The sequence below is a fragment of the Bacillus sp. SH5-2 genome (assembly GCF_008368905.1).
Classification (GTDB): Bacteria; Bacillota; Bacilli; order Bacillales; family Bacillaceae_G; genus Bacillus_A; species Bacillus_A luti.
The window spans coordinates 173,015-230,685 of record NZ_QOSD01000006.1; the positions used below are offsets into that span (position 1 = coordinate 173,015).

The 57,671-nt window shown below is 34.7% G+C and carries 62 protein-coding genes, 1 pseudogene and 1 riboswitch (2 of these 64 running past the window's edge); of the genes and pseudogenes, 13 read left to right on the forward strand and 50 right to left on the reverse strand.

Annotated features, from left to right (window positions below; all coding sequences use genetic code 11):
* From DN410_RS05885 to DN410_RS05940, 12 genes are all read right to left on the reverse strand, one after another.
* Window positions 1-86, reverse strand: the 5' portion of a protein-coding gene (locus DN410_RS05885; protein ID WP_149175763.1) for a 3-hydroxyacyl-CoA dehydrogenase family protein. 769 nt of this gene lie to the left of the window's left edge; 86 of the gene's 855 nt are visible here — the first part of the coding sequence; the start codon lies at window positions 84-86; its stop codon lies off the left edge, out of view.
* A gap of 258 nt (window positions 87-344) precedes the next feature.
* Entirely contained in the window at window positions 345-1,730 is a 1,386-nt protein-coding gene (locus DN410_RS05890; RefSeq protein WP_149175764.1) for a glycoside hydrolase family 1 protein, read from the reverse strand.
* A gap of 47 nt (window positions 1,731-1,777) precedes the next feature.
* Window positions 1,778-2,098, reverse strand: a complete 321-nt coding sequence (locus DN410_RS05895; RefSeq protein WP_000437092.1) for a PTS sugar transporter subunit IIA — start codon at window positions 2,096-2,098, stop codon at window positions 1,778-1,780.
* A gap of 113 nt (window positions 2,099-2,211) precedes the next feature.
* Window positions 2,212-3,513, reverse strand: coding sequence for a PTS sugar transporter subunit IIC (locus tag DN410_RS05900; RefSeq protein ID WP_149175765.1), 1,302 nt, complete (start codon window positions 3,511-3,513; stop codon window positions 2,212-2,214).
* 33 nt (window positions 3,514-3,546) lie between these two features.
* Window positions 3,547-4,329 carry a histidine phosphatase family protein gene (locus DN410_RS05905; RefSeq protein WP_149175766.1) on the reverse strand — a complete coding sequence of 261 codons (783 nt, stop codon included), beginning with the start codon at window positions 4,327-4,329 and terminating at the stop codon, window positions 3,547-3,549.
* Between the two features lie 69 nt (window positions 4,330-4,398).
* Window positions 4,399-5,625: a prolyl oligopeptidase family serine peptidase gene (locus DN410_RS05910; protein ID WP_255446678.1), complete on the reverse strand. Its 1,227-nt coding sequence runs from the start codon at window positions 5,623-5,625 to the stop codon at window positions 4,399-4,401.
* 110 nt (window positions 5,626-5,735) lie between these two features.
* Complete coding sequence (locus DN410_RS05915) at window positions 5,736-6,038, reverse strand: PTS sugar transporter subunit IIB (protein WP_149175767.1); 303 nt, start codon at window positions 6,036-6,038, stop codon at window positions 5,736-5,738.
* Between the two features lie 233 nt (window positions 6,039-6,271).
* Complete coding sequence (locus DN410_RS05920) at window positions 6,272-7,090, reverse strand: MerR family transcriptional regulator (RefSeq protein ID WP_149175768.1); 819 nt, start codon at window positions 7,088-7,090, stop codon at window positions 6,272-6,274.
* Between the two features lie 127 nt (window positions 7,091-7,217).
* Entirely contained in the window at window positions 7,218-9,440 is a 2,223-nt protein-coding gene (locus DN410_RS05925) for a helix-turn-helix domain-containing protein (protein ID WP_149175769.1), read from the reverse strand.
* Between the two features lie 130 nt (window positions 9,441-9,570).
* Window positions 9,571-10,929 carry an MFS transporter gene (locus DN410_RS05930; RefSeq protein ID WP_149175770.1) on the reverse strand — a complete coding sequence of 453 codons (1,359 nt, stop codon included), beginning with the start codon at window positions 10,927-10,929 and terminating at the stop codon, window positions 9,571-9,573.
* A gap of 309 nt (window positions 10,930-11,238) precedes the next feature.
* On the reverse strand, window positions 11,239-11,901 hold the full coding sequence (locus DN410_RS05935; RefSeq protein ID WP_149175771.1) for an alpha/beta hydrolase: 663 nt from the start codon (window positions 11,899-11,901) through the stop codon (window positions 11,239-11,241).
* Window positions 11,902-12,369 (reverse strand): NUDIX hydrolase, encoded by a 468-nt coding sequence (locus DN410_RS05940; protein WP_149175772.1) that lies wholly within the window; start codon window positions 12,367-12,369, stop codon window positions 11,902-11,904. It lies immediately after the preceding gene.
* A 191-nt stretch (window positions 12,370-12,560) separates the two neighbouring features.
* Between DN410_RS05940 and DN410_RS05945 the strand changes: the two genes are divergently transcribed.
* On the forward strand, window positions 12,561-13,352 hold the full coding sequence (locus DN410_RS05945; protein ID WP_149175773.1) for a DUF4240 domain-containing protein: 792 nt from the start codon (window positions 12,561-12,563) through the stop codon (window positions 13,350-13,352).
* Between the two features lie 59 nt (window positions 13,353-13,411).
* On the opposite strand, the gene DN410_RS05950 is transcribed toward DN410_RS05945, so the two are convergent.
* A complete protein-coding gene (locus tag DN410_RS05950) occupies window positions 13,412-14,449 on the reverse strand; it encodes an SDR family oxidoreductase (protein ID WP_149175774.1) in 1,038 nt (345 codons plus the stop codon).
* A gap of 227 nt (window positions 14,450-14,676) precedes the next feature.
* Here DN410_RS05950 and DN410_RS05955 point away from each other — a divergent pair, with 227 nt between their 5' ends.
* Window positions 14,677-15,432, forward strand: a complete 756-nt coding sequence (locus tag DN410_RS05955; RefSeq protein ID WP_149175775.1) for a CPBP family intramembrane glutamic endopeptidase — start codon at window positions 14,677-14,679, stop codon at window positions 15,430-15,432.
* Window positions 15,433-15,653: 221 nt separating this feature from the next.
* On the opposite strand, the gene DN410_RS05960 is transcribed toward DN410_RS05955, so the two are convergent.
* The 5 genes from DN410_RS05960 to DN410_RS05980 form a co-directional block, all read right to left on the reverse strand.
* Window positions 15,654-16,595, reverse strand: a complete 942-nt coding sequence (locus DN410_RS05960) for a serine hydrolase domain-containing protein (RefSeq protein WP_149175776.1) — start codon at window positions 16,593-16,595, stop codon at window positions 15,654-15,656.
* Window positions 16,596-16,619: 24 nt separating this feature from the next.
* On the reverse strand, window positions 16,620-17,510 hold the full coding sequence (locus DN410_RS05965; protein ID WP_149175777.1) for an AraC family transcriptional regulator: 891 nt from the start codon (window positions 17,508-17,510) through the stop codon (window positions 16,620-16,622).
* A gap of 165 nt (window positions 17,511-17,675) precedes the next feature.
* Entirely contained in the window at window positions 17,676-18,185 is a 510-nt protein-coding gene (locus tag DN410_RS05970; RefSeq protein ID WP_149175778.1) for a nucleoside deaminase, read from the reverse strand.
* A 154-nt stretch (window positions 18,186-18,339) separates the two neighbouring features.
* Window positions 18,340-18,810, reverse strand: coding sequence for a GNAT family N-acetyltransferase (locus DN410_RS05975; RefSeq protein ID WP_149175779.1), 471 nt, complete (start codon window positions 18,808-18,810; stop codon window positions 18,340-18,342).
* Between the two features lie 17 nt (window positions 18,811-18,827).
* Window positions 18,828-19,229 carry a DUF3980 domain-containing protein gene (locus DN410_RS05980; RefSeq protein ID WP_149175780.1) on the reverse strand — a complete coding sequence of 134 codons (402 nt, stop codon included), beginning with the start codon at window positions 19,227-19,229 and terminating at the stop codon, window positions 18,828-18,830.
* Between the two features lie 96 nt (window positions 19,230-19,325).
* On the opposite strand from DN410_RS05980, the gene DN410_RS05985 reads away from it, so the two are divergent.
* Window positions 19,326-19,778: an NUDIX hydrolase gene (locus tag DN410_RS05985; RefSeq protein ID WP_149175781.1), complete on the forward strand. Its 453-nt coding sequence runs from the start codon at window positions 19,326-19,328 to the stop codon at window positions 19,776-19,778.
* A 33-nt stretch (window positions 19,779-19,811) separates the two neighbouring features.
* Here DN410_RS05985 and DN410_RS05990 read toward each other — a convergent pair whose 3' ends face one another.
* Window positions 19,812-20,723, reverse strand: coding sequence for a DMT family transporter (locus tag DN410_RS05990; RefSeq protein WP_029438799.1), 912 nt, complete (start codon window positions 20,721-20,723; stop codon window positions 19,812-19,814).
* 125 nt (window positions 20,724-20,848) lie between these two features.
* Here DN410_RS05990 and pdxR point away from each other — a divergent pair, with 125 nt between their 5' ends.
* Window positions 20,849-22,291: a MocR-like pyridoxine biosynthesis transcription factor PdxR gene (pdxR, locus tag DN410_RS05995; protein ID WP_149175782.1), complete on the forward strand. Its 1,443-nt coding sequence runs from the start codon at window positions 20,849-20,851 to the stop codon at window positions 22,289-22,291.
* 190 nt (window positions 22,292-22,481) lie between these two features.
* On the opposite strand, the gene DN410_RS06000 is transcribed toward pdxR, so the two are convergent.
* Together DN410_RS06000 and DN410_RS06005 are read right to left on the reverse strand one after the other, a co-directional pair.
* Window positions 22,482-22,949 carry a GNAT family N-acetyltransferase gene (locus DN410_RS06000; protein ID WP_149175783.1) on the reverse strand — a complete coding sequence of 156 codons (468 nt, stop codon included), beginning with the start codon at window positions 22,947-22,949 and terminating at the stop codon, window positions 22,482-22,484.
* Between the two features lie 151 nt (window positions 22,950-23,100).
* Window positions 23,101-23,694: a cupin domain-containing protein gene (locus DN410_RS06005; RefSeq protein ID WP_149175784.1), complete on the reverse strand. Its 594-nt coding sequence runs from the start codon at window positions 23,692-23,694 to the stop codon at window positions 23,101-23,103.
* 378 nt (window positions 23,695-24,072) lie between these two features.
* Here DN410_RS06005 and DN410_RS06010 point away from each other — a divergent pair, with 378 nt between their 5' ends.
* Window positions 24,073-24,513 carry a YaiI/YqxD family protein gene (locus DN410_RS06010; RefSeq protein ID WP_149175785.1) on the forward strand — a complete coding sequence of 147 codons (441 nt, stop codon included), beginning with the start codon at window positions 24,073-24,075 and terminating at the stop codon, window positions 24,511-24,513.
* A gap of 76 nt (window positions 24,514-24,589) precedes the next feature.
* Here DN410_RS06010 and DN410_RS06015 read toward each other — a convergent pair whose 3' ends face one another.
* The 6 genes and pseudogenes from DN410_RS06015 to DN410_RS06040 form a co-directional block, all read right to left on the reverse strand.
* A complete protein-coding gene (locus DN410_RS06015; RefSeq protein WP_149175786.1) occupies window positions 24,590-24,904 on the reverse strand; it encodes a DUF3892 domain-containing protein in 315 nt (104 codons plus the stop codon).
* Window positions 24,905-24,984: 80 nt separating this feature from the next.
* Window positions 24,985-25,809, reverse strand: coding sequence for a DUF2785 domain-containing protein (locus DN410_RS06020; RefSeq protein WP_149175787.1), 825 nt, complete (start codon window positions 25,807-25,809; stop codon window positions 24,985-24,987).
* Window positions 25,810-25,938: 129 nt separating this feature from the next.
* On the reverse strand, window positions 25,939-26,610 hold the full coding sequence (locus DN410_RS06025) for a nucleoside/nucleotide kinase family protein (protein WP_149175788.1): 672 nt from the start codon (window positions 26,608-26,610) through the stop codon (window positions 25,939-25,941).
* 112 nt (window positions 26,611-26,722) lie between these two features.
* On the reverse strand, window positions 26,723-27,466 hold the full coding sequence (locus tag DN410_RS06030) for a metallophosphoesterase family protein (protein ID WP_149175789.1): 744 nt from the start codon (window positions 27,464-27,466) through the stop codon (window positions 26,723-26,725).
* Window positions 27,467-27,479: 13 nt separating this feature from the next.
* Window positions 27,480-27,593: pseudogene (locus tag DN410_RS06035) on the reverse strand (aminoglycoside phosphotransferase family protein); the annotation flags it as partial.
* Window positions 27,581-28,378, reverse strand: coding sequence for a VOC family protein (locus DN410_RS06040; protein WP_149175790.1), 798 nt, complete (start codon window positions 28,376-28,378; stop codon window positions 27,581-27,583). The pseudogene DN410_RS06035 and the gene DN410_RS06040, both read right to left, overlap by 13 nt.
* 206 nt (window positions 28,379-28,584) lie before the next feature.
* On the opposite strand from DN410_RS06040, the gene DN410_RS06045 reads away from it, so the two are divergent.
* Complete coding sequence (locus tag DN410_RS06045) at window positions 28,585-29,487, forward strand: sulfite exporter TauE/SafE family protein (RefSeq protein WP_255446679.1); 903 nt, start codon at window positions 28,585-28,587, stop codon at window positions 29,485-29,487.
* 41 nt (window positions 29,488-29,528) lie between these two features.
* On the opposite strand, the gene DN410_RS06050 is transcribed toward DN410_RS06045, so the two are convergent.
* Window positions 29,529-29,978 carry a GNAT family N-acetyltransferase gene (locus tag DN410_RS06050; RefSeq protein WP_149175792.1) on the reverse strand — a complete coding sequence of 150 codons (450 nt, stop codon included), beginning with the start codon at window positions 29,976-29,978 and terminating at the stop codon, window positions 29,529-29,531.
* 354 nt (window positions 29,979-30,332) lie between these two features.
* Window positions 30,333-30,526: riboswitch (Lysine riboswitch) on the forward strand.
* A gap of 112 nt (window positions 30,527-30,638) precedes the next feature.
* Here DN410_RS06050 and DN410_RS06055 point away from each other — a divergent pair.
* The 3 genes from DN410_RS06055 (at window position 30,639) to DN410_RS06065 (ending at window position 33,327) form a co-directional block, all read left to right on the forward strand.
* A complete protein-coding gene (locus DN410_RS06055) occupies window positions 30,639-32,105 on the forward strand; it encodes an amino acid permease (protein WP_149175793.1) in 1,467 nt (488 codons plus the stop codon).
* 113 nt (window positions 32,106-32,218) lie between these two features.
* On the forward strand, window positions 32,219-32,524 hold the full coding sequence (locus tag DN410_RS06060; protein ID WP_149175794.1) for an iron-sulfur cluster biosynthesis family protein: 306 nt from the start codon (window positions 32,219-32,221) through the stop codon (window positions 32,522-32,524).
* Between the two features lie 32 nt (window positions 32,525-32,556).
* On the forward strand, window positions 32,557-33,327 hold the full coding sequence (locus DN410_RS06065; RefSeq protein WP_149175795.1) for a DNA alkylation repair protein: 771 nt from the start codon (window positions 32,557-32,559) through the stop codon (window positions 33,325-33,327).
* A gap of 159 nt (window positions 33,328-33,486) precedes the next feature.
* On the opposite strand, the gene DN410_RS06070 is transcribed toward DN410_RS06065, so the two are convergent.
* A complete protein-coding gene (locus DN410_RS06070) occupies window positions 33,487-34,254 on the reverse strand; it encodes a MerR family transcriptional regulator (protein ID WP_149175796.1) in 768 nt (255 codons plus the stop codon).
* Between the two features lie 361 nt (window positions 34,255-34,615).
* On the opposite strand from DN410_RS06070, the gene DN410_RS06075 reads away from it, so the two are divergent.
* Complete coding sequence (locus tag DN410_RS06075) at window positions 34,616-35,383, forward strand: class I SAM-dependent methyltransferase (protein WP_149175797.1); 768 nt, start codon at window positions 34,616-34,618, stop codon at window positions 35,381-35,383.
* Between the two features lie 49 nt (window positions 35,384-35,432).
* On the opposite strand, the gene DN410_RS06080 is transcribed toward DN410_RS06075, so the two are convergent.
* The 6 genes from DN410_RS06080 to DN410_RS06105 form a co-directional block, all read right to left on the reverse strand.
* On the reverse strand, window positions 35,433-36,290 hold the full coding sequence (locus DN410_RS06080) for a PhzF family phenazine biosynthesis protein (RefSeq protein WP_149175798.1): 858 nt from the start codon (window positions 36,288-36,290) through the stop codon (window positions 35,433-35,435).
* 209 nt (window positions 36,291-36,499) lie between these two features.
* Window positions 36,500-36,685 (reverse strand): antitoxin VbhA family protein, encoded by a 186-nt coding sequence (locus tag DN410_RS06085; protein WP_149175799.1) that lies wholly within the window; start codon window positions 36,683-36,685, stop codon window positions 36,500-36,502.
* 31 nt (window positions 36,686-36,716) lie between these two features.
* On the reverse strand, window positions 36,717-37,841 hold the full coding sequence (locus DN410_RS06090; protein ID WP_149175800.1) for a hypothetical protein: 1,125 nt from the start codon (window positions 37,839-37,841) through the stop codon (window positions 36,717-36,719).
* Window positions 37,842-37,909: 68 nt separating this feature from the next.
* The gene (locus DN410_RS06095) at window positions 37,910-38,440 is read right to left on the reverse strand and encodes an NUDIX hydrolase (protein WP_149175801.1); all 531 of its coding nucleotides are present in this window, start codon (window positions 38,438-38,440) and stop codon (window positions 37,910-37,912) included.
* 100 nt (window positions 38,441-38,540) lie between these two features.
* A complete protein-coding gene (gene lepB, locus DN410_RS06100; protein WP_149175802.1) occupies window positions 38,541-39,077 on the reverse strand; it encodes a signal peptidase I in 537 nt (178 codons plus the stop codon).
* 82 nt (window positions 39,078-39,159) lie between these two features.
* Window positions 39,160-41,313: a peptidoglycan D,D-transpeptidase FtsI family protein gene (locus DN410_RS06105; protein WP_149175803.1), complete on the reverse strand. Its 2,154-nt coding sequence runs from the start codon at window positions 41,311-41,313 to the stop codon at window positions 39,160-39,162.
* A 288-nt stretch (window positions 41,314-41,601) separates the two neighbouring features.
* Here DN410_RS06105 and DN410_RS06110 point away from each other — a divergent pair, with 288 nt between their 5' ends.
* The gene (locus DN410_RS06110; RefSeq protein WP_149175804.1) at window positions 41,602-42,183 is read left to right on the forward strand and encodes a hypothetical protein; all 582 of its coding nucleotides are present in this window, start codon (window positions 41,602-41,604) and stop codon (window positions 42,181-42,183) included.
* 55 nt (window positions 42,184-42,238) lie between these two features.
* Here DN410_RS06110 and DN410_RS06115 read toward each other — a convergent pair whose 3' ends face one another.
* Complete coding sequence (locus DN410_RS06115) at window positions 42,239-42,973, reverse strand: NAD-dependent protein deacylase (protein WP_179958585.1); 735 nt, start codon at window positions 42,971-42,973, stop codon at window positions 42,239-42,241.
* A 420-nt stretch (window positions 42,974-43,393) separates the two neighbouring features.
* Here DN410_RS06115 and DN410_RS06120 point away from each other — a divergent pair, with 420 nt between their 5' ends.
* Complete coding sequence (locus DN410_RS06120; RefSeq protein WP_255446683.1) at window positions 43,394-44,521, forward strand: YncE family protein; 1,128 nt, start codon at window positions 43,394-43,396, stop codon at window positions 44,519-44,521.
* 245 nt (window positions 44,522-44,766) lie between these two features.
* On the opposite strand, the gene pcp is transcribed toward DN410_RS06120, so the two are convergent.
* The 7 genes from pcp to DN410_RS06155 are packed head-to-tail and all read right to left on the reverse strand — an operon-like array spanning window position 44,767 to window position 50,353.
* Window positions 44,767-45,414 carry a pyroglutamyl-peptidase I gene (gene pcp, locus DN410_RS06125; protein ID WP_149175807.1) on the reverse strand — a complete coding sequence of 216 codons (648 nt, stop codon included), beginning with the start codon at window positions 45,412-45,414 and terminating at the stop codon, window positions 44,767-44,769.
* Window positions 45,415-45,430: 16 nt separating this feature from the next.
* Window positions 45,431-46,393, reverse strand: coding sequence for a DUF979 domain-containing protein (locus DN410_RS06130; protein ID WP_001021656.1), 963 nt, complete (start codon window positions 46,391-46,393; stop codon window positions 45,431-45,433).
* 1 nt (window position 46,394) lies between these two features.
* On the reverse strand, window positions 46,395-47,090 hold the full coding sequence (locus DN410_RS06135) for a DUF969 domain-containing protein (protein ID WP_002120438.1): 696 nt from the start codon (window positions 47,088-47,090) through the stop codon (window positions 46,395-46,397).
* Window positions 47,091-47,112: 22 nt separating this feature from the next.
* Window positions 47,113-47,874 carry a 5-oxoprolinase subunit PxpA gene (gene pxpA, locus DN410_RS06140; RefSeq protein ID WP_149175808.1) on the reverse strand — a complete coding sequence of 254 codons (762 nt, stop codon included), beginning with the start codon at window positions 47,872-47,874 and terminating at the stop codon, window positions 47,113-47,115.
* Between the two features lie 18 nt (window positions 47,875-47,892).
* On the reverse strand, window positions 47,893-48,882 hold the full coding sequence (locus DN410_RS06145; protein ID WP_149175809.1) for a 5-oxoprolinase subunit C family protein: 990 nt from the start codon (window positions 48,880-48,882) through the stop codon (window positions 47,893-47,895).
* Window positions 48,873-49,586, reverse strand: a complete 714-nt coding sequence (pxpB, locus tag DN410_RS06150) for a 5-oxoprolinase subunit PxpB (RefSeq protein ID WP_149175810.1) — start codon at window positions 49,584-49,586, stop codon at window positions 48,873-48,875. The genes DN410_RS06145 and pxpB overlap by 10 nt, the downstream gene beginning before the upstream one ends.
* A 14-nt stretch (window positions 49,587-49,600) precedes the next feature.
* Window positions 49,601-50,353, reverse strand: coding sequence for an IclR family transcriptional regulator (locus tag DN410_RS06155; protein WP_149175811.1), 753 nt, complete (start codon window positions 50,351-50,353; stop codon window positions 49,601-49,603).
* 255 nt (window positions 50,354-50,608) lie between these two features.
* On the opposite strand from DN410_RS06155, the gene DN410_RS06160 reads away from it, so the two are divergent.
* Entirely contained in the window at window positions 50,609-51,019 is a 411-nt protein-coding gene (locus tag DN410_RS06160; RefSeq protein ID WP_149175812.1) for a hypothetical protein, read from the forward strand.
* A gap of 201 nt (window positions 51,020-51,220) precedes the next feature.
* Here the strand turns inward: DN410_RS06160 and DN410_RS06165 are convergent, their stop codons facing one another.
* The 7 genes from DN410_RS06165 to DN410_RS06195 all read right to left on the reverse strand — a co-directional run.
* Entirely contained in the window at window positions 51,221-52,054 is an 834-nt protein-coding gene (locus DN410_RS06165) for a DNA alkylation repair protein (RefSeq protein ID WP_149175813.1), read from the reverse strand.
* Between the two features lie 226 nt (window positions 52,055-52,280).
* Complete coding sequence (lepB, locus tag DN410_RS06170) at window positions 52,281-52,832, reverse strand: signal peptidase I (protein ID WP_149175814.1); 552 nt, start codon at window positions 52,830-52,832, stop codon at window positions 52,281-52,283.
* 23 nt (window positions 52,833-52,855) lie between these two features.
* On the reverse strand, window positions 52,856-53,533 hold the full coding sequence (locus DN410_RS06175; RefSeq protein ID WP_149175815.1) for a copper homeostasis protein CutC: 678 nt from the start codon (window positions 53,531-53,533) through the stop codon (window positions 52,856-52,858).
* A gap of 164 nt (window positions 53,534-53,697) precedes the next feature.
* Window positions 53,698-54,846, reverse strand: a complete 1,149-nt coding sequence (locus DN410_RS06180) for an acyl-CoA dehydrogenase family protein (RefSeq protein ID WP_149175816.1) — start codon at window positions 54,844-54,846, stop codon at window positions 53,698-53,700.
* A gap of 154 nt (window positions 54,847-55,000) precedes the next feature.
* On the reverse strand, window positions 55,001-55,633 hold the full coding sequence (locus tag DN410_RS06185; protein ID WP_149175817.1) for a YdcF family protein: 633 nt from the start codon (window positions 55,631-55,633) through the stop codon (window positions 55,001-55,003).
* A 330-nt stretch (window positions 55,634-55,963) separates the two neighbouring features.
* Window positions 55,964-56,551, reverse strand: coding sequence for a GNAT family N-acetyltransferase (locus tag DN410_RS06190; RefSeq protein WP_149175818.1), 588 nt, complete (start codon window positions 56,549-56,551; stop codon window positions 55,964-55,966).
* Window positions 56,552-57,258: 707 nt separating this feature from the next.
* Window positions 57,259-57,671, reverse strand: the 3' portion of a protein-coding gene (locus tag DN410_RS06195) for a YjiH family protein (RefSeq protein WP_149175819.1). The gene runs 916 nt beyond the window's last position; 413 of the gene's 1,329 nt are visible here — the last part of the coding sequence; its start codon lies beyond the right edge, outside the window; the stop codon is at window positions 57,259-57,261.

A 57,671-nucleotide genomic window follows, 5' to 3' on the forward strand; every position in this document is an offset into this window, starting at 1 on the left:
ACCGTAAATCCATGTAATGCAGCTAAATTTGCAATGCCAGAACCCATAGATCCTGCACCGACAATGCCAATTGTTTGAATTGCCATTTTGCTACCTCCTCAAATAAATTTTTAAATATTCTGTAATTAAATTATATCTATATCCAAAAAGTTTTTGTATGTACATAGTGTAGGAAATACATATATTTCTTTCATACATTTTGAGGGTATTCATTCTAATTCAAACGGCTTTATACCTTATCAAGCGAAAGGTATAGTTATTTTACATATAAAAAGCGCGCACCTCAAAGTAAATAATTTTTTCTTGAGGCGCGCACTCTATGATGTGAAATTCGAAACTATATGTTATCGTTCTTTTCCATTTGATGAAATAACTTCTTTATACCAATAGAAGCTTTGTTTCTTTATTCTTTTTAAATCTTTTAAATCGTCTTCATCACGATTTATATAAATAAAACCATATCTTTTTCTGAAACCTTGATGCGTAGAAATTAAATCAATTGCAGCCCAAGGGCAGTAACCAATTACATAAACTCCGTCTGCAATTGCCAATTCCATCTGTTCAATATGTTTTTTCAAATAATCAATTCGGTAATGATCTTGCACTGACCCATTTTCATCTACTTTGTCATAAGCGCCTATTCCATTCTCTGTAACGATAATTGGCAAGTTATAACGATCATTTACTTCTCTTAATGTAGCTCGGAAGCCAATCGGATCAATCTCCCAACCGAAATCCGTTAACTCTAGAAATTCATTATCATCACCCATGAAGAAGCCTTCTTCACCTACTTCAATTTGTTGATCACCAACTTCATCAATTACAAAGTTTTCATCATATTCACTTACAGTAATAGAAGAATAATAATTAAAGGCAATATAGTCTGGTTTAGAACTAGATAGAATATCCATATCTCCCTCTAAAATTTCTGGTTCGATGTTTTTACTTTTCATGAAATTCCAAGCAATATTGTTATATCGTCCATATACAGCCATATCAAGGTATAACCAGTTACGAATTGCGTTACAATTTTGCGCTGCAATTATATCATTCGGCTTACATGTTTTCGGATACACATAACTAATATTTGGAGCTGGACCAATTTTTGCATCATGTATCATCTTATGGCATAAGTTTGTCACCTTTGCCTCCGCTAACAACATATGATGATTTTGTTGATATAACTCTTTTTGAGATAATACAGATGTACCAATAGCTCCACCGTGTAAAATCATCATATTCTGCTCATTAATTGTTAACCAATTCTTTACCCTATCTCCAAATCGATCAAATAGAATTTCACAATACTTAACAAAAGCATCGATAGTAGCACGGTTACTCCAGCCACCCTTTTTCTCTAATTCATACGGTAAATCAAAATGATACATCGTTACTAACGGTACGATATCATACTTCAGCAATTCATCAATAAGATCACTATAAAACGCAATGCCTTTTTCATTCACTTCTCCAGTTCCATTTGGAAGAATTCGAGTCCAAGCTATAGAAAAGCGATATACTTTCAATCCTAATTCAGAAAAAAGCTTTATATCTTCTTTAAAATGATGGTAATGATCACTACAAACTTTGAAATCCGACGTACCTTCAGGAATAACCTTTACATCTTGAACAGAAAGGCCTTTTCCATCTTCATTATAAGCACCTTCTACTTGATAGGCGCTTGTGGAAGCCCCCCATAAAAAGTCTTTTTTAAATGTAGTATTGAGCATGTTTTACCTTTCCCTTTCAAAAATAGTATTGTGATAGTTTGTTTCTATTAATTTTGTTTCACTAAAAATGTTTCATAAACACTAATAAGCTCTTCTGCAATGATTTTAAATCCTTCTGCACTCATCAATTGATCTTCTGCATGTGCTAGCAATAAGCTTACTTCTACTTTTTCACCAGCCGCTTCTTTACTAATCAATCCAGCATGTGCTCTATGGCCTTCAATAAACGTTTCACTACCTTCATTCATTAATTGTCTTGCTTGTTCAAAGTTACCCATTTTTGCTTCTTGAATTGCTTCAATATACGATGATCGTGCGCTACCTACTGCTGATATAATTTGAAATACTACTAATTCATTTTGTTCCATAACGATTCTCCTAACATCTTTTTATTTTTATAATTCGAAAAAACAATAAATGTGGTTTTGTTCATCCCCACTGATTACTAGCCACACCAAGCGGGATACTGTAGGATACATGATTATTGCTGTGTTGCTGCTTGTTGTTCTGCCTCATAAGCTTTCTTATCTCCCATTTTAAAGAACGGATAATATAATAGGACTTGAGAGATAATGATTAAAACTGTCATGATACATAATAACCAACCACCAGAAATATAACCTGCAAAAGGTGCTGGTGTTACCCATGGCAATTGAATAAGTGGGTTAAAGTTAGATAGAATTCCCGTGATTTTAAGGAATACGATACCAATTAACCCGCCGACTATTGAAGATGATACTAACGGGATAAAGTATATTGGATTTAGAACAAGCGGTAACCCAAATACAATCGGTTCATTAATATTAAAGATATTAGGGACGATACCAATTTTCCCAAGTGATTTATATTGTTCCGATTTCGCAAATAGTAGGTTTATTGCTAAACCTAACGTATTTCCTGTTCCACCAATGAAAACTGCAAAATGCATTAAAGTAAATGCTAAGTAAGGAATTTCTGAAAAAGGTGTTCCTGAAGCGAAAGCTGTAATTGCTGCTGTAAATAACGGAGCCGTCGCACTATACCAAACATTTATGATTGGTGCTGGATGTAAACCGAAGAACCAACATAAATTCATAAAAGTAAAGATAGCAATAACTGACCATACAGACGATCCAATTACTTTTACAGGTAACGCAATAACTTGACCCACAAAGTTAAAGATATTTTCATATGGAGTATAGCCAAATATTACTCTAATAAAGAAAATAATCGTGAAGATGATGATTGAAATAAATACTGGGTTAATCGCATCAGCTACCATAGGTGGTACCGATTCTGGTAATTTCACTCCAATATTTTTTCTTTTTAATGAACAGTACAATTTGCTTGTGAGAACCCCGATAATCATGGCAACGAATATCCCATCACTACCTAAATATTGATTTAAAATAGCTGGAATTTGTTCTTCTCCTACTTTAATAGACATTGGCATTAAGCATAAGAAACTACCTAGCGCTATAACAGCAGCTGTCATTCCATTCATGCCTTCCTCTTTCGCATAGGAATAAGCGATAATGACAACCATATAAACTGCTAATAAACTTAATGTCGCACTAATCATGTCTTGCATATGCGTATATAAACCAATTTGAATTAAAAATTCTTTCCACCCTTTAAATGGTAGATTACCTAAAATAGCAAACAATGTAACACCAATCGTAACAGGAATTGTCATCATCATCCCTGATGTAATCGCATTTACTACTTTACTATTTCCGAGATAATTTGTTAGTGGTGTGATGATTCGTTCTAGTCCGTTTTTAGTCCCTTCTAACAGTTTCATAATTACCTCCTAATTATATGGATTTTGTTAAGTCTATTTTTTACCTTTTTCTACATAGCTCATATCATTTACAGATTGAACTTTATATTTTCCGTCTTTATATACAACTCTTGAAACACTTGCATTTCCTAACCCTTCTTCAACCTCGTTTAAGGAATCGGGAGATATTGCATATAACAGGTCCATTAAAGATATACCATGTGATACGACAAGCACTTTACCGCCGCCGTCTTCTGCTACTTCTTCTGCAATTTGATCAACTTCTTTTCTCATTCTCTTTGTGACTGTTTCAGTATCTTCAGCCTGTTTACTATTATCGATCTTCGCTGCAGTTTTTTGCATAATATCAATATCAAAATTATTCATAAATTCTTCATAGGTCATATTATTAGCTTGCGCAAGTTTTTCCCGAAAAGTATGATTTAATTCCCCTTCAAACTCACCGAAACATGCTTCCCGCAAATTTTTACTTTGATTAATTTTCATATCTTTATTTCCACTTTGATCTAATACAATTTTCGCCGTTTCTATTGCACGCCCACTATCGCTACTATATGCCTTTTCAAACTTAACTTCTTTCAAACCTTTCCCAAGGTTCTCTGCTACTGCAACACCATCTTTTGTAAGTGGTGCATCTGCCCATCCTTGTACTCTATCAGTCGTATTTAACATTGTTTTTCCATGTCTTACTAAATAAAATTCAACTGGTTTTTCTTCTTTTTTCTCCTTTACTTGCTCTGTTTTATTAGGAGAACATCCCAACAAAGAGACCGTTAAAGAAGCAATGACGCAAAACGATACAACTTTTTTGTTCATCGTATAATCCCCTTATATGACATAACAGATAATAGAACATCAATTTCCTAATGAATATTATGTAACCTGCTATTTTGACTGATTAAACAACCAATTTATCATCTCTTTATCTTGCAAAACTGGTACCCAAGAAAAGTGTCCCATTGGTTGAACGATTCCAGTTGGGTATTCTGTATATTTAACCAAAGAGCCACCTAATTCTTTAATAGCTTGTACAGCATCTCTGCTATATCTCACATCAACTATCGGATCATCTTCTGCATGAAAGACCCAAATTGGCATATCTTTAATATCCTTGAATGCTGAAGTATCTTGCATCGGTTCATATTCACGAACAAGCTTATTTCCCGGCAAATCTCCTATTCCACAAATCGGAACAGCAGCTGCGAAAAGATCTGGGTTCTTCTTAATAATATTCCAAGTCCCAATTCCACCATTGGACATACCTACAACATATATGCGATTTTTATCAATATCATATTTATCGATAGTTTCTTTGAGTAAATTCAACATAGTAGTATAGTTAGGTTCCTCGGTCCAATATGCTGTAAGAGTTCCAGCTGCTTCAGCCTGTGGAGCTAACACATATGCAGGATTTTTCTTTTGCTGTTCTGGATTTGCCCACGCTACAGCGCCCTCATTTCCTACAACTTGCATATAGTTGTCATTTCCTCGTTCACCTGATCCATGTAAAAATAAGACTAATGGATATTTTTTGTTAGGCTCTTTTTTAGGCTCAAAGAGTCTGTATTGCATTTTACTTCCAGAAGCATCTTGAAATACTCCTTTTTTAAAATCATCTACAACAGGAGTAACTACATTTGAAATTTTATTTTTCTTTTCAGATGCTTTAAAAGTTGCACCTACTTTTGTTTTAATTTCTTTCGTAAGAGATAATTTATAATCTAAATTATCTCTTGTACTTAAAAATTTTTCTTCATTAAATGTTGAGGTAGATGCATATTTATCATTTTTATCTAATTCGATCACAACGTATTGTCCGTCTTTTGAAGTCTCTGATACCTCAGCCTTATTATTTGTATACACTTTAGTTATTTTTCTATTTTGAGGTTTCCCATTCACTTCCACCTCAACTTCAAAACTATCTTTTGTTAATTTTGAGCTATCTATTGTATCCCCAAAATCACAAACGACGGTAGCCCCTACTTCTCCATACGGAAGAACATTCGTTATAAGTGTTACATCTGAGTCTTTTAAAGTCTTAACTTTACTGTCTGATGAACATCCTGAAAGTACTAAACCACCTGCTAGGCTCCCTACTACCATACATAACATTGGAAATTTCTTTATCTTTTTCAGACGATGCCCCCCCCCTCAATATATGTACTTTTCAAAACTGACATTAGTCGTATACAGCTCGTTAATCGTTCCCTATGTATAAACTTTTAATCACCTAAAATGGTTTTCACTTGCTCAATTACTTTTTTTCCATCAAGCATGCCATAAGCTGCCATATCAATTACTTCAATATGCTTTTCTGGCAATTGGCTTTTCACATTGTTTAATGCATATCGTACTTGTGGTCCTAATAAAATTACATCAGCTGCTGGGCCAACATTTTTTGCTTCCGTTAATGCATAAGCATTAATTTCACAGTCATAACCTGCTGATTCTGCATACCCTCTCATTTTGTTCATTAACATACTTGTAGACATACCTGCATTACATAAAAGTACAATATTTCTCATAATAAAAACCTCCAATATTTATTGAAAGTGCTTTGCATACACCTTAGTTATGCAAGCGCTTTCTTTATAAGTTCAATATAAACTATGGTCTAAGACTAGGGTCAATATCTTTATTCATATATTTTCTACAAATCTATTTGAATATATTTTAAAACATCTTATCATTTCAAAAAAAGCATTTAATTGTAGACTTTGTCTAACAATCAAATGCTTTTTTATACTTCTATATGTAATTATTCACTTTTCGTTTTCATTATAGGGATCACAATAACATACTGTTCAACTGTTTTTTCTTGATTCTTTATTTCACAAACGTATCGACATAAAACATCTCCGTTTAAAGTGTACCCAAGATCCTTCATAACTTGTAACGGTTCATCTAAAATCAATGCTGATAGCGGTTCATTCACATCTTTTTCATATAGATAATGTAAACACTCTCCCATATCTATACGTAACACTGTTTCATCAACTGGCAATTGGTTCTCGTTCATTTTCAGTTCAGAAATAGCCATGACCCAATAACTGTTATCTATATTTTTCATTTTATATTGTTCTAGGGGAATACATAATGCAGGAAACACTGTGGGTAAAAAATCCATCCATTTTTTTAATAGAGGGTTTACACACAACGTCCCTTCATTTAACTGAACGTGCTTAAAAAAACAATACGTTCCAGTCGGTTTAATTATCCATCTCTGTTCTTTTTCTTTATACTCTTTTAATACAATCATAAATTCATTTATTTGCTTTGTTTCTAATTCTAACTGTTTTATCGCTTCATTTTTTTCAGCTATTTTATCATTACATTTTTTCATTATGTCATCATATTCTAAACCGTTAAAAATCGATCCAATTTCTTTAACATGAAATCCCATTTGTCGAAAACTTCTAATTGCTAAAAATACCCCAAAATCCTCATATGTATAAAATCTAAAACCGTTATCTTTATCTTTTTTTGGTTTTAGGAACCCTTTCTTTTCATAAAATCGTAAAGCATCTATTGAAACTCCAAATTCTCTTCCTACTTCGCCTATTTTGTATTTCTTCATACCTATCACCTTCAAATCTATAATTCCTTTACATACCTTTATAGTGTAACAAGTTTTGAAAAACAATTATATACAAAATAAAAAGAGATTTCGTATGAATACAAAACCTCTTTTTATCAAATTCAAACTAAAATATTGACCTCAATTCCCCTACTACTTCACCATGCATATCATAAAGCTTTAACGCCATCATTAAATTAAATCTCACTTCAGCATCATTTAAATCAACTGAAATGAGTGATTCAATCTTTTCGAGCCTGTACAGAAGAGAACTTCGATGAATAAAAAGTTCTTCTGCAGCGCTTTTTACATTTCCATTATTTTGTAAGAATACATGTAATGTATTATATAAATCAATATTCTTTCCTTCTGAATAGGCAAGGAGCGGACCAATTTGTTTTTTAACAAACAGCTCTACGGCTGTTGAATGATTTAAATGATGTAAAATAGCATACGAACCTAAATCTTCAAATATTGCATATCCTTTTTTTCGGAAGCGGCTATCTAAAATATTTAGAGCCTGCACGGCTTGCTGATAACTAATATAATAGTCTTCCAAATGTTTTGTAATACCACCAATTCCTAATAAAATACGACATCCAATAGGTGATGAGTTAATCCATTTTTGTATACTATAAAACACCGTTTCCCAAAATATATCAGATTCCTTCTTCTGTTCATCTATTGGAACAATTAATATTTGCTCATCATTATGGGATACTGCAAAAATACCTGTCCCTAGTTCTGGAAGACGAGTCTTAATTAAATCCCATATAAGCGACTTTTTCGCTTGTTGTTCGAGTAAGTTTCCTTTCTTTAATTCTTTCTCATCAAGTGAAATAGATAATACAGCTACTCGATGTTGTTTGAAAAGGTTCCACTGATACAAGTTAGCATATTGTAAAATATTATCTCGATCCTCAATTCTTTCAATTAGTAATTTACTAATAAAGCTATCTTTCATTTGTTCTTTCGTATCAAGTACGAGTTTTTGCTTAATAAACTGGATAGAGCATATATTTCGAGCTAAATCAACCGTTAATTGATCAAATTCATCCATGCCTCCACTCGTTCTTCGCACTGCCAAATACCCTAAAAAATTACCCCCTCCATTAATAATCCAAAACGAAAAACAATTTTCACTATTATTCGGATCATTAATATGGAAAGTATCTGTCATTCGTTGTTGTTTTCGTTCTTCTCTCGCCAATTCAGATAAATGTTCTGCTATACGCCCACCATTTTCATCATTATATGCTATAGGTTGCATAAATCTATCAAAGATAAATACTGTATCTTGGAACAGACTACTAAGCATTGTTGTAATACCTTCAAAGTTATTATCATCGACCGTTTCCTTTAATAAAGCTTGCTGGTAATCTAACAGAAAATGTAGACGTTGTTTATGCTCTTTTTCACCATTATATAATCTTGCATTATCTAGTATAGTTGCCAAATGATTTGCAATCATTTCAAGTGATTTTGAATCTGCTTCCGTAAAAACTCCTTCGCAATTCTTTTCAACATGTAAAACCCCAATCGGTTTCATATCAATAACAATGGGCGCAGTAAACTGTTCACCACCAATCGTTTCGAAAAATGGAAAGTGCTCTTTTAATTCATATTTATCCTCAATCATAATTTTATAAGGTTGCTTCATTTCTCCATATGATGGTGGTTGAAAGACAAAACAATTTTCAGCTTCGTTATAAAGATAAACACATGAAAAATCCGCATTTGTTTCCATTCCTGCTTTAGAAGTTACCTCATATACATGCTTTTCTAACGGAACATCTAGCGACAGGTTTTTACTAATCCATCCAAAACCTTCAATTTTTTTCAACTGCGATTCTTTTTGTCTAGCCACAGCTATTGCCACTGCTATATCTCTTCCAAACTCTTCAAATGATATTTCCATATCTAAAAGTGGAACGTAACTTGAAAATGCAACAACGCAAAAACCAAAATGCTGGATATCATCTTTTAATGGGACAGTAAACCAAGTCTCCACCCCAGCACTTTTCAATGTTTCAGCTAGAAGACACACTTCTGGTGACTCTGCCGTTTGATCCGTTATGCTTTGATATTGTAGTTTAGAAGAACATTCATCAGAATGAAGAGGAAACGCTGAAGCTAAAGAAGTTAAGTTACCACTCCAAGCTTTTGGCAAAAACTGTCCTCCTTCATTAAAAATCACAGCGACGAAATCACAACGTAATTCTTCGCAAAAGGAATGCGTTAAATATTGAAGCGCCTCTTCTTCCGTATCTATTTTAATAAGCTGGCGTGATGTATTTCGTAAATGATATTCTATTCTTTTCATTAATCTCTCTCTCTTATTACTAGACACGCCCCATCCCCCATTTCACCTTTTCTCTCTATTGTATAAGAAACGTTACATAAAACAAAAGTGAATATTCTAATTATTAACCAAACAAATGCAAATCCCGAAGAAATGTATCCCCGGGATTGATTATTTACTATTTGGCTGTAGTTACATTGTTATCTCCACTTGCGATTTCTTTTTTCTCTTTATAGTAAATTCCGTGTTCTTCTTTAACAAATAACAATGCTATACCACCAATTACAGCAGCAGTCGCAATTGCTGCAAAATTATATTGAGGCAATAAATGCACGGAAAGAAGAATACCTACCAAAGTTGGAGCTACCACACCCCCAAGACGCCCAAAGGCCATTGTACTTCCTACCGCTGTTGAGCGCATACTACTAGGATAATATTGAGAAACAAATGCATTTGACATATTTTGTAGTCCGACAGAAGAAGCACCAATTATTGAAATTAACACAAATCCAATAAACATATTATTTACAAATCCGATGAGTGATAACGCAATTGCTCCACAGAAAAATAATGGGACAAGTACTTTTTTAAATCCGATTTTATCTACTATTGGACCGAATATGAGTGTTCCAATAATAGCTCCGATTTGCATGACTGCTGTAAATGAGAGACTTGATTTGAGATCGTATCCTGACTGCATCATAAGCCTTGGTAACCATGTACTCATAGAATAAATGAGTACGAAAGCACTAAAACATGAAATCCAGAACATAATTGTACTTACGGCACGCTTTTCCCCAAATAATTTAACTACAGGAGATCCAGCTTCCTTAGTTGGTTGTTTTGTAAATTCAATTATCACATCTGTACTTAATTGTGGATTTACCTTCGCTATTACTTTTTTAGCTTCTTCTATTTTTCCTTTCATTAATAGGAAACCAACAGACTCAGGAATACTTTTCATTAAAAACGGAATAAACAATAATGGAATGCCCGCTAACCAAAAAACAGGCTCCCATCCTGCTGTCGTAAGAAGGGTACGACTTGTAAGTGCCGCTGTCATTGCTCCAATTGAATATCCGCAAAAAATAAAAGATACGATAGCCGTTCGAACTCGTTTCGGCGAGAATTCTGTTGCTATAGCAATTACATTTGGCATAACCCCACCAAGCCCTATACCTGCGATAACACGGAAAACCGCAAACATTACCGGACCGTTCGCAAAACCAGCTAAACAGGTAAATAGACTAAATAAGATTGTAGTTACGATTATGATATTTTTACGACCTATTTTATCAGCTAATAAACCAAAAAAAGCAGCTCCAATTGCTGTTCCTATAGCTGTATAACTACCAATTGCCCCTGCTGTAACATCTGATATTCCCCACTCTTTAATGAGCGAAGGTACTGTTGCTCCATAAATAACAGCATCATATCCATCAAATGCAATTACAATAAACAACCAAAATATTAACCAAATATGCACGGAATGAATACGACTCTCATCTATCACATTCATCGGGTTAATCGATTTCATCTTAATAACCTCCTTATATGGGAATTTTCCTTTTCTTGTACTCCAACAATAGTAAACGCTTTCAACAACCTCCTCTTGAGTTTCTAAAAATTCTTCTGAATTTTCTGTATTTAAATTGTAATAACTAATATTAAAAATTGTTATCCGTTTTTTATAGGAAATAGAAAAGTAATATTCCTCTTTAATGCGGGCTTCGCTTCATAGAAAGTAATATTTCTCCAAGTAAACTTCTTTAATTGAAATGTGAACATAAAAAAAAGAGGTGCACGAAGCACCTCTTTTGCATGTATATTACTAATTATTACGCATTCAAGCTTTAATTGTTTCTTCCAATTTCCCTATTATTTTTGCTATCGCTGTAATTGAATTCTCTGTTTCAAATTCCCCAACATTTACAGAATGATTTGCGTTTTTGATAACATCGATTTTAAAATTTTTATTATGTAACTGATCAATTTGACCTGCATCGTATTGGTGATCCTTGTCTCCAATTACTAAAAACCCTTCATGATTACTATGTAAGATAGAATCAAAAATCGTATCAAACGTCAGTAACGGTGTCATTAATATCATTTTCGACTGTAAAAACTCTTCTCTCTTCATTAAATCATTCGCAATTGGAATTGTTCCGAGTGATTTCCCTAAAAACATCGATTTGCTGTATTTTTCATTTTTCAACACTTCATTTATTACGGGATTAATATCATCCATCATTACTTTCGTTACTTCTTCCATCGGTTTATTCATTAATTGTCCATCAAAGGAATAATGAATATGTATAACATCTATTTTCTTTTCTAGCATTAGCATCGTTGCATAATAAAATAACGGCTTATCGTAATTGTATCCTGAACCCGAGAACATAAAGCAAACCGTACTAGAACCTTTTTCGATATGTGTATAATGAATTACTTTGTCATTTATATGTATCTCTTTTTTAGTCCCCTTCACCGTTTTCCCCTCCGAATACATTTAATCTTGTAATACAATATGTTCTGTATGAACTGCTATATCCTTTACTTTTTCTTTTATAAACGCGGGCTGTAAATTATATGCCTCTAACTCTTCTACTGGCACCCACTTAAACAAATACGTTCTACCCTCTTCTTCCAAAATATATTGATCCGCTCCACTTGCAGGTAACTCATGTAGCTCTACTTCATAATAAAAACTAATTTCATGAAACTTTCGCTCAGAAAGTGTAAAGAAATTTTCTACTGACCATATTAATCTCTTCCCTTTAATAGGAACACCTAATTCTTCTACAAGCTCTCGTTTTAACGCATCTTCACTATTTTCTAGCATTTTTACTCGACCGCCTGGTACGTACCAAAAATCTTCACCGTCACCTTGCAGAATTAAAATTTTATTACCTTGTCTACAAATTGCTCCGACACGGTAATTAAAACATGTTTCCTCAACTTTAAACGTAAGATCCATCCGTAATGCCCCCTTATATACAAACTATCAAATTATTACAAAACAATTATGTATGTACAAATAAGATTACTAAATTCACCAGCTTCATTCAATAATTTTCGAATTTTCCAAACCATCCCTTTCATCATTACAAGTGTATATACATATGTTACAATCACATTGCACACTAGAAAAACATGATGGGGGTACGAATGGAAACGTTATTAATCCAGCAAACTGAGAAATCAAATAAGTTTTGGAAAATCGTTGTGAAAGAAAAAGACTACGTTGTGTTTTACGGAAAGATTGGCACAGCTGGTAGTGTGAAAGCGAAAGAATTTGAAACAGAAGAAGAATGTATGAAAGAAGCTAACAAACTAGTTGCTTCCAAACGTAAAAAAGGATATATAGACCCTATTCTAGGGGGAAATTACATAAAAGAAAAAACGATAACAGAAGAAGAGTTTTGGGAACTACTTAATCGTGCCAAAACGAAAGGTGAAGACCAAGAAGAACAAATAGAATGGCTTACTTCTCACCTTGCTAAGCGTACAGTACATGAAATTGTTTCTTTTGATACGCATATGCATCGTCTTTTGAAAGATTCCTATACCTCCCGTTTATGGGCAGCCGCTTATATTATTATGGGTGGCTGTTCAGATGATACCTTTGATTACTTCCGTGGATGGTTATTATATCAAGGAAAAGAGACATACGAAGCTTGTATTGAAGATCCAGAACGATTAATTCCTGTATTAGAAAATTTGAGTGAGTATGACGTCCCAGAGATTGAAGAACTCACTCTATATTTCGGGCAAGAAGTATACATGGAGAAGACTGGGGATGAAGATGATACATACTTTACACTATACCATGTCTTAGCAAATGAAAAGTTTGAGGAAGTTGATATCGAATTAGATTGGGATGAAGATGACGAAGAAGGTTTGAAAAAAATGTTTCCTAATCTATGGGAGATGTGCGGAGAAGAACCTATTGAATGGTAGATTAATATTAGGACTCTGTTTAACCAATAAACAGAGTCCTTTTTTCACAAAATTCTTATTTAAACTCTCTTTATTTCATACCACTTATCCAATAACATCTTTTCTCTTGCCCCTGAAATACCTGCTTTTAATTCCCATTCGTCCGTACTCTCCATCCACTCATACACATCTGTAACTGTCTCTTCTATTCTTCTAAAAGTAAGTCCTTCTTTAACAGCATTCTCGATACTTATAGAAAACCCGCCTCTCCACGGCTTCGTCTCACCATCTAATGGGAAAGTTTCTGGAATCCACAAAGGCATTTCTGTCCAAGGCTGCACATTATGTTCACTCATAAACGATTCGTCTACCCAAACAAATTCAGTATCGCTATTCGTAACCTTTTTACACGTCTTTAATAGCTCTTCCATCGTCAATTTATCATTCGGACCTGTTATATTGAATGTACCTGCTTTATTATTTTCTGCCATGTCGAGTCCAAATCTCGCGACATCTTTTATATCAACTAATTGCACTGGACGATTTTTTCTTCCTGGTACTAACACTTTTCCGCCCTTTGCTACACGCTGAATCCAGTATGGAAGTCGATCTGTATAATCAAACATCCCTGAAAGAAGTCCTGCTCTTACGTGTAAAACACGCCCCGGCCAATACTTCTCTGCTTCTTTTTCACATAATACTTTAAGCGCACCATAATGCTCATAAGGAGATATGTCACCATTCTCTACAGCCTTTATTTGCTCTTCCGTTGGTTCAGGTTGTAATATATAGTCCTCTTTTATGTCATGCGGAATCCAATCTTTATATACGGAAAGGCTTGAGATGAATATATAGTGTTCAATATTATCTTTAAGTACTTCTCCAACATTTCTAATGTGATGTGGAGAAAAACCACATGTATCCACGACAACATCCCATATTCGATTTTCTAAACTTGATACATCACCATTTCTGTCACCGATAAGCTGCTCCACATCAGGAAAAACTTCTTTGTTTGTTCCGCGGTTAAATAATGTAACTTCATGCCCTCTCTTTAAAGCCTCTTCTACAACAGATCTTCCCAAAAATCGTGTACCACCTAGTATTAAAATTTTCATGGTTCTCCCCCATTCATCATTAAAAATCCTTTCTTTTGTTAAACGATTTTTTGTGGTGGAAAGTTACGGGGAAAGCTTAATTTTTTCTACAATTTCAACATATGTGTTCCCAATACTTTTTCTATCTTTAGAAATCATATGATGGAAATATTCATTCTGTTGATTTCCATTTCATATATAATTAAAATATCGGATATTTGATTAATTACTTATACATGCTTAGGTAGGTGAAAAATATTAATAGAAACATAGTTTATCATTCAACATTATGTATTTATTTTTTCACAGCTTTTGTATATATCATCTTACTGAACATAGAAAATGGTCGTAATTATTTAGGAGTTACGATGGTTGTTCCACTTTTAGCTGTTATTTTATATCAAAAATTATATGTGAAACAAAAAATAGTTCATACATTTGGATTTTCACGTCCAAAAATAAAAACACTAATTTTCTCTATATTATTGCCACTACTTCTAGGACTATGTCTCCATTTCTATTTTTATAATTATGATATAAAGTTCTTATATCATAATTGGAATGAATTAGGATTTCTCTTGCTCGTTGGTCTTACAATTGGATCTTTATCTGCATTATTAGAAGAGATTATATGGAGAGGGAATTTTCATTACTATTTACGAAAAAAATATTCATTTATGCAAACAGCTATTATTATAGCTTCGCTTTGGTCTTCATGGCATTTACCAGTAGCTATCTTTTATAAAAATTATGAGTTTCAGTTTGTAGGAATATTAAGTTATCTCTCTTTATTATTTATATTGTCTTTAATTTTGACGTACACGAGAGAATATGGTGGTTCTGTAATATCACCCGCAATTTTACATGGTATGTTTAATGTATTTTATTTAACAGATGTAGCGCAAAATAAATGGGATGCCGGCCTAATAGAATTAATTAAATTTATAATACTAGCAATCATACTCGGCATGATGTATCTTATACATCACAAAGTTAGAAAATAGTTAAAAAGCAAAGAAAAAAGGTGTTTCCGCTTTTATTTGAAAGTACCTTTAATAAATTATGAAGCACTTCAACACCTTGCAATTATTTAAAAATCGTATAGGTGTTGAAGTTTTATAACCTTAGTTGCACAACTTTGTTATCACAACACTTTTTTCTATCATGAAAAACGAAACAAGTTTAACTAAACCCTTTAATTCTCACTTCCATAAAAATAACCACATTAATCTTTTAAATAAGGAAGTATGCACTCTTTAATTAACTCCCATCTATCCCTCGCATTTGGTATAACCTCAGAAGCAATCACCACTACCAATTCTCTCTCTGGAATACAACAAACCATATTCCCACCATCACCCATTGCACAGTATGAAAAGATTCCATCTTCTTCTCGTAACCACCATAAGTAACCATAATGATTTGAATTCATCGCTATTGATTCTTGTACCCACGATTTCGAAAGAATTTGCTTCCCATTATAAGTACCATCACTCAAATATAATTGTCCAAACTTCGTCATATCTCTAGCTGTTAACGTAAGTCCCCAGCCGCCCGTCGAAATACCATTTGGATCGTGAACCCATCCCTTTACATCTTTTCCGAATAAGTCATCAAATCCAAATGCTTTTATATTGTAGTTTGGAATTTCTCTCATGCCGAGTGGTTGAAATAGCTGTTCATTCGCAAATTCACGCGCACTTTTTCCTGTTGCGCTCGTAATAATTGCTGATAGTACATGCGCTCCTGCAGATGAGTATTTAAAAGATCCGATTTCTCCGCCGTTCCCCATTCTATTAAGTGTATACTGTACCCAATCCTCTTGTGTACATAGTTCTTCTAACGGTTCCTGCCAATCTACAAAAGGATATGGTGCTGTCATTGTTAGAAGATGGCGTACTGTTACTTCAGATGCCTTAAGTTTATATTCCGGGAAAAATTCTATTACTCTTTGATCAACGCTTTTTATATAGCCTTTATCTATACATATCCCAATTAACGCAGAGATTATCGTTTTTGTAACTGACGCTACATGAAATGCATCATCTGTACCGTGGCCGTTATAATAGTTTTCAAAAATAACATTACCTTTCTGCACTACTAACATACCATTCATGTTTTTATATTCTTCTTGTATAATCTGATCTAACTTTTCAGCAGTTTTCATTATTCCTTCCCCTTTAACCTATAATTAAAAAGGTTCGATAGGTACATATATATCAACTATATGTTTATTTTCTGGGTGCTGCTTTGGATCATTTCTATATACTTCAAAAGGATATGAGTCTCTCGGTTTATATCCGCTATTTGGTAACCATTCACCGTATATAAAGTCCCATGCTCCTTTATATTCATCTTGGAATATTTCAAAATGCCCTACTGCATACTTTCCAGAAGGTATTATCATTATTCCAATATCACTCGTTTCTACTGTGGACGCATCCGGAATTGTTATACATAAACTTGTTCTTAAATGATAGTCCTCAGTAAATTCATGATGATCGTGGTAAATGGTTAATACTTTCGTATCCTCAAATACATGATAGTTTTGCTTAGCTGCGTAATGAAATAATTTCTCTATCATTTTTGGAAAAGCTATAGTTAACTCTCCATATGTACCGATATGTCTTATGTATGCAACGTTTATATCGTCCGCTGTTACAATTTCAACATTTCCTCGAACCTTCTTACATTCATTGTATTGAGGAATTCCCCTTACGTCTTTGCAATTCTTGCTATTATGGTTTCGATATTGAGACGGGCTTACACCGTAATGACTTTTAAATGTCCGAGAGAAAACTGCTGAATCTGTGAAACCGAAGTGATACGCAATATCTGTAATCGTCATGTCTGTGCGATATGTAAGTAGATTTGTTGCCCTTTCTAACTTCAAGCGATTCACATACCGAGATAACGGCTCGTCTACTATTCCTTTAAAAATTCTATGAAAATGAAACTTTGAAAATCCTGCTACATCGGCTAGCTCTTCAATGGATAGTGAACTATCTATGTTGGATTCTATATAATCTTGAACTGTATGTATGCGTCTTACATACTCATTTCTACTTTGTTTATTCTCCATACTTCTAGCTCCTCACAACAAAAAGAACCATCCTAGAATACTTTTAGGACGGCTTTCTATTCGTAATAGGTTCTTCCATATTTCATTGTTAAATCGATATAATTTCACTATATTTTTTAAGTTGATAGTAATGTGGCGGTATCCCGATTTAATTTAAAGAAACAACTATTTTTTTATAGCCCTTCGCAAGTTAATAATATTATTGGGATTTAGCTCCCATTGTCTCATAAGTTCTTTTTGTCTTGTTTTTAAGTCTTCAAATGGTTCTTCCACCATGTCGATTTTATTAAATTTCCCTTCGAAAACTAAAGCATTTTTTATCTTTTTATATCCACCAAAACCTAAGTCATCATTTAGCAACCAGACTACTCTCTGTATTTTTGCAAATAAAATACCACCTGTACACATTGGACACGGTTCCAACGTGCTATAAATAGTAAACTTCTCATTTTTTATTTTGGCATCAAACATTGCTTCCCCTGCATTGCGAATAGCATCTATCTCTGCGTGAGCTGTTATGTCTTTTTCTGGATGCACTCTATTTCTTCCTCTTGCAATGACATTATTATTCCCATCAACAATAACCGCTCCTACTGGATATGTATTGTCTTTTAATGCCTTTTCTGCTTCTTCCAATGCCATCTGTAAAAAATATCTATCCCTCTCAAAATTCATATAGATCCCTCTTTTTTAGATGAATTATGTTACGGAAATTCCTATCGACTATCATACTAGCTTCTATTAAGCTAACAAAGTCAGCCATTCTTTATGCAACGGATAACATTTTCATATACATTTAACTCAGTGCGTTTTGGTAAAGCTTATTTCTCTACACATTTTTCAAAAATAAAACTCTACTCCCGCTGTTCCCGTCATAATTTGTATGTACCGATACACCCTCTATCTCATCATCCCCAGCCTCAATTCGAAAGCCAATCTCCCTATGAAACTGTATCGATTTTTTATTAACTGGTGATGTGATTGCTTTTACAACTTTACGGTTATTTGCACGTGCGACATCAAAGAAATACGAATACAATGTCGATGCAATTCCTCTTCTTCTATACTTCGGATTGACACCAATAAAATGAACGTACGCTTCCTCTTTATGCGTTTGTGAGAAAAATCCGCATAAGAAACCTAACGTTTCTCCCTCTTCTTCAATGATAAAACTCGTTTCTTGAAAGTGAATAAAAAACAATTTTGGCAACATGCCAGCCATGTCTCTCCCGCCCCACCAATCATTTAAAACAGAATGAATCTTTACATAATCTTCCCCTTGGATGTTTCTTACTCGCATATGTTTCTCCCTCTCACTCACTTCATTTTTTCATATATTTTAATGACTGTTTCTACTAAAAGGATGAATACCCAAATACCGCAAAATACAAGTACAGACTGGAATATGGATCCAATAATAATAACACCAACTGCACCTGATCCTGAAATTGATACTTCCCCAAACCCTGGATCATGTATAAGCGATCCAGCAGAAAAAGCCATTAAAATTGATCCCATTAAATAAATCACACTCATTATTTTTAATATTTTTATAGAAAGATACGAAGTTTGTTCTTGCTCCACTTGTGATAATTCGATTTCTCCGCTTGCAATTCCTTTTTGCAAACAGTCTTCACATAGAAATTCTTCCTTAATTTTTTTACCACCGTGCAATGTACCTGTAATTTCTTTACAGCGCGTACACTTTCGATTTATCATTGTGTTATCACTCCAATCTCTTAAGATTATACTTATACAATTCTATTTTTACCTTATTATTCCTTTTATGTATTTTATAGAGAGGTGACGTATTTTATGATGTCTAAACTTACTTTTGGTTATAAAAAGCCTACTGAGCAATATGTATTACGACCTAGTTGTTATGCAATTATTTTTAACTCAACTTCTTCAAAGATTGCTATTATCCAAAAAGGAGAACGCTACTTTTTACCCGGCGGCGGTATGGAAGGTACTGAAACAAAAGATGAATGCTTACATCGTGAACTACTAGAGGAATTAGGATGGGCAATTGAAATTGAGCAGTATATCGGTAATGCAATGCGATATTTTTATGCGGAAAAGGAAGATACATATTATTTAAACGATGGATTCTTTTACATCGCGAACATGGTACATCAGCAAACTGAAAACTGTGAGGAGGATCATGTTCTAAGGTGGATGTCTCCTTTACATGCTGTAGAGCTTCTCATTCACGATCATCAAAGATGGGCCGTTGAACAAGCACTTTTATTACAAAAACAAAAATGATCTCCTTCTATGTGAAAGAGATCATTTTTACCTTTAGCTTACTTTTTTCAAATTGAGAGCTGGCTTTTTGATTCCACCTTTTTTGACTACATATAAACCTATGAAGATAATAAGGCCACCAACTAGTTGCATCATATTGATTTGCTCTCCTATTGTTACTGCCGCAAAGATCACCGCGAACAACGGTACAAGATACATATAAACCATTACTTTCGTTGAGCCTATTTGACTAATGCCAACATACCACATTGCTAGCCCAAAGATGGTCGCAAAGACGATTGAATATGCTAGTGAGCCCCAGCTTGGCGTATCTACTGGCCACGTTAATGTGTTTACGTTGAATAAACAGTATATAACGAGAGGTACAATTCCAATTAAAGTAGACCATGATGTGACTCTCATTGCGGAGTATTTTGTAATAAGAGGTTGCGCTAATATTGGATACCATCCCCACGCAATTGCTGCGACTAATCCAATTATATTACCGAGCCATGCATACTCGTAAGTAGCTCCTCCTGTATGTCCTGTTAATAAAACGAATGCTGCACCAATAAACGCTACGATTGAACCTATTTGTACTTTCATCGAAAAACGTTCTTGTTTGTGTAATACCGCTAATATCCCTGTAAATATAGGTGACATTGCGATTAATAATGAGGCGTTCGTTGCTGAAGTATATTTCACAGATAGCATAAACATCGTTTGATACATTGTCGTTCCAACAATACCGACTGCTACTAATCGTAACCAATCTTTTCTTTCAATACGTAATGAACGTTCCATCATAAAAGTAATAAGTAATAATACCGGTGATGCTACTAAAAATCGTAAACTATTAAATTGAATGGATGACATAAACGCCACGCCATACTTTCCAATTGTATAATTTGCTCCCCATACTAATGCAACTGATACTAGGAGCCATTCCATTTGCCATCGTTTCATCCGAATCTCCCCTTCCATATTTAGCATAGTAAAATTGGCTGGATAAAACACCGTCCAATTGGCTGTTTTTTTACCCAGCCAATTTGCTATACTTGATGTAGTGAAAAGATACGGAGGCGTTTTTTATGGAATGGAAGCTAGATAGTGACAGTAAAATCCCTATTTATCAGCAAGTTGTTGACTTTATTGAAAAACGTATTACATATGGAGAACTTCCTCCAGGTAGCTTCCTCCCTTCAGAACGGAAATTAGCTACACAGTTAAATGTAAACCGAAGTACAGTAACGACTGCTTATAATGAACTACGTGCTATGGGAATTGTAGAAAGTACGACTGGTAAAGGTACACGTGTAAGTACACATATGTGGGGCGTTTCTCCAACATTAACGCCGAATTGGAGAAATTTCGTAGAAGGTGGTACGTTTTTACCAAACTTACCGTTACTTCGTCATATTCGGGCAGAAGTACAACAAAATCAAAACATTATAGATTTTGCAAACGGAGAGCTCGGTTGTAATCTTTATCCTCACGATCAACTACAAACGATTTTACGAGAACAACCGTTAACGCATTCATTAAGTTACGATCACCCGCAAGGTTATCTCCCGCTAAGACAAGCGGTCGTAAAATATATGAAGGAATATTTAAAAGTTGAAGCGACTGAGCAATCCATTATGATTACATCTGGCGCACAGCAAGCACTTCACCTTATCGTACAATGTTTATTAAATCCAGGTGATGCCGTTGCTTTCGAAAGTCCATCGCACTGTTATTCCTTACCGTTATTCCAATCAGCTGGTATTCGTATTTTCCCATTACCTGTCGATGAACACGGTATTAATCCAGACGATGTGCAAGAATTATATAGAAAGCATCGTATTAAAATGATCTTTTTAAATCCAAATTTCCAAAATCCTACGGGAACGATGCTTCATCCAAATCGCAGAAAAAAACTGTTATCACTTTGCGCAGACTTACGAATTGCGATTGTTGAAGATGATCCGTCTAGTTTACTTACGCTAGAAAAGAAACAACCTTGCCCTACTTTAAAATCAATTGATGAAAATGGAACTGTCATTTATGTACATTCCTTATCTAAAATGATTGCGCCAGGATTACGAGTCGGCTGGCTTGTCGCCCCGCAGTCTGTCGTAGAAAGGTTATCTGACGCACGGCATCAAATGGAATTAGGAATGAGCATATTCCCGCAGTGGCTTATGCAGCAATTTTTTGAAACGGTACCATTTCAGTCTCATATCGTACCGTTACGAAAACAACTAGCAGAAAAAAGAGACGTTATCGTTCGTGCCCTAAACAAACAACTTCATGATAAAATTTCTTTTTCAAACCCGACCGGTGGTATATACATATGGGGAAAATTAAAAGAACCGATAAACGAAAAACAACTCATTATGCAAAGCTTAAAACAAGAAATCGCCTTTATGCCCGGTAGTATTTTCGGCGCGAAAGATGGTTATATTCGTTTATCTTATGGAAAAGTGAATATTGATCAAATTGAGGAAGGTATTTCTCGCTTGCGTGAGGCTATTTTGGTTTGCGGGAAATAAAATAACTTTTTAATACATTTAAAACTTCTTTATTCATTAACTCCAGATAAATAAGTTAGCAAAAAATAATGACAAGAAGCTTCATTCCAAAATTAAATTATAAGAAAGCTCCTGATGATTAATACAGGGGCTTTCTTTTCGAAATTTTTCGTTTTTCTCTATCTTTCTTCCTTACTTATAAGAATGATTCTTATAAATTGTAACTCATTATGATTAATTCACCTTTCCGCCCCATCCTTCTAATCCCATTATCACAAAAACCACATTTTTTATATAAAGATTGTGCAGCTACATTTTTAACGTTTACTGCTAAAATAATTTCATTTATACCTAAGAAGTTATTTCGGACAAAGTCAGGTAATATCTTTAAAGCTTGTTTTGCATATCCTTTCCCTTGATGGTGAAAATCTGTTGAAAATGCTCTTATTAAAATAGATTTTTCATTATTTGTATATGGTTTAACCCCATCATTTTTATGTAAAACAAAAAACGTTACAAGCTCATTATCTTTCATAGCTAAAATTGAATGCCGATTTGAATCCTCACCCGATAGTTTTACAAGCTTTTTAGGTAAACCTGTATAACAAAGTTGCTCTTCTGACAATGTATATTGATTTATTATATTTCTGAAGTTTTCATTATAAAAATATAACTGCATATAAATATCGCTCTCCTCAATAAATGGTCATTTCTATTTCGTTATCTACAAGTTAAATAATAAAACTCACTCCCTATTTTCTGTAAAATATTCCTCTTTCATATTCTTAACTACACACTTATTATAAATAGAGAAAAGCAACTCTCCATTCTCACAATCTAGCTGTATACTTCATAAATACTATGGGATTTGAAGTTTTTATCTCCACATTCTCACCCTCAAATATATACATTTGTTTATTTTCAATATCAATAAACGCCATAAGTCCATTCTCATTATATGCTTCTGAATATTCACCATCTATTTTTATTCTTTCAAAAGAAGAAAAAGGAGAATGTACTACTTGATATTCGGAAAGCTTCATCATTCGCTCTTCTTCCGGTACTTGCACAATTTTCGGGTCATCATCGGGTAAATATTCTAGTCCGATTTTATTCGGCGCAACGAAAATTAATAGATGCAATGGTTCTGTTTCATTATTTTTATAGCCATGTATATGGTTCTTCCATCCAAACACTACCTCTCCTTTTGATGCACGAATCATTTTTTTATTTGAAATATAATAATCCAAATGGCCTGACAACACAACGGCACAATCTTCTCCAAACGGATGGCTATGAGGTGGTATTCCTTCTTGCGATTGAAAAATCACTTCATACACCCAATACTTATCATCATTCGTTTTATAAATAAGATCGTTTTTTGATAGATTAATAGTTGTTTGTGATAAATCGAAACTCCTCATTTGGCCCTCCTGATTAATTTCAGACTTACTTATCTTTTGAAATCATTTCATAGAGCAGTAACATGAAACGATCCTCTAATTTAAAATAAATTTTATTTATATATATTCTATTACTATTTTATCCAAATAAACGCTATGAAAAATCAATCTGCAGAATGAAATTCAAATAAAACTTCCTAATACTTTCGTATTAAGAAATTTTCAAATCACTACCTATAACCATTTATTAATATCTATAGTACATTCGTTATTTAGTTCGAAATATTCGTTTATTTTATAAAAACACATACGTATTAAATTGCGGAAGATATTACTCGTTTGACAAAACCTAAATCTACCATTATTATCAACACGAACCTATTTATAGGAGTGATACCAATGAAGATTTACGTTGATGCGGATGCTTGTCCTGTAAAAGATGTGATTATTTTTGAAGCTACGAAGGCAGAAATTCCTGTTACACTCGTTACAAGCTTCTCTCATTATTCTAATGCAGAGCAGCCAAAAGGTGTGGAAACTATTTATGTTGATTCCGGAGCAGATGCTGCGGATTACCGGATTATGCAGTTAGCAAAAAAAGAAGATTTAATCATTACACAAGATTACGGTCTTGCTTCACTCGCTTTAGCAAAAGGCTGTATCGTGCTACACCATAAAGGGTATAAGTATACGAATGAAAACATTGACCAACTATTACAAACACGTTATTTAAGTGCAATGGTTCGCAAAAGCGGTAAGCGTACAAAGGGACCTAAACCATTTACAGCAGAAGATAAAGAGAAATTTAGAGAACTCTTTAAAAGTGTGATTGCACTTTAGAAATGAACCTTCTATTTGTAGAGAAAGAAAAGAAGAGAATATCCAAATGAACATTCTCTTCTTGAGGTTTACCCGTTTAAAATAAAGGTAAATTATCTAAGTTATTTTCCTTTATACCATCCGGTTCACTACGTATAATATCCCTACCATACTTATGAAATACGTCCACATGAGCTAACTTCCCTGATTTTGCTTCATTAAGAGCAGTAATATAATCTAACTCTCTTCCGCTGCTTGTTTTAAAAGCAATTAAATCCCCGTCATCATTTTTACGAACGGCAACTATTTGTTCTGCCCCTGAAACGACATTCTGAGCTACTTCAAATTGAACTTGCTCTTCCCCTTGATGTAAATAATCATTATAAACTTTTTCAAAGTCTTTTTTGTCCATTAAACTCACCTCCAACACATTGTATTAGTATGGTTGGAAGGTATTTGTTTTATGTACTTTGCTCTTAGGAAAATGTATTTTTAATACCTACGCAAATCCTTCAAAGTCTCCAATATATCATCTGTAAAGACTGTGCTACCCTCTGTCTCTAAAACTCTGAAATATAAACTTCTTAAGAAAGCTCTAATATTTTGCACCAAAATATCATGCTGAGGATGCGGAATGTCTTCAACGATTGCTATACTATGTAACCAGTTGCTCCACTCTTCTTCAGTTAAAAGATTTTGGTTACGTAACGACATAATTGGCGTTACTAATCTCTCATCTTCAAAGTGTATGTAAACATAGTCATTTAGGCGAACCTTCTGACGAACAGCTGCAAGAATCGCGTATGAAAATTCACGATTTTGTATTGTACGAGCTAAAGCATCTAGTGCATCAGCAGCATGTGCCGTAGAATGTGCCCAGCCTTTTCCTTCTACGTAACCTCTTACATCTTCTTCTAAATACACATATTCCAGCACTTGTTCTGCCACACTGTACAATTGTTCTTCAGATAACAACGGTTCTCTTTCATGCACAGATAAAATAAGTGGCGGGATTAATACAGAGAATGCACGTTTAAAAACAGAGTCTGTTCCCTTTTCGCCAATTTTATAAAATAAATAATCCGGACTAATTGCTTGTAACATTAATCCTCTTAATTCTTTTTGTCTAAACACATCATTTGTAATCCACTTGTGAAGCGTACTATATATCAAATCATCACGCAGTTCAGCATCAGGTGATCCGATATAATCTAGCATCCACTGTGCATATGGATATGCATCAACGTCTTCTGGTACAGCATAGTTGTTATTTTTAATTTGTTGTAGTTCTTCTTTTAGTTCTAGTACTTCATTCATTATACTCCCTGTCCCCTTTTTACGTTTTTTAATTGCCTTATCCCCTGTTGTTCACTTCATAAAATTAATTTCATTATACAAGAATTATAACAACAAATATAAGGCTATATATATATTTCTGATTATATATTACGTTCTTTCATGAAATATAACTCCTGGATTTCCTAAATCATTATTCTGAAATACAACATCCGCACACTCTTTCGGATTATGCTCGTCTATATACATTTTACAAGCCGCATGATACCTGTTTAAAAACATCTTCTCTGCTTTTTCATAGCTTCCAAAAGCTTCCGTCTCCCGCTTCGCACCACGTTTTCTCGCAATCTCAAAATCTGTATCTACAAAAATTTTGTAATCAAATAAATGCTCGATTTCTTTTTTCAATAGAAATGTTCCATCTACTATGAGTACCATATTTGGTTGAGCGACTATAGGCGTATTATATACAGGAATATCCGTTATTAAGTTATGAGAAATCGTTTCATACTGTAAATTCCCATTAGGTCCTAAAGGCTTTAATAACCTTTCTTTGAAAGCTGTATAATCGTGTGCATCTTCATAATATCCTCTTGCAGATTCTTTACCTTGCGTATAGCGAATCGCTCTCGGGTTATGAAAATCATCAATACTCGCGCGTGTTACTGGTATCCCTCGCTTTTTTACTTCTTCCGCTAGTTCGTTTGCAAATGTTGTTTTTCCTGATGCTGTAATACCACTTACTCCAACTCTTGTTGGATGGGTTAAGTTTAACTTTAAAATATGATCTACAATTTCTTTCATGTGTTTTTTCCGGTTCATGATATTTCCTCCTACAATAAGTTTACATAATATAATTATGATTAATAATTTATGTCACTATTTGTCGGTAAGTCGATATCCTATGTCGAATCGTTGATATATTATTATTGGATTACTTCCCCTTAAACCCTCGATACAAAGCAGTCCGTAACTCCTGTTTGTATTCTTCGATGTCTGGCATATCGAGTTCTTCTGCTAGTCTGATGGCTAATTCAATATCATACGGTACTCGTACGAATTGGATAGAAAAGCTCGCTGCTTCTTTGTCATTGTAAGTTCCCTCGAATATTAAATAGGAAGCTTGTGTAATTTCAAGAGGATTTCCTACGCTACCAGCATTACATAACGTTTTGCCTTTGAAATTTTGAACAAATGCTTGGTGCACGTCACCGTAGCAAACGACATCTGGTTGTCTTTCTCCTTCTATATTTTCCGTCAAATCACTATTTTCGAACATACTAATCCGTTCTTCTCTTGCAGCATGTGGTTGAATTCTTTCATATAAACTTCTCGGTGAAGCGTGGAACATACGAATGAGTTTTCCGCTCATAAAAAACTCGATGGAAAATGGTAAACTTCTTAAGTACTCATTTTGTTCTTCTGATAGTTGTTTTTGATGCCATTTTAATGCTTCAAATTCAGTTGGCTTGGTTATAAAATCATCCCAATTTCCCATTACGACTACTTCACATTCTTTACGAACGATTTCAATTACTTCACTTGAATGAGGACCTTTTCCAACTAAATCTCCAAGACAAATAATGCGCTCGATTCCTCTTAATTTAATATCTTGTAGCACAGATTCTAAAGCTGGAATATTACCATGTATATCTGAAATTACTGCTATTTTATCCATATGAATTCCTCCGTTATTTATTGTTTATTATATCTACATGTTGTGATTGATACCATTCTGGAATATAGGATGAAAAATGATTACGATCTTCTAAAATTCGGTTTACTCTCTCTTTCAATATATGTACAAACCACCCAACACTTCATACTCTCGTTTATTTTCCCCCTTAAACTCCACTGCAAATGGATATTCACCATTCTTATTCAAATGTTCTAGCACTAGTCCTTCCCCAATCGGTTCACAAAACTGTACATGAATGTCACCAAACGCTACACTTTGGCACTCAGCATTCCATTGTTCATTTTTTGTGACCAAGCTTGCAGTTACCCCTATTACTTCTTTCCATTTCCGCACCGTTTCTCGAACATTTTTCACCGCGTAATGAATCGTTTCAATTTGTTGTACTTTGTTTTTATGTTCCGCGATTGTCCCAACATTGCGTAAATCATTTCTTCTTTCTTCATCTGTTTCATTCCACTGTATAAAGAAAGGTAATTTCGGTCCGTTCTCTCCTTGCTTTACAAATAACATTTTCCATTCTAAAAGGCGACCATCTTGTCTCATACGTTTCCCTTCAAATGGCCCTATCGTATGTAAACCGTGCTTACTCAACTTATCTGCCAGTTCTTCAATGGTATCTGTTCGGATTGCGATTTGTAGCATTCCTTCTCCATTTTGTAATTTCACCACTGTTTCTTGTACTAATGGATTGTCTGCTTCTTTCGCTTTTTCTTCATGCTGAACAGCTAAAAATTCTATATATGATAAATCAAAATAACATAAACTATTCCAAGTACCCCAAGTCATATGCTCTCCGCCTAATGCAGTATGAAATCCAAGCTCCTGCATTTGTTTTGCCGCTTCCTCTGGTGTACAATGCACCGCGTGAACGAGATGATCAAATAGTAACATGTCTTTCTCCCCTTTCTCTCCATCTTTTTATTGTATATTTTATTTTTCTTTCGTTCAATTCAAAAAACTTTAAAACCTAGTTGATTTATACGATTAATGTGTATTATAATAAAACAAATTTCATTATTGCTGATTGGAAAAACCAAAGGCACTTTTCTCATATGGGGAAAGTGCCTTTTTCATTTACTATTACAGGGGGATTATTTATGCAGAAATTAATTGTCTTTGCTATTATTGGATTTTTCGCTCAATTGATTGATGGAGCACTTGGAATGGCGTATGGGGTAACATCTACTTCTTTATTATTAATGTTTGGTATCGCACCAGCTGTAGCTTCCGCTTCCGTTCACTTAGCTGAAGTCGTTACAACCGCCGCTTCTGGTGCATCTCACCTCAAATTTGGAAACGTTGATAAATATACCGTTTCCAGGCTTACATTACCTGGAGCAGTTGGTGCATTTGTTGGGGCATGTTTTTTGAGTAATTTACCTGGCAATGTGATTAAACCGTACATTTCAATATTTTTATTCACTTTAGGTGTTTATATTTTATTACGATTTATTATTCAAAAGAAAATTGTCGCTTCCCAAAAACGTATGTCTGCCAAACAACTTGTACCGCTCGGTTTATTTGCTGGATTCGTCGATTCAACTGGCGGTGGTGGCTGGGGGCCAATTACAACACCTGTGCTACTTGCAAGAGGAAATGAAGCTAGAAAAGTTATTGGATCTGTAGATACGAGTGAGTTTCCTGTTTCACTCGCTGCAACAATTGGCTTCTTTATCTCACTTGGCTGGGAACAAGTAAGCTGGGTTTGGGTATTCTCCTTAATGCTTGGCGGCATTGTCGCAGCTCCAATTGCTGCATGGTTAGTACGCATCGTTCCATCTCATTTACTTGGCGTATTAGTTGGTGGCCTTATTATCTTTACGAATATACGTACACTACTTACAACATTTAAAGTGGATCCAACTATTATTTCACTTTCTTACGTGGCAGTTGGTCTTGTCGTTATAATATCTATTTTTATTACTGTCCGTAATCATTCCAATCGTTCTAGTGCATCGACAGTTGGGTATCCGACAGATCAAAAACAGATACAACCGTAATTATGAAAAAATACCGCCCGATTCGTTTCGAGCGGTATTTTTTATTTTTCTATTTTCCAATTTATCATCGTTTCTGTAGCTTCTACTCTCTTCATATGTAATTTTTCTAATACACGAATTGAGCTACCATTTTCAAGAAGTGTCTCTGCAATAATCGTTTCCACTTCTCCTGTCTGAAAAGCCCACTTTATTAACTCACCTACAGATTCTGTAGCATATCCTTTATTCCAATATTTCTCAATAAAACCGTAACCAATTTCTACTGTATCGTTCTCGCTTGGTTTCCCTTTAAACCCTATATCCCCTAGTACGATGTCATCTTCCTTTCGAATAACATACCACGCGCCCCAAGGTAATAAAGCCGCATCTTCTTTTACATTTTCTACATGCCCTATAATATGCGGACCACTGTTGTACCCTTGTTTTTCAGCAACGCGAAACATCTCTTCCGTACACGGTACTATATATAGCCTTTCCGTTTCTAATTTCATCACAAATTCCCCTTTTCAATTAAACAATGCTTCAATTTTACTATAAAAATAAAGAATATTCACTTTTTATTTTTCCGTGTGCCGCATTCGATAGCGATGTCGAATTATATTTTCAGAATTTTCTTTTATTTTTAAAGGGTTTTTCGATATTTTTTGCGAAACATTTGTATAACAATTTCTTTCTTTATTTTTTGTTACATAATAGTAGGTTCGGGTGGAGTTTTGCAAGCGTTTCCTAAACAATAACCGATATTTTTTGACTTTTCCTAACAAAATTCCTTGCAATATATTCAGAAAGTCATTACAATTGCCATATATTAAAAATCTTAGCAATATATAAAATCCTCATCAATCCGATGAGGTAGAGGTTGCGACTTTTAAGAGTAAAGCGGACGAGACACAGAGAATGTCACCCGACTCCGTTTGAAAGGAAAAGTTGCCGAAGTTTATATTTCTTCTCTGGAAATATGAGCTGGGGCTGTCTCCGAAAGGAACAGAACTGTCACGTTTACAAAATTACCGTGTAAACGTGGGGTGCTATCTTAACGGAAGGGTATGATGGGGTGGTTATTTGTGAAACGTTCCGCCAAATTCCTTTGGTGGTTTTTTGTATTTTTCTCCCCCGCTCCTTCCTAACCTACAAGAAAAGGAGTGTTGAACATGAATAGCGCAACAAATCAATCTACCTCTAAAACGCAAACTACACAAGGACAAAGTGAATTAAAACGCGGATTAAAATCTCGTCACCTTACGATGATTTCTCTCGGTGGTACAATCGGTACCGGACTATTTCTTGCTAGCGGTGGTGTTATCCATTCTGCTGGTCCTGGCGGTGCATTAATTGCATACGCTGCAATTGGAATTATGGTTTACTTTTTAATGACAAGCTTAGCTGAACTCGCAGCTTATATGCCTGTTACCGGTTCTTTTAGCACGTACGCAACAAAATTTGTTGATCCATCACTTGGCTTTGCACTTGGATGGAACTATTGGTATAACTGGGCCATTACGATTGCTGCTGAACTTGCAGCTGTAACTTTAATTATGAAATTTTGGTTCCCAGATACCCCTTCTCTTATTTGGAGCGGATTATGTTTAGCTATTATTTTCCTTTTAAACTATTTATCTGTTAAAGGGTTTGGTGAATCTGAATATTGGTTCGCACTTATTAAAGTAGTTACTATTATTATCTTTTTAATTGTCGGCTTTATGATGATTTTCGGAATTATGGGTGGCGAAACTGTTGGCTTCAAAAACTTCACTGTTGCTGATGCACCATTTAACGGTGGTATCATGGCAATTATCGGTGTATTTATGGCTGCTGGTTTCTCATTCCAAGGAACTGAATTACTTGGGGTAGCTGCTGGTGAAACTTCTGATCCAGAGCGTAATATTCCGAAAGCAATTCGTTCAATTTTCTGGCGTATTCTTTTATTCTATATTCTTGCGATTCTCGTTATCGGTTTATTAATTCCTTATACAACTGAAAGCCTTGCCGCAAGTGATGTAACAGTAAGTCCATTTACACTTATTTTTGAAAAAGCGGGCGTTGCCTTTGCTGCTTCTGTTATGAACGCTGTTATTTTAACTGCCGTACTATCTGCTGGTAACTCTGGTATGTACGCATCAACTCGTATGCTTTGGGATTTAGCTCGTCAAGGGAAAGCACCGAAGTTTCTTGGTAAATTAGATAGCCGCGGCGTACCTGTTAACGCATTAATCGTAACATCAATTGTTGGTAGTATCGCTTTCATTGCTTCTTTATTCGGTGACGGCGTTGTATACATTTGGTTATTAAATGCATCAGGAATGTCTGGCTTTATCGCATGGGTTGGAATTGCAATTAGTCATTATCGTTTCCGTAAAGCATATATTGCGCAAGGAAAAGATTTAAAAGACTTACCGTATCGAGCAAAATGGTTCCCATTCGGTCCAATCTTTGCATTTGCACTTTGTGTCATCGTTATTTTAGGACAAAACTATGGCGCATTTATGGGAGAATCTATCGATTGGAACGGTGTACTCGTTTCTTACATCGGTTTACCACTCTTCTTAGTACTATGGTTAGGATATAAATTCACGAAGAAAACAAAAATTATTCCACTTGATAAATGTGAACTAAAATAAAGTGAAACGAGCAAACAAATTTGTTTGCTCGTTTTTTATTACAAACCTCTTTCCTTTATTATTGCTCTTGTTTTTGCAATAATAAAGGAAATATAAATAAAGGTTGGGATACCATGAACATTCGCATCACCGATGAAGCAAAAGCAGCTATACATAGATTAGAACGTGAAGATAAAAAGATTATTCGTATTAGAGGGACAATGACAAACTCTTGCAGTATCTTCGTTGATGTCGATTTAATTTGGGATACATATGTTACAGATGATGTTGTATATGAAGATGCAGATCTTATCGTACAAATGGATTCATTTACGAAAGACTACACTGGTGATACGGTGAAACTTGATTATAAGACGACTGGTTTTAGTATTACGACTCCGAGTGAGACTTTAGTTTATGGATTGTCGATTAAAAAATAATACTTGTTTCAACTGACCACTGAGGTGAAAATATGGGTAAATATGTTCCATTAAAATTTTTATTTAATGAAGAATTAGCAGAAAAAATGGCTGATTCTATTTGTAAACATGATCCTAATTTCTCTAAAAAAACCTTTGTAGCTTCCGTAACATGTAAAGTTGAAAATTTAGAATTAAAGCAACGTATTGAAGTAATTGCAGATGAATTACATAATGCACTACAAAAAGATTTTCAGGAAGCAATACATATTTTACTGAAAACATTGGGACCAGAAAATACAACAGAAGTAGGCACATTTACAAATGGATATATGTACATGCCTATTGCAAAATACGTTGAAAAATATGGGCTTAACGATTTTGAAACCTCATTCAACGCCATGTATGAAATAACAAAAAGGAATACTGCTGAATATGCCATTCGGCCTTTTCTTGAAACATATCATGAAGACACACTAAATATATTACAACAGTGGATTCATGATGAAAACAGCCACATTAGGAGATTAGTTTCAGAAGGTACAAGACCAAGACTTCCTTGGGCTAAAAAAATAGGAGCTCTAAAAGGTGACTTTAAGTACAATTTACAACTTCTTGAACCTTTAATGAATGACTCTTCTAAATACGTTCAAAAATCAGTCGCTAATCATATCAATGATATTACGAAGGAAAATAAAGAACTCGTTTTTCAATGGTTGCAACAATTGCGTGATAAACAGCATCTTGTTAACCCTTGGATTATAAAGCATGGGTTACGAACGGTTATTAAAAATGGTACTTTGCCAAAAGATTTTTCTTTTTGAGTATTTTAAACAAAAACGCTTATGCTTCAAAAATGAAGTATAAGCGTTTTTTCCTTTTGAATAAAGAAATAACAAACGTAGTTAAGTTCTTCAATAATTTCCTTCTTTAATGTAAGATCTATAGTATTATTTCTATGAGGCTAAACCACAAATCTATCCCTATTCCATTTCTACTTGTTTCATATAATATTCCATCGCTTCATTAAGCCATTTTTGTTCATCTTCTGCGAAAGGCGAAGGTATCATATTTTCAAGTTCTTGCATATCCAATTCTTCCACACTAGTATTAGCTAACTTTTGTATCAAATCTTCACTAAGAAATGAAAAAGACTCTTCTATATATTCCTTAACCATCTCTTGTACTTTCGAATCCTCGACTGGTTTACCATATAATTGTTTAACCTTTTTAGACAATTGAATAAACGTTTTATCCAAGGCAACTTTATCTTCTTCTCGTTTCTTTGATAATTCTTCTACAATATCCGTTAACTTATGACGTTCCATCCATTCTTTGTGTGTATGTTCTGTATTCATACCGTAAATAAGACTAAATAATACAGTACTATCTACCTCTTCTTCCTCTTCAACTAACTTCATTACTCTTTTAATTGCTTGCATTGATTGCTCAATTTGTTCTTTTTCTCTTTCTAACACTTGTAAGTGGAGAATCAAACTTTCATTCAGATCAGCGCTAAAACTTGATTCATGTAACAAATTAGCGACTTTATCTAGACTATAGCCTAGAAACTTTAAACTTAGAATTTTTTGTAAGGTTATAATATCTTGATACTTGTAAATGCGGTGCCCTGAAAAAGGATTCTTTTCTGGTTGTAACAATCCAATTTCATCATAGTAATGCAAAGTAGGAATTGGTATTCCCGTTTTTTTCGAGAATTCTCCAATAGAAAACTTTTTATCCTTATTCATCTAAATCCCCCTATAAAAAGTATAAATTCATTATAAAACCTAAAGTAACTAGAGGTTCAAGAGTAAATTTAAGAAGATTCAAAAATTTTTAAGTGCATGCAATCAATATGTATTGCAATATCCCATTTTATGGCCCGATTATTGACTAGCATGAATGGCTGTTTCAAACAACTACCTTCCCTCATAAATTCAAAGGACTTTCACGTACTTATCCCGAATATATAAATAACCATTATCACAAGGAGCGAATTTATATGAATCTATTCGAACACGAAACGTAAAACCGCTTCTCATTAATAAGAGGTCCTCCCTTTTTTCTTTTCGCATCATATTATCCAGTAAAAAATAGGAGGACAAAATTATGAAACGTGATCCATTATTTTTAACTTTATTAGAAAGTGCAAATACACATTTTAGTGGTTGGGACTTTTCTTTCATTTCAGAAACAGGCCGAATGAAGAGCGAGCCTTTATCGTGGTCGTACGGCAGCACTGCTTTTCAATTTATGCAGCGTGCAGATTCTATGCTAGACATGGGCACTGGCGGCGGAGAGTTTTTATCTATGTTACAACCGTTCCCGCCAACTATTTATGCAACTGAGGGCTACGCTTCAAACGTGCCAATTGCTCAGAAGAAATTAGAGCCTTTAGGGGTTAAAGTTGTAGAGGTGAGCGATGATACTGCATTACCATTTCAAGATGGGCAGTTTGATTTAATTATAAATCAACATGAATCGTATGCTGCTTCTGAAGTAAACAGAATCCTTTCTCCAAATGGAACATTTCTTACACAACAAGTTGGCGGTCTTGATTGCGCTGAACTTAACGAACATTTTGGTACACCGCTAAATAGCGAATTTGCAAATTGGTCACTTGAAACTGCATGTAGTGAGTTAGAGGAACATGGATTTACTATTTTAGAAGCAAAAACGGAGTTCCCTTTCCAACGTTTTTATGACATTGGCGCTATCGTCTATTATTTAAAAGCAATTCCGTGGCAAATTCCTGATTTTACTGTCGAAAGGTATTATAAGGAACTATATCGTATACATGAAATCATATTGCAAAAAGGATATTTTGATGTGAAGCAACATCGTTTTATGATTAAAGCGATTGGCTACGAATCATAAAGCATATGAAAATGAAAAAGAGATGGATCTACCATCTCTTTTTTTATTTTCACTCAATATTTTCTATATTTAAACACTTCGTTTCACAGTAATAGCCTTTGCCACCAACATAAACTTTTTCTATTTTATTCTCGCTATTGGTTGCTAATTTAACTAATATTTCGGAAGGCGAGTGTAAAGAATAACCTTGTTCAAATACATAGACTTCTTTTTGTAAGTAGTGCTGTTCATAAAGGTAGCAAGCTAATGCGCTGTTTGAAGTTCCAGTCGCTGCTTCTTCATTGATGTCATATAGTGGAGCAAAGTTTCTGCATATTATTCGTTTGTCATTAAAAGTATATAGATGCATCCCGACAACATTATAATACTTGCTGATTTCTTTAATCTTTTCAAAATTAGGTTGCAGTGTATGTAATTGTGTTTCGCTTTTTATAGGAATTAAAATATCTTTTAAGCCTGTGGAGACAATTTGAATTGGGTATGTATTTTCTATATCTTCAATGTCAAAGCAGTCGATAAACTCATTTGGAGATATAACATCATAGAGTATTGGTTCATTTTGTTCCATGAATATGATGTCATCTTTTATGGTAATAGTAAGAACACCGCTGTTCGTTTCAATCGTATAGCGATTCTTGAAAAGTTTATTTAAATGCATCAGTATCGCGAAAGAGCCAATTGTGGCATGACCACATAAATCAACTTCCTCTTTTGGTGTAAAATACTCAATTTTATAATCAGCAACTTCAGATTCTGATATAAATGCGGTTTCCGCATAGCCCAGTTGTTTGGCTATTGTCATTTTTTGAGTAGTGGTCAATGTATTCTCCATAAATACCACTCCTGCTTTATTTCCGCCTTTATGATCTTTGCTAAATGCACTTGCAACATAAACGGATATTTTCATAAGACACCTTCCTTCCTCACTTATAGTAAATTGTAGCATAGAACGTGCTACGTATATATATTGTTAGATAAATTCTTCATAAAGCAAGAGACAAACTATTTTTTAGTATCTGAACTCTACAAAAATAGTTTGTCTACAGTCAGAGCGTTGGATCTACCATCTCTTTTTTCCTGTTTATGTAACAAAAGTTTGTGGTGCCTTCTAGATTGTTAAGTACGTTCACGTCTCGCAATCGCATCTGCTAATACGATAAATTGCTCATGCGTTATTTTACCTGCCACCTTGTCTCTAATAATTTTTTCCATTTCTTTTGTAAGAGTCATGCCCTCTATTGCTAGACTTGCTTTAGCCTCTGCAATAGCTTCATTTAGTTCTTCTTCACTTTTGAATGCCATAATTTGAGTTATCCCCTTCAAATCGTTTTATTTACTCTTTTAATGCAAGAAAGGTAATATCCTCCCACTTCTTATCTAATTGCAAAGTAGTCTTTTCAACGCTGGTTCCTGTTAATAAATCATACCCCTCAATCTCAGCGACCAGTTGTTTCGTTTTACTTTTCGAATTCATATCTTTGTATAGGATGTATATTTTATTCTCCTGTACTTGTATATCACATATTCCTTTATCCTCTCTAGCGATTTTTGTTTTTTTATCGCTTTGCAATGAATATGTACGTATAATGTTCAAGTCCTCATCTAACTCTTTCATTTTTTCATCCTGATCTAAAATATACACATTATTATCACTCACATGCACTAGAACAGGTATAAATTGCTTGTCATCTACTATCGTTTCTTTTTCTACTACTCTAGTTTCCGGGTTTATCATCATTAATTTAGCTGGTAACTTTTGATTCACATTATCACTCAATGCGAGTAATAATTTATCTTTATACTTTTGAAAAATTATTTTTTGGGCAGTTGATGCAAAATACACGTTTCCATTAGGAATTTCAAATTCATTTGTTTTTTTATTTGTAGCCAAATCTATTTCTGAAATATATACTTTATCTATCTGTGAAAAGGCGTATATGTGATTCTCAATAATATGCGCTCCTTGAATCGTTCCCTTCAGTTCTACACTCTCTTGCCTTTTGTCACTATCTTTCCAATATACAAGCTCACTTGTATATTCCTTATTTTCGTCTACCAATCCAATATTCACATCATAATATGCATATCCTTGCTCTGCATGTATGAAATATGCCCCTGCGTTTACATTTTTTAATTGTTTAGGTCTATTTAACCCACGTATTTTACCTGTCTTATCAATTGCATAATGATTGTTATTTCTATTTGATGAGAAATAGTACCCATTTTCATCTTTTGCATTACTCATCATACTTTGACCATCTACTTCTATTTTACTAATCTCATTTCCTTTCTTATCGTATGCATATATGTAACCACCGTTTTTCATTGCATTTGAATAAGATACAAGATAATCTGCCCTTTGAATATCTTTAAGTTCTGTATCACTTTTAGAACAAGATACAAAAAGAAACATTGTACATATGACGATTATGGCCAATGAATTATATTTCTGAAACATATCATCACCCCGCGTATAGAATAAGAGCAATCGATACGAAAATACCGATTGCTCTTTAAAATATTTTATCAACTAGAGTGTGAGAGTAATTTTTTTACATATCGCTTGTTCGCATCATCTTCCGTCAGAAATGCAGTTGTGTAATTAATAATATTCCGGTTATCATATGTAAATATATGCTCTAATTTTTTATCTTCTGTTAATATTATTGGTAAGTATTTTGATAAATTGCTAACTACACCTCTATTATCACAATTTAATATCCAATCGATTTCTTTCCATTCTAATAATCCTTCCGCCGTACTTAATGGCGTGTCCATATGTACTCCATCTGGTAGATCAGCAAGGAATACATACATTCCTTCACTACCTCGAGGCTCGTCCTTACTTTTAAAAACCACATTCCCTTTATAGGTTACACTTGGAAGATCTATGCCTGTTTCCTCAAGCGTTTCTCTAATTATTCCTTCATATGGCGTTTCATTATCTTCAATTTTTCCTCCGACACCATTCCACATTCCCATATTCGGCTTTTTATTTCTATTCAATAAGAGTATTTCATTTCCTTTTCTAATGAAACAAATTGTGTACTTATACATGCGATCAGTTCCTTTCTATTCCTTAACCGTTAACTTCATTCCCGTTAAAAAGCATCTAATTATTCATTGGTTGTTTTTTGAGGAACATTAAGATACTAAACTAGTCTATTATTTTCATTTTTGAAAAAGGATAATACACAAATTCCACTTTTCCTATTACGTTATCTTCTTCAATATACCCTAAACCATTGCGGCTATCCCTACTAATTTCACGATTATCTCCCATTACAAATAACTTATTTGGTGGGATTTTTGTCTTTTGAAAGTTGTAAAAGACTTGTGTATTGTTGAATAACTCTTTGTTTGTATATGGCTCTTCTTGCTTTTTATCATTTACATATACTGTTCCGTTCGTTATGTTAATTACATCACCAGGAAGCCCTATGACACGTTTCACATAATATTTCAACTCATCCTCGGCTTTTATAATGACAATTTCTCCGTGCTGTAAATTTGAAAAATGTACCGCTGCTTTATTTACAAATACGTAGTCTTCTTCATACAGAGTTGGCTGCATCGATTTCCCTTTTACCTTGCATAACGTAAATGAATGGTAGGCTATTACCATGACAAATATAAATAGTATGTACTTCCCCCAGCCTGTCTTAATCTCCTTTTTCTTAATCTCCTCTTCCATATTCATTCCCACCTTATTCAAACGCTTTTTAACTCAAAAAATATATCACTGCACAATGTGTGTCTGTGCAGTGATACTATTTTTACTGGGCTTTGTTCAGCTGTTCTACCGGGGGTGGATTTACACCCGATCTTTTCGCTTTCAATTCAAAATACGCATCTAAAATCTCTTTACCAATCGCAGAATTAATTCCTGATTTATCGTCATTCACCCATGGTACAACAACTGAAAAAGCGACTTCCGGATCAGCATCATATGGTGCGTAACCGGCAAGAGTTAAATTATAACATTTTTTTCGATTATAGTTTTCATCTCTTCCAATATCACTTTCCCCGCCATATACTGTTTCAGCTGTTCCTGTTTTTCCAGCTGGTTTATACGGTAATCCTTTAAACGTTGCGGTACCTGTTCCGTCTGCTTCTTGGAATACTCTTCTAAATCCTTCTTTTACGTGATTGATATAGGAAATGTCCATATCCACTCGATTTAATATAGTTGGTTCCATTGTCCGAATGACTTTCCCAACATCCTCTGGTCTATTTGGTTGTTCTCTCACTTCTTGCACAATTTGTGGTTTCATCCGGTAACCGCCATTCGCAATCGTTGAAATGTATTGCGCAAGCTGAAGCGGTGTATATGTATCATATTGTCCAATCGCATAATCAAGTAAAAAACCAGGTATATTATCAGTTCTACCTATTTGACCGATCGATTCATTCGGCAAGTCAATACCAGTTGGTACGCCTAGGCCAAATTGTCTAAAGTAATAGCGCATTGTATTAAATGTTTCTTGTTTAATATCTAACGGATTTTGTGGTACATAATTAATACCTGCCATTTTTAAAGCTGTATTAAACATATAAACGTTCGATGAAACTTGTAAAGCTCTTAAATCATCAATATCCCCAAAGTCTTTCCAAGATTTCTTCGGCTTGACACTTCCTTTAAAGTACATTGGTGCATCAAAGAAATGCGTATACGGCTTAATCGCTTCTGTTTGATATCCGGCTAATAACGTAGCCCCTTTCACAGTTGATCCTAACTCATACGAGCTTGTCATCGTCCCTAAAGCGAAATCTTCTATTTGCATCCCACCGTCTTTATTTACAATTTTCTTTCCTGCCATTGATAAAATTTGACCGTTTTTCGGATTCATCATTACAACAAATGCGCGATCCATCATCGGCTCTGAAGAATGAAACGCTCTTAAATTTTTATCAAGACTCTCCTCCACTTTCTTTTGTAACTCCATATCCACTGTTAACATTAAATTATTTCCACTTTTTCCTTTTGTCACTTTTTCAGTTCGAACAATATTCCCAGTTTTATCTGTAATATTTTTCGTCTGCTCTTTCGTACCATGCAGTGCATCTTCATACTGCTTTTCGATGTAACTCTTACCGATACGATCATTTCGGTTATAATCTCGTACTAAATAGTAGTCTAATTGCTCCCTCGGTAATCCTTCATTTTCACTAGAAACACTACCAAGGACAGAACGGAGTATTTTATCATTTGGATATTCACGTTCCCAATCCACTGTCGTATCTACTCCTGGCAAGCTTGCCAATCTTTCGCTTACGACTGCATATTCATTTAGACTCACATCTTTTTTTACAATTTGCGGTGTCATTTTATATCCCGCATTCATTTTACTTTTAATTGCTAATACTTCTATATCCTCTTTTGAAAGTTCATTTAATTCTTCTTGTGTAATTCTTTCTCGTCGTAATTCTTCTACTTTTTTATCTAACTCTTTTCCTTCTATTTCCTGCTTCCTAAAGTTACTTTCATCTTCTTTCGTAACTTTTGCCATAGCACTTTTTTCATTTAACTGCATCCAAAAATCTTTCTTATCAGTCTCCGTTAACTTATCCATATCCTCCTGCGGCATTTCAATTAACTTTGCTAAATCCCTTGCTACTTGTAAAACTTCCTTCGAATCTACCCCTTTCATTTTCGTATATGTAACGGTTCGTAACGGTTTATTATTTACAATCACATGACCTTCCCGATCAAACATTTTCCCTCTAGGAACAGGCGTGCTCACCGTCACATCTTCCTTCTTATTCACTTCATTTCTATACGTTTCTCCATCAATGATTTGTACTTTACCTAATTGAATTATAATAGCTGAAAATAAAAGAAAGACGATAAAAAATAGTACATTCAACCGAAATGGAATGTGGGTCTTTTTCTTTTTCGATTGTTTCTTCTGCTCCTTTTTCTGTCTCATTTCGCTCCCTCACTTCATTCTATTAACTTCTACACCTAAATCATTATGTATCAAATTTATTTATATGATATATATAGAATTTTATATTAATTACAAAAGAAATAAAAGATTAAATTTTCAGTTTTTTAATTCCGCAACCTATTTATTACCATTCCCTTAATACGCCGTAACATGAATTTTATTCTGAAAGAAAGAGCGTATCACACTGGTTTTTTATTCCATTTGTTTACATTTCTTTGTATACTTAAGAAATAAATCAATACAAGACATTACGAAGGAGCAAACAAAATGACAGATTCATTTACAATATATATTAATACGCCACACTGTTTAAACTTTATGATTTATATTCAAAATATTTATCTTAATCAAAAAGAGAGCAAAGGAAATTTGCGATTTCCTTACATAGCAAAAACATTCAATTTCTCTAATGATTTTAAAGAAAATTTCAAAGAATTATGGCATACACTTCGTAAACAAATTACTAACGACAAATATGATTCGCAAATTTTTTATGAGGAGAATCACATTTTTTATAAGAAGCTTTTTGATGCTGATTTATGTAATGAGGAATCATTTAAAGAGTTAATATGTAGTTTTAAAGTATGGTGGACTAGCATAGCAGGTCAGCTTTCATTAGAATATTCTGTAACTGAGTATAGTACGCAACTTTATAATGACTTAGTTTTATACTTAAAACAAAACCAAATAGAACCCTTACAACAGCTACATATTAGCTTACTTTATGACGATTGTGTATTCGTTAAAAAAAATATTACTTCTTACTCTGCTATTTTACCTACCAAAAACTTTTTTATAAGTTATAAAGATGTGATTACTACATTATCGAAATGTTTTCATGTCGCTTAAAACAGCGGTTACTCAAATAAAAAACTGAGGTGGATACCTCAGTTTTTTCAATAAATTATTTTGAAGATAACCCTTCAACGAATTCACCAATCTTTTCTTGAAATACATAATCAAAGTTATATTCCTGTCCTGTTAATTCTTCATTTACTAAAATCGTTGTTGCTCCTACTTCCCTCTTTGCGATTTCTGGGAATGAAGCGACTGGTTGTACTTTGAGTGACGTTCCCATTACGAGAAGTACATCTGTTTCATATAAACGTTTTATCGCATTTTGGTATTGCGGCAGTGTATCTCCATATAAAACAACGTCTGGATTTAGAATGAAATTACACTTCTCGCAGCGTGGCACTTCATGATCGATCATATACTGCAAATCATATCCCGCTTTACACTTCGGACAATGTGCTGTTTGCAGTGTTCCGTGTAAATCAATAACATGTTTACTACCACCTACTTGATGCAAACCGTCAATATTTTGCGTTAAAATCGTTATATCTTTCCCTTGTTCTTCTAGCTCTGCTAAAAAGCGATGACCACGATTTGCTTTATATTGGTGAAACGTATTAATTTGAAAGATTTCTTTATAATGCTTCCAAAACTCTTTCGGATTCCGGTTATAGTATCCTCTTGATAAATACATCTCTACATTTGCATCAGCATACAATCCATTTGATGAACGGAAATCTGGTATACCACTTTCCGTACTTGCACCTGCGCCTGTTAATACTGTAATTTTCTTCGCTTTTTCTAAAATTGAACGTACTTCTTTGTATTGTTGCACAAACATCACCTCTATGTATATTGCTATACTTATTATACCAGTTGTTTACAGATGGTGTTGTACAATTCGGTTGACTTACTATGTTGCATTATCTACACCCAAACTTTTTTGGGCGTAATTAAAGTTTCAAAGATAATTATTTCTATCCCTCGAAGATCGACAGCACTACTCTATTATTTTTTTATTTCGCACAAACACACTATCAGTGGTATTGTTTATTGCATTTAATATAATGAATCCAATTTTAGAAAGGAGTTTTGAATTTTGCCTGATCATAAAAAACAACCTCCTAAGCCACCTCAAAAACACCCCTCATCTCCATCCCCCTGCACACCAGAGATTACGCTTGATGTTTCTCCTGCTAAAAATTGCTCTATTCAGTTATCTGGGACAGTTACTTGTGGTGGACAACCTATTGCCGATGCGACTGTGGAGTTCGAGAGCACTTCTCCAGAAATTCATCCTATCTCTTCAGCGAAAAGTGATAAAAATGGAGAATTCTCCTCTAACGTTGAGATAACATCCGGGGTTCAATCCAGTGAAATATCAATAACTGCTTCAACTAAAGTTAAAGAAGGCTCTGCTTCGACGTCCAAAACCGCTAAGATAGAATGTCAGGACCCATCACCAAAAAATAAAATTTATGTTACAAATTTCGTTACTCTTCCTAATAACGCTAGTAATACTATTTCAGTGATTGATGGTGATACGAATCAAGTTATTGCAAAAGTCTTGAGTGGAACTACCCCGTTTGAAATTGCTGTGAATCCAGTCACTAATCGGATTTATGTTACAAATTTCGTCGGGAATACAGTTGCAGTAATTGACGCTCTTACAAATACACTTATTACCGCGATTCCTATTGGTAATGGACCGTTTCCTGGTGCCCTTCCTGCTGGAATCGCAGTTAATACTGTTACGAATAGAATATACGTTGCTAATTCAGCAGATGAGACTGTTTCGGTAATTGACGGGGTTTCAAACCAAGTTATTGCTACGATACCAGTTGGGAGAAACCCCATGGGAATTGCGGTTAACCCTACTACCAACAAGATATATGTTGCAATGAATAATGATACTACTGTTTTTGTTATTGATGGCGAGCTTAATAACGTTACTGATGTTTTCTTGGTCTTTGCGTTCCCCTCTGACATAGCTGTGGATACTATTAGAAATAGGATTTATGTTACAAATTCCGTCGGCAAGATTGTGTCAGTCGTAGATGGGTTTACAAATAAAGTTATTGCTGAAATCGTGGTAGGTCAAAGACCTCATGCCATCGCAATCAATCTCTCTCATCCCTTTTCAAGTCGAATTTACGTTACAAACCTTGATGACAATACTGTATCGGTGATAGATGGAGATAAAAACATCGTACTAGTAACAATTCCAGTTGGGACCAGACCCGTTGGAGTTGCTGTAAACCCTATTACTCACCGAGTTTATGTAACGAACGCGACTGATGGAAACGTTTTAGTAATTGATGGACTAACGAATACTGGCATTGATACGATTCTATTTAGTGGTTCGCCCGCTGGGATTGCAGTCATCCCTTAGTATGATAGAACTAAGAGTAATTTTATAAAATTATAGATTACTTAGGATGACAATACAAAAAGGGAACCCTCCTAATCTTACGAAAGGAGGATTCCCGAAGATGTATTCATTTCATTTGGGATAATCAGTTATCTCTACAACAAAAGAGGAGTCTAAGCTAATATTGAGATGATAGACTGTGCATTTAACCCTACTTATCTAGCTGTAATAAATATTTACAGAAGGTGTTGTACAATTCGGTTGACTTAATGCGTCGCACCGCCGCACGCTACAATATCTACCTCAACCTCCATCGCTACCTCAATCGCCAACTCTATCCCCTTACTAATAGTAGAAAGTGACATACTCGGTTGACCTGGATAGTTACTCGCTTGTTCTGGTAAAAACGGAATATGAATAAATCCGCCTTTTATTTTCTGATCATGTTGTTCTAGTTCATGCATGAGGCTATAAAATATGTGATTACAAACGAATGTACCTGCTGTTTGTGAAACGGAAGCTGGTATACCTTCCCCACGAAGTTTTTTTACAATTGCTTTCATCGGTAACGTCGACCAATATGCAGCCGGCCCTCCTTCTACAACCGGTACATCCACCGGCTGATTCCCTTCATTATCAGCAATTCTTGCATCATCAATATTAATTGCGACACGCTCTACCGTAACATCTGGTCTCCCCCCAGCTTGTCCGATACATATAATCATTTCAGGCTTTAGTTCTTCTATATAGTCTTTTAATACGCTTATTGATTTATGAAAGACAGTTGGGACTTGTTTACTAATAATCTTGTATTCTCCGATTGTTTTTTCATGTAAACTTTTTGCTACTTCCCAAGCTGGGTTGATACTTTCTCCGCCAAACGGATCGAATCCTGTTAGTAATACTGTTTTCATAGTTTCATCCTCCTAATTAGAAACGGTATACAAGGCCGTACATGATAAACATATTGATAATGAAAATAGAAAGAGCAATTGGTACTTGCGCCTTAATAACAGCATTCTTATCTTTCAGTTCTAAAAGCATTGCCGGTACGATATTAAAGTTTGCCGCCATTGGCGTAATAAGCGTTCCGCAATATCCAGCAAACATACCGAGTGCTGCCATAATTGCTGGGTTCCCGCCGTGCATTTGAACAATTAAAGGTAAACCAATTCCTCCAGTAATAACGGCAAACGCTGCGAATGCATTACCCATTACAACTGTGAATAGCATCATTCCTAAACAGTACGCCATAACAGCAACGAACGGATACTCTGTCGGTAACACTTGTCCAACTAAATCAGAAACGACTTGTCCGACGCCAGATTTTGCAAAAATGCCACCAAGCGCTGCTAACATTTGTGGTAAAATAACTGCCCAGCCGACAGCCTGTAATAGTCTACTTCCTTCCTGTACAGGCGTTGTTATTTTTGCTTTTGTAATACGCATCGCCGCAACGAATGCGAGTAGTGCTCCTAACGCTAATGCAACTAACGTTACTTTATCTGGATCAACGAGAGAGACATTTCCCCACTTGATTTTTCCTAACGTCAGTGTACCGATAATTGTAAAAATCGGAATTAAAAGTGCAGGCATAAAAATTTTATTTTTTAATTTCTCAGCATGTTTTACACGTTCTTGTACTGGTACTTCCTTCTCCTCAGATTTTGTTACTTTATTGAGTGAAGCTAACACGACCATAGCGAGTACGATACAGCCAACGTAAAACGAGGGGATTACATTTCCAAATAAAAATGTAACGGCAAACAATGCCCAAAATAAGCTAGAACCGAATCGATTTGGGTGTTCACGATCAAATGCGATACGCACAGCGATAAAAGCAACGATTATTCCTAATACGTAATAAATTGTATCCATAGTTATGATGTTCATTTTATATTGCCTCCTTCTCTTCTTTTTCTTCTGCCTTCATTGTTTTCTCTATATATTTATCAAACCTTCTAAACCTAATCCAGCTCACAATAAGTGCAGATATTGCTGTTGGAATTCCCCAAAGTGCCATATCCCATACTCCGACGTGCATACCTACTGAATCGAAGAATCCTTTCATTAATAAAATCGCACCAGTTGCGATGAAAATATCCTCTCCGAAAAACCAAGCTGTATTTTCTGCAGCAGCTGCATTCGCTTTAATCTTCTCTCTTAATTTTTCAGGGAGTTTACCGTATTTACCTTGCGCAGCTCCTTCTGCCATTGGTGCAACGAGTGGTCTTACTGTTTGCGCATGACCACCAATATTAAGCCCTAGTGCTGCTGATGATTCTCTTATCGTAAAATATGACATTAATACTCTTCCAGTTGTTGCGCCTTTTGATTTTGTTATAAGTGCTTCTGCTCTTTCTTTTAAACCGTAACGCTCTAAAATTCCGATTACTGGTAAAGTTAATATAATAGGCATAGACATATATCTATTTTCTATGAAAAATTTACCGAACATGCTGATGACATCATAAAAGCTTAATCCTGAAACCATACCAGTAACAATACCTGCAACCATAACTACTAACAATGTGTTTAATCTAAATAAAAAACCAACTGCAACGAGTAATATCCCGATTAATTTAATCATTTCTAGCACTTCCCCTCATTTTTCATTTCGGTGCACAAATAGTAATACCATTAAGTTCGAATGTTCTGTATATTTTTTCCGCAAATTGGACGGCTTTTTCTCCATCACCATGTAAACATATTGTTTGTGCCTGAACTGCTACTTTCTCTCCATTCACTGCTTTTACATAGCCTTCTTTCACCATTTGAAGTACTTGTTTTATCGCTTCGTCCTCATTTTTTATGAGCGCGTTTTCTTCTGTACGACTCGTTAACGTTCCATCTTGCGTATATGTACGATCAGCAAAGGCTTCTTGTACGAGAGTTACATCGTATTTTTCCGCAGCCTGTATAAACGCCTCGCTATTTGCTAACCCGTAAAGTGATAGATCTCGGTTTATATGAGAAATTGCCTTCGCAATTGCGTCCGCAATTTCTGAATTTGTTGCCGCCATATTATATAACGCGCCGTGCGGTTTTACGTGTTGCATTTTCCCGCCAGCTGCTTTCACAAATCCGTCTAACGCACCGATTTGATATAAAACATAATCGTATACTTCACTTGCTGAAACATTCATATTTCTTCTCCCAAATCCAATTAAATCAGGAAATCCAGGATGTGCCCCGATTGCTACATTATGCTGAAGTGCCTTTTCAACCGTTTTCCGCATAACAGATGGATCACCCGCATGAAAACCACAAGCAACATTAATAGAGGAAACGAACGGAAGAATTTCATCATCATTCCCCATTTTATAAGCGCCAAAACTTTCTCCTAAATCACAGTTTAAATCAATTGTCTTCATGATGTTTCCCTCCTAATTTCAACCCCGTAAAGCAATGAATTTCTTTAGTAGATTCATATTTTTTTCCTGCTCTATATATAATTGTTCCGCTTCTTGTATCGTAACTTTTTCAAACGTTACATAGTCACCTGGTTTTAGCTGCGCAAGAAGAGGTAAATCTACTGAAATAACATTTCCAATTCTCGGATAGCCACCTGTCGTTTGTCTATCTGCCATTAATATAATAGGCTGTCCGCCGTTTGGAACTTGAATGGTTCCGAATGTAACTGGGCTCGATAAAATCTCTTTTTCAACGGCTCTATTTAACACTTCTCCGTCAAGCCGATATCCCATACGATCAGCATAATTGGACACTTTATACTCTTTCGTAAAAAATGAATCTTTACTGCTTTCTGTAAACTGATCATATTCAAAATTTGTTATGACGCGAAGAATGGGATGCTTCTTATATTTTGGTAAAGCGTCGTTACAAATAGCCCATTTCATTTTGACTCTCTCTTCATCGTGTAAACGTTGAATGAAGCGACTCGCAATGTCTGCCCCTGCACCAATTTGAAAATGATCTCCTTTTTTCAGCATTCTTCCTCCTATGCCGCCAATCGCAGCACGTATGTAAGTACTTTTGCTTCCCATCGTACGATCAATATGAATACCGCCTGCAAAAGTTACATATGTCCTACAACCACTTTTCGCTTTTCCGAAACAAAGCATGCTACCTTCTTCAGCTAAAATAGGACGCCATAACGGGATTCGTTCCCCATTCAATAACGGTTCCATATCCGCACCGCCAATCGCAAGCAACGTCGTTTTCTTTATTAACAATTTAGGCCCCATGATCGTCATTTCGAGTCCTGCTTCATTCTCTTCATTACCGACTAACATATTAATCATTCTAAGCGCATTTTGATCCATAGCCCCACCAACAGGTACACCGTATTGTTGATAATGAGATCTCCCTAAATCTTGGACTGTTGTAAACATCCCTGCATGCAAAACCTCTACATCCATTCTTTAGCCCCCTCAAGCGATACGTACTTTTCCTTTGTTATCGGTATAAATCGTAAATACATACCACTTTGAATATATGTTGGTGTTTCTTCTTTCGGATTAAATAAAGAAATAGGTGTTCGGCCGATAATATTCCATCCGCCCGGTGTTTCAAGCGGATAAATACCCGTTTGATTTCCGCCAATCCCTACCGAACCCGGTGCGATTTGTAACCGCGGTGTTTCTTTTCTAGGTGTTTCTAGTTCTTTCGGTAGTCCCCCTAAATATGGGAATCCTGGTGTAAAGCCTAACATATACACAAAATATGTTGTTTCACTATGTATTCGAATAACATCCTCTACTTGCAAGCCTTGATAATGAGCGACCTCTTCTAAATCAGGTCCAAATTCTCCGCCGTAGCAAACTGGTATCGAAATATGTTTCGCATCTCGTTTCATCTCTTCTTTATAAGAAGCATTCAGTTCTTTTATATACTGACAAACGTAATCATATGGCCTTTCACTTCTCTCATTTCGCTTCCATACTTCGTATACATTGTAATAAACAGCTAATGAAGTAAAAGATGGAACGCATTCAACCATTCCTGCGAACGGATGTTGCTGCAGTGCTTGAAATAATCGTTGCACTTTCTCGTATATATCCATCCTAATTTCTTCACCAAATGTAACAATAATTGCTTGATCCCCTAACGCAGAAAATCTCATCCCATTCCCTCTTTCTATGCCCAAAAGCCGAGTTCTTTTGAAATGCGGTATGCGGTTTCTTTCACTTTCGCAATAAAATAAGGAATACTACTGTCACTATACTCAATTGCTACACCGGAAATACTAATACCCGCTACAACCGTTCCATCACTTGCGAAAATTGGTGCTGCTATAGCCGCTGTATGATTTTCTAGTTCAGAATAACTAATTGTATACCCTTCCACTTTCGCCATATGTAATACTTCTAGCAACTGCTCTTTATTCACAATCGTTCCATCTGCAAACTGTGTTAAATCTGTTTCCTCTACGTACTTTCTTTTCTCTTCCTCAGAAAAATACGATAGTAAAATTCTCGGGCAAGCACCAGCATAAAGCGGAGCTCGTCTTCCAACCGCCGTATACACACGTACTGGCTGAACCCCTTCCATCTTTTCAACATAAATTGCGTCATTACCATCTTGAATGATTAAGTTGACCGCTTGCCCTAAGCTATCTCTAAGTTCTTTCATATATGGAATCGCAATATTTCTGACTGATAGCCTTTGTGAAACAAGTTGACCGAACCGCAAAAAAACGACTCCTAGACGATATTTCCCCTTTTCGTTTTTTTGTAGAAACTCCATTTCTTCTAACGAGCCAATTAAACGATAAACAGATGTTTTCGGCATACTCGTAAGCTGAACCATCTCTGTTAAACTTAGCTCTTCATGCTCATAAAATAACTCCAAAATATCCATTGTCTTAACTGCCGTTTTATTTATACTCATCCTATCTCCTTTAAGTTCCGTTTTTCGGAACTTAAATTCCGTTTTTCGAAACAAACATATAATTTAAAATTATAAAATATTCTTTCAATTCTTTCAATATTTTTTTCAAGTGGATAACCTAGGAGGTTTTGTCAGTAATTTAAAATGCGCGTAAAGAATTACATATATTTATAAATTTTCATATCTAACTATTATCCTTTCAACCCATTTGTTTTATTATGGTATATGTACAACAACATGTGAGGAGTGTTTCTTTTGAAAAAACTGCTAGTGATTCCTGCAATTATGATATCTCTTTGTATAAGTTATAATGTGACATTTGCGACAAATGAAGATACTCATTTAAACTCTCAAATTGAACAACGTCTCATCAATAACAACGACGTTGCCTTTTTCGGATCAAGCACTTATAGTTCCAAATATTTTGGAGGAGATAACTTAAGCGTTCTTGTACAAAATATAGGTGATTCTCCTTTTAGTTACACTTTATACAACGCTAAAGGTTCTTGGATGATTGACGGGACTTTAAAACCTGGGGAACAAGCGATAAGCAAATTCAATATTTACTGGACTGATTGGCTCCCTGACGGTGAATATAAAATTATTTTTAGAAATAGAGACGGTTCACTTTCCAAAGTTCACATTGCTACAAAACCATTAGTTTAGAATTTCCAATAAAAAAGTATGGAAGTGTAGGTTTGATCAACTTCCATTAATAACAATGGAATAAAAGAAAATATAAAGAGCATGTTTTGAACAAAAATTGATCAAAACATGCTCTTCTCATAGTTATTCAAATTATTCTTTTTTAAAACAGGATTGATTATTCGTTTCCCTCGTTCAACTAACAAGCCTATTAGCTGAACATTAATTGTTTTTCAAGATTGTTCTTTTAGCTTTTTTAATAATTCTACTAGTTGATTTTATGTCAGTATCCTTTGCCCATTCTTCACATAGGTTAATTACCCAATCCGGTTTGGTTTTACTTGCATCATTTAACCAGTTTCCAACTGAATCTTGGACATATTTTGATGGATCTGATTTAAGTAAATTAAGAATAGGAAGTGCTTTTTCAGGTTCTTGTTTTAATATTTCAATATGTTTACTCCATACTCCCCGAGGACGAATAGATTCTACAGCGAACCTGCGAATATTCTCCTCTTCACTTTTTGCCCATTCTACTAGCAACTCCACACTTTTTTCTATATTTTGTGAAAGGTCTTCTCTAATAGACATCCAAGCAATTTCTCGAACACCAAAATGATGATCCGCTGCAAAAGGTCGAATGTACGTTAATTTATCTTTTAATGTGTGATTTGATTTTTTATTCATAAACGCTGCCCAACATCGTACACTATCTGAAATATGATTGGATAATTTCAACAGTACTTCTTCCTTTTTTCTTTCACTCTCTTTGAGTATAACTTTATCTAGTAAAGTTCCTGTTACTCGTATGACTTTCATTCCAGTTTCAACGTTCTGTTTTTCCAATTCAGCTACTATACATTCCAAACTATTCTTGAGTCCTATTGAAGGTAAGACATTTTTAAGTAGTTCAATATGGTTTATAGCTAGCCACTCTGTTAGATTAACACTTTCTAATTTTCCTTGCTGTAGTAATTGTAAGACCTCTTTAGGAATTTCGTTTACTTTCTTGGCTCCTTTTCTGTTTAAAATATCTTCTTCTTCTTTCGCTACCATTTTATTCCCTCCTCGTAATACTATTTTCAAATAAACAGAGGCCATTTTGAAAAATAATAATCAAAATGGCCTCTGTCCTTCTTAAATGAACATTTAGTTTCACAAAAAATTTGATTCAAACGCACTTGGATTTCTTTAATCCAAAAGAATAAAACGGTGTAACTTTTTTATAAACAATACGACTTTATTTCAAATCCAGAGGAAGAATATTTCTCCCATACTTGCTCTATAACGCTCTCACTTGTTTCAACGGCCAGAAAACAGCTTGTCCTTTTCCGACAATTTCATCTTCTGAAATAAAACCGAACATACGACCGTCTTTAGAAACTTCACGATTATCCCCTAAAACAAACACTTGGCCTGCTGGCACTTTCGTTTTTCCTGTGATTTGTTCTAACGTAAAGTCTGGAGTTAATACACGGCCTGCTGCTTTTTCTTTAAACTCTTTTAAATATGGTTCTTCCATCGCTTTTCCGTTTACATATAAAACATCATTTTTATACTCAACTGTATCGCCTGGTAAACCAATTACTCGTTTTACTAAATCGTATCCTTCTTTTCCGTGGAAGACGATAATATCAAAGCGTTCTAATCCACTTATACTATAACCAATCTTATTCACGAGAACTCGTTCGTTATTTTCTAAAGTGGGCATCATCGATTCTCCTTGTACTAATGACGGTGTAAATAAAACACCGCGAATAATTGCGATTAATACAAGGGTAAATCCTATCGTTTTCGCCCATGAAAATAATTCTTTCTTCGTATTTTCCTTCATCGTTTCTCCTCTTTCTTAACCACTTATTTTATTATTTCAACTAATTCTTGTACTAAATTAGGCTCAATTTCAGCAAAACATGATTTCCCTTCTCTTACCGCTGTACCGACATGAGCTTGCGAAATTCCAGTTTCATCAAGCAACCGCTTTATATTTTCTTTGGTCACGCCAGCTCCAGCTACAAGTTGAATTTGACCATCGCTTACCTTTTGCATATCTGTAAGAACCGGAATATTCTCTACTATATTTCCTTGCCCACCTGAAGTTAAAACGTGCGTCACTTTATGAAATTTCTTTAACGTTTTCATCGCTTTCACTGGATTTTCGGTATCATCTATCGCACGGTGATACGTTACATTTATTCCATCAACAACAGATAATAAATCTGCTAGTTTCTCTTCATCCACTTCATTTTGTTCATTTAATACGCCTAATACAACACCAGCTGCACCTAACTTCTGTGCAACGATAATATCTTCCTTCATCATTTCAATTTCTTCTTCCGTATATGTAAACGACTTCGCATGCGGACGAATCATAACGTGAATTGGTATATGTACCGCTTCTATCGCTTTTTTAATAAATGCATAACTCGGTGTTAAACCACCTTCTGTATAAGATGAAATTAATTCAACTCGCTTCCCGCCAGCTCGTTCAATTCGTTTCACATCTTCTAAACATGTTGCAATAACCTCTAGCATGAGATAACCTCTTTTCGTGCTTTTTTCTTATTATAACATTAGTAAAAATAAGAAACCTAGCTTTCTCCTTTAAAACTATAAAAAGAAGAGTGAAAAGAAAGATTTTTAGAATTAAAATAATAAAAAGGCTGTTCCCCTTTGGAACGGCCTTTTTTATTTATTCATCACGACCGAAACGCCGCATCCGCCAACATAGAAAGTGTTGCATCATCCATCGGTGGATTGTGTAATCCCGCTCTGACGTTTAAATAGTAACGATGAAGTGGATTTTTTTCTGATAAACTTTTTGCTCCTACGATGCGCATTGCTTTATCTACAATGGATATTGCTGCATTCGTTACTGCATATTTCACTGCTGCTAGCTCTGCTTGTAGTGAAAGCTTATCTTCTGCTTCATCGTATTTTTTCGCAATTTGATATAAAAAGACGCGAGCTTGCATAAGCTCAAGTTCTAATTCTCCGACTAATCTTCTAACATTCGGCAATAAACTAATTGAATGGTTTAAACTATTTGGCTTGTATGATTCCGCAAACTGAACTGCATAATTTCTTGCTGATTGTGCGATTCCTAAATAACATGCTGGTATGTGTAGCAACCAGCCTATACCCTTTTGCTTTACTTTTCCACCTTTTACATCCGTAAAAAAGCGGTTTTCTATTTCTACATTTTGTAAGACGAGGTCGTGGCTAGCAGTTCCTCGCATCGCAACGCTATCCCACGTTTCTTCAATTGACACGCCTTGCGTATTTCTTGGAATGACAAACTCACCAACTTCTTCTCGGCCCTCTATACTTGCTGAAATAATAAAATAATCAAGTACTGGTGCCATCGTTGTGAAAGTTTTTCTTCCATTTATAATCCACTTATCACCTTTTTGAATCGCTTCTGTTTCTGGTTTGCCGCCACGCGTCGGACTTCCTGTTCTCGGTTCTGTCGCTGCGCGGTTAAAGAGTGCACCGTTACGTACTTCTTCGCAAAACCATTTGAACATCTCGTTATTCCAAGAGCGATTTTCAGCTAGTTCTTTCACGATACCGATATGCCATCCAATTGATAGCGCAGTAGCTCCACAACCTTCTGCAATTTTCTCTTGAAATAAAACGAAGTCATATAAAGAAATCGCACTTCCACCAAATTCCTTCGGTAACGTTAATTTCGTATATCCAATATCTTTCAAATCATTTATGTTTTCATACGGAAATGATCCTAATTCACTTAGTTGATGCTCCCTTTCCATGAAATTCGGAATCAATTTATTTATTTGTTCAATAATTAAAGATTGTTTTTCTGTTTCAACAAATGAGAGTGCCATACTATAATCTCCTTTATGCTCGATTCATCAACCGTTCATTTTGTCATTATGATTATATGAAGCTACCTCTCTATTGTTTCACTATTCCGATAAAAATACAATGTTTTTGGATAATAAGAAAAATCCCTATAGAAGAATAGGACCTTTTCTTATATTAATCTCCCTTCAATGCCTTTAATGGTAAAGAGGTTACATATCCAATATACGAGAACAATTCTTTAAAGAAGAATGGAATTTCTGTATCTAACGTTTTATATGCTGATGTTGGCGTTGGTGACGCATACGCTTCAATGTTAATATGTTTCGCGATTCTCATTGCACGTTTCATATGAAGTGGATCACTTACAATCGTGTATGTGCGGATTCCGTTCTCTATTCCAACTTCCTTCGCATTCTTTAAATTTTCTTCAGTAAAAAGGGATTTTGTTTCTATTAAAATATCCTCTTCTTTTACACCTTGTTTCAATGCATACACTCTCGCAGTACGTGCTTCCTCGAGTTCTGCCTCAAACTTTGTACCACCTGTGAAAATAATCTTTTTAATATTTCCGTTTTTATATAAAGAAATCGCATGATTAATTCTTTCTTTAAATACAGGAGACGGTTTTCCGTTCCATGAAGCTGCTCCTAGTACGATACCCGCATCTGTTTTCACACCAGCATCTGTTTTAAAACGATAGCTCCAAATATCATAAGCTGCATAGCTCACATATAAAATAATAGAACAAATCATTAGTAGAAATACTTGAAAGATTCGTCTTTTTTTACTTTTCTTATTTTCTTTCATTTGTAATTGCCTCCGTACATCATCCATACTTCTATAAAAAAACATTTATATCAAATCGTTTTGTTTGAGTTTGTTTAAAAGAAGGAATTTTACTTATTATATATGTATAAAAGGGTTTTCATTTAAAATTGAGGATTATCAATTCATTTTTCATTTGCGGTTTTCATTACATTTTTCAATTTATAAGTTTATTACCATACAACTACATTGTAACGAATTTTTTATCAGAAGGGAACGATGAAACAAAAGTAATTAAAATAAAGTAGCGTTTTGTAAGAAAAAAGGTATATTTTTCATGTATTTCGAACCATATACCTTTCAAAACACGAATTATAACTTTTCTTTATACAACTCTAATTTTTCTAACAATTTTTCTTTTATACTTGGCCATTCACTCGCGATAATACTATACACAACCGCATCTCTCACATGACCATTCGGCAACTTTCTTTCATTTCTAAGCACACCTTCTTTTACTGCGCCTAACCTTTCAATTGCTCGTTGTGCTTTTTCATTTCGCACATCTGTCTTAATTTGCACCCTCAACATATGCAGTTTTTCAAAAGCATACTCTAGAAGCATATATTTACACTCTGTATTTATACTCGTACGCTGTACACTTGGATGATACCACGTCTGCCCTAACTCAACTGTCTTGTCTTCTACTGAAATATTATATAATCGTGTACTACCTACAATCATATTCGTCTGTTGATCGACTACACTAAAAGGAATTTGTGTACCCCTTCCGTAACCTTTTATCGCTTTTTGAACATATTGCTGCATATCTTGAACACTATCCATTTTAGAGATTAAATACGCCCAAATCCCCTTATTTCCTTCTACAATCGAAAACAAAGTTTCGACATCATCACCATCCATTAACCGTAACCTTGCTCTTTCGTGAATGATTTCCATTTGCAGGCCCCCTTTTTCTTACTATATCATACAAAATAACATTTTATTATATCAATAATAAAATGTTAAAACCCACTTTTAAATGCACTTACATTCAATTTTTAATAAGTTCTCACATAATAATCAACCAAAAATCTCTAACAAATACCGTTTGCATCACATTGTATCAAGCTAAATTTATATTGATTTCATTTCATGTAAAATTTTTCTTTTTCTAAAGGTCTAATGTGTGTTCTTTAAAGATTTGCACAGCAAAAACGCTATTCTTTCTACAAATAGATTATTGTTTTTCATTTATGGATCAATTTTTCAGCTTGACGACATGGATAAATCTGGATGATAACCAAAAAATACTATATAATAATAAAGTGAAACTTTAATCGGTGAAAGTTTTACGGTTAATTAATATGGGGTAAATGGGAGGGTATAAAAATGCTAGATCAAATTACTTGGGGAACGCCAGGCAGCTTATTATGCTTAGGATTCTTTTTTGCAGGGTTAGGAATTTTCTTAAGAAGTATTACGTCGTATTCGAAAAACAAATAAAACATCAAGAAGGTGTACATTTTCATTTTAAGGTATTTACTTGATAAAAATACTAAACAAAAGAATCCTTCCTTTTACAGAAGGATTCTTTTTTATACCTTTCCCCTTTTCATTACTCTATCTTTATAAATTTAAAATGACTTTGATAATACTCTTCCTTTTTACAGCAACAAATAAGCAATCGGTGTAATAATAAGCAACGTTAATATCGTTCTTTGTACATAGAGAATAATAAGTTCAGATACTTTTAACGGAATATCTGTCGATAAAATACATGGAATTGAAGCGGAGAAAAACAATATAGATGAGACCGAAACAACCGCAATAACAAACTTTGTCACAAGCGGTGCACTTACAACTAATAATGATGGTAAAAACATTTCTGCAATACCAACGGATGCCGCTTTAGCAGCTAAGTCTGCTTCTGGTAATTGTAATAGCCATGTAAAAGGATAAAAAATGTAACTAATCCAATCAAATATTGGCGTGAACTTCGCCAATACGATACCGAGTAACCCTACTGACATAATCGATGGTAAAATTCCCATCGTCATGATGAAACCGTCTTTTAAGT

What these genes read in the sequence shown, in the direction of transcription:
- pdxR (WP_149175782.1), top strand. Translation starts at nt 20,849, where the DNA reads ATGGAATGGAAGCTAGATAGTGACAGTAAAATCCCTATTTATCAGCAA.
- DN410_RS05945 (WP_149175773.1), top strand. Translation starts at nt 12,561, where the DNA reads ATGGAAACGTTATTAATCCAGCAAACTGAGAAATCAAATAAGTTTTGG.
- DN410_RS06060 (WP_149175794.1), top strand. Translation starts at nt 32,219, where the DNA reads ATGAACATTCGCATCACCGATGAAGCAAAAGCAGCTATACATAGATTA.
- DN410_RS06005 (WP_149175784.1), bottom strand. Translation starts at nt 23,694, where the DNA reads ATGAGGAGTTTCGATTTATCACAAACAACTATTAATCTATCAAAAAAC.
- DN410_RS06070 (WP_149175796.1), bottom strand. Translation starts at nt 34,254, where the DNA reads ATGAATAAGGATAAAAAGTTTTCTATTGGAGAATTCTCGAAAAAAACG.
- DN410_RS05930 (WP_149175770.1), bottom strand. Translation starts at nt 10,929, where the DNA reads ATGAAATCGATTAACCCGATGAATGTGATAGATGAGAGTCGTATTCAT.
- DN410_RS05965 (WP_149175777.1), bottom strand. Translation starts at nt 17,510, where the DNA reads ATGGAGAATAAACAAAGTAGAAATGAGTATGTAAGACGCATACATACA.
- DN410_RS06180 (WP_149175816.1), bottom strand. Translation starts at nt 54,846, where the DNA reads ATGGCACTCTCATTTGTTGAAACAGAAAAACAATCTTTAATTATTGAA.
- DN410_RS05970 (WP_149175778.1), bottom strand. Translation starts at nt 18,185, where the DNA reads ATGAATTTTGAGAGGGATAGATATTTTTTACAGATGGCATTGGAAGAA.
- DN410_RS06000 (WP_149175783.1), bottom strand. Translation starts at nt 22,949, where the DNA reads ATGCAGTTATATTTTTATAATGAAAACTTCAGAAATATAATAAATCAA.
- DN410_RS05905 (WP_149175766.1), bottom strand. Translation starts at nt 4,329, where the DNA reads ATGAACAAAAAAGTTGTATCGTTTTGCGTCATTGCTTCTTTAACGGTC.
- DN410_RS05915 (WP_149175767.1), bottom strand. Translation starts at nt 6,038, where the DNA reads ATGAGAAATATTGTACTTTTATGTAATGCAGGTATGTCTACAAGTATG.
- DN410_RS06050 (WP_149175792.1), bottom strand. Translation starts at nt 29,978, where the DNA reads ATGAAATTAGAAACGGAAAGGCTATATATAGTACCGTGTACGGAAGAG.
- DN410_RS05890 (WP_149175764.1), bottom strand. Translation starts at nt 1,730, where the DNA reads ATGCTCAATACTACATTTAAAAAAGACTTTTTATGGGGGGCTTCCACA.
- DN410_RS05920 (WP_149175768.1), bottom strand. Translation starts at nt 7,090, where the DNA reads ATGAAGAAATACAAAATAGGCGAAGTAGGAAGAGAATTTGGAGTTTCA.
- DN410_RS06105 (WP_149175803.1), bottom strand. Translation starts at nt 41,313, where the DNA reads ATGAGACAGAAAAAGGAGCAGAAGAAACAATCGAAAAAGAAAAAGACC.
- DN410_RS06080 (WP_149175798.1), bottom strand. Translation starts at nt 36,290, where the DNA reads ATGAAAATATCCGTTTATGTTGCAAGTGCATTTAGCAAAGATCATAAA.
- DN410_RS06045 (WP_255446679.1), top strand. Translation starts at nt 28,585, where the DNA reads ATGCAGAAATTAATTGTCTTTGCTATTATTGGATTTTTCGCTCAATTG.
- DN410_RS06095 (WP_149175801.1), bottom strand. Translation starts at nt 38,440, where the DNA reads ATGTATAAGTACACAATTTGTTTCATTAGAAAAGGAAATGAAATACTC.
- pcp (WP_149175807.1), bottom strand. Translation starts at nt 45,414, where the DNA reads ATGAAAACAGTATTACTAACAGGATTCGATCCGTTTGGCGGAGAAAGT.
- DN410_RS06090 (WP_149175800.1), bottom strand. Translation starts at nt 37,841, where the DNA reads ATGTTTCAGAAATATAATTCATTGGCCATAATCGTCATATGTACAATG.
- DN410_RS06075 (WP_149175797.1), top strand. Translation starts at nt 34,616, where the DNA reads ATGAAACGTGATCCATTATTTTTAACTTTATTAGAAAGTGCAAATACA.
- pxpB (WP_149175810.1), bottom strand. Translation starts at nt 49,586, where the DNA reads ATGAGATTTTCTGCGTTAGGGGATCAAGCAATTATTGTTACATTTGGT.
- DN410_RS05950 (WP_149175774.1), bottom strand. Translation starts at nt 14,449, where the DNA reads ATGAAAATTTTAATACTAGGTGGTACACGATTTTTGGGAAGATCTGTT.
- DN410_RS05985 (WP_149175781.1), top strand. Translation starts at nt 19,326, where the DNA reads ATGATGTCTAAACTTACTTTTGGTTATAAAAAGCCTACTGAGCAATAT.
- DN410_RS06185 (WP_149175817.1), bottom strand. Translation starts at nt 55,633, where the DNA reads ATGAAAGAAAATAAGAAAAGTAAAAAAAGACGAATCTTTCAAGTATTT.
- DN410_RS06010 (WP_149175785.1), top strand. Translation starts at nt 24,073, where the DNA reads ATGAAGATTTACGTTGATGCGGATGCTTGTCCTGTAAAAGATGTGATT.
- DN410_RS06130 (WP_001021656.1), bottom strand. Translation starts at nt 46,393, where the DNA reads ATGAACATCATAACTATGGATACAATTTATTACGTATTAGGAATAATC.
- DN410_RS06020 (WP_149175787.1), bottom strand. Translation starts at nt 25,809, where the DNA reads ATGAATGAAGTACTAGAACTAAAAGAAGAACTACAACAAATTAAAAAT.
- DN410_RS06155 (WP_149175811.1), bottom strand. Translation starts at nt 50,353, where the DNA reads ATGAGTATAAATAAAACGGCAGTTAAGACAATGGATATTTTGGAGTTA.
- DN410_RS06015 (WP_149175786.1), bottom strand. Translation starts at nt 24,904, where the DNA reads ATGGACAAAAAAGACTTTGAAAAAGTTTATAATGATTATTTACATCAA.
- DN410_RS05975 (WP_149175779.1), bottom strand. Translation starts at nt 18,810, where the DNA reads ATGCGAGTAAGAAACATCCAAGGGGAAGATTATGTAAAGATTCATTCT.
- DN410_RS06165 (WP_149175813.1), bottom strand. Translation starts at nt 52,054, where the DNA reads ATGGTAGCGAAAGAAGAAGAAGATATTTTAAACAGAAAAGGAGCCAAG.
- DN410_RS05910 (WP_255446678.1), bottom strand. Translation starts at nt 5,625, where the DNA reads ATGTTATGTATGGTAGTAGGGAGCCTAGCAGGTGGTTTAGTACTTTCA.
- DN410_RS06190 (WP_149175818.1), bottom strand. Translation starts at nt 56,551, where the DNA reads ATGGAAATCATTCACGAAAGAGCAAGGTTACGGTTAATGGATGGTGAT.
- DN410_RS06135 (WP_002120438.1), bottom strand. Translation starts at nt 47,090, where the DNA reads ATGATTAAATTAATCGGGATATTACTCGTTGCAGTTGGTTTTTTATTT.
- lepB (WP_149175802.1), bottom strand. Translation starts at nt 39,077, where the DNA reads ATGGAAGAGGAGATTAAGAAAAAGGAGATTAAGACAGGCTGGGGGAAG.
- pxpA (WP_149175808.1), bottom strand. Translation starts at nt 47,874, where the DNA reads ATGAAGACAATTGATTTAAACTGTGATTTAGGAGAAAGTTTTGGCGCT.
- DN410_RS06065 (WP_149175795.1), top strand. Translation starts at nt 32,557, where the DNA reads ATGGGTAAATATGTTCCATTAAAATTTTTATTTAATGAAGAATTAGCA.
- DN410_RS06175 (WP_149175815.1), bottom strand. Translation starts at nt 53,533, where the DNA reads ATGCTAGAGGTTATTGCAACATGTTTAGAAGATGTGAAACGAATTGAA.
- DN410_RS06025 (WP_149175788.1), bottom strand. Translation starts at nt 26,610, where the DNA reads ATGAACCGGAAAAAACACATGAAAGAAATTGTAGATCATATTTTAAAG.
- DN410_RS05900 (WP_149175765.1), bottom strand. Translation starts at nt 3,513, where the DNA reads ATGAAACTGTTAGAAGGGACTAAAAACGGACTAGAACGAATCATCACA.
- DN410_RS05935 (WP_149175771.1), bottom strand. Translation starts at nt 11,901, where the DNA reads ATGTATTCGGAGGGGAAAACGGTGAAGGGGACTAAAAAAGAGATACAT.
- DN410_RS06040 (WP_149175790.1), bottom strand. Translation starts at nt 28,378, where the DNA reads ATGTTACTATTTGATCATCTCGTTCACGCGGTGCATTGTACACCAGAG.
- lepB (WP_149175814.1), bottom strand. Translation starts at nt 52,832, where the DNA reads ATGAAGGAAAATACGAAGAAAGAATTATTTTCATGGGCGAAAACGATA.
- DN410_RS05895 (WP_000437092.1), bottom strand. Translation starts at nt 2,098, where the DNA reads ATGGAACAAAATGAATTAGTAGTATTTCAAATTATATCAGCAGTAGGT.
- DN410_RS06085 (WP_149175799.1), bottom strand. Translation starts at nt 36,685, where the DNA reads ATGGCATTCAAAAGTGAAGAAGAACTAAATGAAGCTATTGCAGAGGCT.
- DN410_RS05990 (WP_029438799.1), bottom strand. Translation starts at nt 20,723, where the DNA reads ATGAAACGATGGCAAATGGAATGGCTCCTAGTATCAGTTGCATTAGTA.
- DN410_RS05980 (WP_149175780.1), bottom strand. Translation starts at nt 19,229, where the DNA reads ATGATAAATCGAAAGTGTACGCGCTGTAAAGAAATTACAGGTACATTG.
- DN410_RS05940 (WP_149175772.1), bottom strand. Translation starts at nt 12,369, where the DNA reads ATGGATCTTACGTTTAAAGTTGAGGAAACATGTTTTAATTACCGTGTC.
- DN410_RS05960 (WP_149175776.1), bottom strand. Translation starts at nt 16,595, where the DNA reads ATGAAAACTGCTGAAAAGTTAGATCAGATTATACAAGAAGAATATAAA.
- DN410_RS06030 (WP_149175789.1), bottom strand. Translation starts at nt 27,466, where the DNA reads ATGGATAAAATAGCAGTAATTTCAGATATACATGGTAATATTCCAGCT.
- DN410_RS06110 (WP_149175804.1), top strand. Translation starts at nt 41,602, where the DNA reads ATGACAGATTCATTTACAATATATATTAATACGCCACACTGTTTAAAC.
- DN410_RS06145 (WP_149175809.1), bottom strand. Translation starts at nt 48,882, where the DNA reads ATGGATGTAGAGGTTTTGCATGCAGGGATGTTTACAACAGTCCAAGAT.
- DN410_RS06055 (WP_149175793.1), top strand. Translation starts at nt 30,639, where the DNA reads ATGAATAGCGCAACAAATCAATCTACCTCTAAAACGCAAACTACACAA.